Raw genomic sequence first — 56,358 nt, 5'->3', positions numbered from 1 at the left:
ATTGATCCTGGCTTTCGGCGGGCGCCTGGGGCCGTGGGGTGTCTGGCAGGCCTGGACGCGTCCTCAATGGTTGATTGGCATTGGCCTGCTTCCTGTGTTGTTGGTGCTCGGGTTGCCCATCAGCGTCAGTGCGCCGCTGGCCAATCTGGTGGCCGTGCCTTGGATCAGTCTTGTGGTGTTGCCGCTGGCGTTGCTGGGGACCGCCATGCTGCCGCTGCCATATTTGGGGGAGGGCTTGCTGTGGCTGGCGGGTGGGGCGCTGGATGCGTTGTTCCTGGGTCTGGCATGGCTCGCAGGGCAAGTGCCCGCGTGGATACCTGCCGATGTGCCCTTGGGTTACTGGCTGATCAGTCTGATGGGCGCAGTGCTGTTGTTGCTGCCCAAAGGCGTGCCGTTTCGGCTGTTGGGCTGGCCGATGTTGCTGTTGGCAGTCTTTCCACCGCGTGAGCCGGTGCCCCATGGGCGGGTGGAGGTGGTGCAGTTGGATGTGGGGCAGGGGCAGTCGTTGATTCTGCGTACCCGGCATCACACGTTGCTTTACGACGCCGGCCTGCGGTCTGGCACAGTTGATCTGGGGGCTCGTGTGGTATTGCCGTCGCTGAAAAAACTCGGCGTCGAGTCACTGGACATGATTTTGCTCAGTCACGCTGATGCCGATCATGCCGGTGGGGCTGCGGCTGTTGCCCGAGGGGTGCCGATCAAGCGGGTCGTGGGCGGCGAAAACGAAGGGTTGCCAGCGTTTCTCGGAGCCCAGCCATGTATCAGTGGCGAGAAGTGGGAATGGGACGGTGTGTCATTCGAGTTGTGGCAGTGGTCTGAGGCTATTAATGGCAATCCAAAGTCTTGCGTTCTGCAGGTCCAAGCCAATGGTGAACGGCTATTGCTCACCGGGGATATTGATCGCGCCGCCGAACGGGCATTTCTCGACTCACCACTGGCCGTGCGGACCGATTGGCTGCAAGCCCCTCACCATGGCAGCCGGAGTTCGTCATCCTGGCCTTTTCTACGGCGGCTGGCACCCACGTCAGTGCTGATCTCCCGTGGGCGTGGCAACGCGTTCGGCCATCCTCATCCACAGGTGGTTGAGCGCTACCAGACGCTGGGCAGCCAGTTATATGACAGTGCTGAGCATGGAGCGGTGCGCTTGCAATTGGGGGCTTTCCTGCCACCCATTGTTGCGCGTAGTCAACGCCGTTTTTGGCGCGAAGCGTTACCGTAATTCGACGTTACTATAAGGCTGGAGCCTACGACAGGCGAAGCCATGGCTGACGAACCCCGTTGCCGAACCTGTATGGTAAAGTGGCGCACTTTTTCGAGGGGACATTCACTGTGTGGGAATTGGTCAAATCCGGCGGCTGGATGATGTTGCCGATTATCTTGAGCTCCATCGCCGCACTCGGCATCGTTGCCGAACGCTTGTGGACCCTGCGCGCCAGTCGAGTCACGCCCGAGCATCTATTGGGGCAGGTCTGGGGCTGGATCAAGAACAAGCAACTGGACAAGGAAAAACTCAAGGCATTGCGCGCTGATTCGCCTTTGGGCGAAATCCTCGCCGCGGGCTTGGCTAACTCCAAGCATGGCCGCGAGATTATGAAAGAATGCATTGAAGAGGCCGCCGCCCGGGTTATTCATGAACTGGAGCGCTACATTAATGCTCTCGGCACCATCGCTGCCATGGCACCGTTGCTCGGTCTGCTGGGAACGGTATTGGGCATGATCGATATTTTCAGCTCATTCATGGGGTCGGGCATGACCACCAACGCTGCCGTGCTCGCCGGGGGGATTTCCAAGGCCCTGATTACCACGGCAGCAGGCCTGATGGTCGGTATTCCTGCGGTGTTCTTCCATCGTTTTCTGCAGCGGCGCATCGATGAGCTGGTGGTCGGCATGGAGCAGGAGGCCATCAAGTTGGTGGAAGTGGTGCAAGGCGACCGTGATGTGGACCTGGTTGGGGGCAAAGCGTGAAATTTCGCCGCAAGCAACGGGAAAATGTCGATATCAACCTCGCGTCGCTGATCGACGTGGTATTTATCCTGCTGCTGTTTTTTGTCGTCACCACCACCTTCACCCGGCAGACCGAACTGCGTGTCGACTTGCCGGAAGCGGTGAGTGGTTCGCCGGCGGAAGACCAGGAAATCAAGCAACTGGACATCGCCATCAGCGCCGACGGCGCGTTTTCGGTGAATAACCAGCTGCTGGAGAAGAACGATCTCGCCAGCCTAATGGTAGCCCTGGAGAAAGAATCCGGAGGAGACACCAAGATGCCGTTGTCCATCAGTGCCGATGGCAAGACCCAGCACCAGGCCGTTATCACCGCGATGGACGCCGCCGGCAAGCTCGGTTTCAGCCATCTGCGCATGAGCACTGTCGAGGCGGCGAGCCAACCTTGATGTCCATGTCCGATCGTTTGCTCAAGGCCTGGTACGAGGGGCATCCGGCGCTCGCGTTATTGCGGCCGCTGGAGTCTTTGTATCGCCGCGTAGTGCAGCGCAAACGCGCGCGGTTCGTGGCGGGCGAGGGCGACATTTATCAATCGCCCGTGCCAGTGGTGGTGGTCGGTAACATCACCGTAGGCGGCACCGGCAAGACGCCGTTGATCCTGTGGTTGATCGAACACTGTCGGCGCAATGGCTTGCGTGTAGGTGTGGTCAGTCGAGGGTACGGCGCCAAGCCTGCGCAACTGCCATGGCGCGTCGAGGCCAGCCAAAGCGCCGAAGTGGCGGGTGACGAACCTTTGTTGATCGTGCAGCGTTGCGGCGTGCCCATGATGATCGATCCCGATCGCAGCCGTGCGGTCAAGGCACTGTTGGCCTGCGAGCCGCTGGACCTGATTCTTTCCGATGATGGTCTGCAACACTATCGCCTGGCCCGTGACCTGGAACTGGTGTTGATCGACGCCGCCCGTGGCCTTGGTAATCGTCATTGCCTCCCGGCCGGGCCGTTGCGCGAGCCGGTCGAGCGCCTGCAGAGTGTAGATGCGCTGCTCTATAACGGCGCAGTATCAGATCGCGACGATGGCTTTGCCTTCCGCCTGCAGCCTACGGCACTCGTCAATCTGTATACCGGCGAACGCCAGTCGGTGGAGTACTTTCAAGCAGGTCAACGGGTGCACGCGGTCGCCGGTATCGGCAACCCGCAACGTTTCTTCAACACCCTTGAAACGCTACACTGGCAACCGATACCCCATGCGTTTGCCGACCATGCGCCCTACAGCGCCGAAGTCTTGAATTTTACTCCGTCATTGCCGCTGGTAATGACCGAGAAGGACGCGGTGAAGTGCCGCGCCTTTGCCCAGCCCGACTGGTGGTACCTTGCGGTGGATGCGGTGCCGTCACCGGCGTTCGTCGCGTGGTTCGACACGCAGCTGACGCGCTTGTTGCCCGCCCGTCTCTTGCCTTAAAACACTTCTTTCCAGGAAACATTCATGGACACCAAACTGCTCGATATCCTTGCTTGCCCGATCTGCAAAGGCCCGCTCAAGCTAAGCGCCGACAAAACCGAGCTGATCAGTAAAGGCGCGGGCCTGGCATATCCGATCCGTGATGGCATCCCGGTGATGCTGGAAAGCGAAGCCCGCACCCTGACCACCGATGAGCGCCTGGATAAATGACCACCGCCTTTACCGTTGTCATTCCCTCGCGTTACGCATCGACCCGCCTGCCAGGCAAGCCGCTGCAATTGATCGGCAGCAAGCCGATGATCCAGCTGGTGTGGGAACAGGCCTGTAAAAGCAGCGCTGATCGGGTGGTTGTAGCTACTGACGATCCACGCATTATTGACGCGTGCAAAGGCTTCGGCGCCGAAGCGGTATTAACCCGCGAAGACCATAACTCCGGCACCGACCGCCTGGCCGAAGTGGCCACGCAGCTTGGTCTGGCGCCTGACGCCATCGTGGTCAATGTACAAGGCGACGAACCGTTGATTCCGCCGAGCGTGATCGACCAGGTGGCCGCCAACCTGGCTGCCCATGGTGAAGCGCGCATGGCCACCCTTGCCGAGCCGATTCACGACATTGAAACCCTGTTCAACCCGAACGTGGTGAAGGTGGTCAGTGATGTGAATGGCCTGGCGTTGACCTTCAGCCGTTCCACCTTGCCCTGGGCACGTGACGCCTTTGCCAAGAACCGAGACGTGTTGCCGGAGGGCGTACCGTACCGCCGGCATATCGGCATCTATGCCTACCGCGCCGGTTTCCTGCATGACTTCGTCAGTTGGGGACCGTGCTGGTTGGAAAATACCGAATCCCTGGAACAACTGCGGGCCCTGTGGCATGGCGTGCGTATTCACGTAGGCGATGCGTTGGAAGCGCCGCCTGCCGGTGTCGATACCCCGGAAGACCTTGAGCGCGTCCGTCGCCTGCTGGGGGCCTGATGGAGGTTCTGTTTGTCTGCCTGGGCAATATCTGTCGCTCGCCCACCGCTGAAGGCGTCCTGCGCCATAAATTGCGCGAAGCCGGGCTGGCCGGACAGGTCGAGGTAGCTTCTGCTGGCACCGGCGACTGGCATGTCGGTAACCCGCCGGACCAGCGCAGCCAGCGTGCAGCGTTGGTCCGCGGTTACGATTTGTCGGCCCAGCGTGCCCAGCAGGTCTCCCGTGCTGACTTTGCGCGTTACGACCTGATCCTGGCGATGGATAGCAGCAACCTGCGTAACCTCAAGGCGCTACAGTCAGGGCAGGGTAAGGCCGAACTGGATTTGTTTCTGCGCCGCTACCAATCGGAAGTGGACGACGTGCCAGACCCGTATTACGAGGGCGAGCAAGGCTTCGAGCGAGTGCTGGACCTGATCGAGCGGGCCTGTGATTTATTGGTGATCGAATTGAAGGGGCGATTATGACCTTGCAAGTGCATGCGCAGGTTTCGCTCAAGCCATTCAACAGTTTTGGCATCGACGTGCGCGCCCGGCTTTATGCCGAGGCCCGCAGCGACGCCGATGTGCGAGAGGCATTGGCTTACGCTTCGGCACAAGCGTTGCCCTTATTGGTGATTGGCGGTGGCAGCAATCTGCTGCTGACCCAGGACATACCTGCGTTGGTGCTACGTATGGCCACCCAGGGCATTCGCGTGCTGCACGATGACGGCGTGCATGTGGTGGTTGAAGCCGAAGCGGGCGAGGCGTGGCACCCATTTGTACTTTGGACATTGGCGGAGGGCTTTTGCGGTCTGGAGAATCTCAGTCTTATCCCTGGGACCGTTGGGGCTGCCCCCATGCAGAACATTGGCGCCTACGGTGTGGAGATCAAGGATGTATTTGCCGGCCTGACCGCACTGGATCGTCACACCGGTGAGCTACGGGACTTCAGCCTGCAAGAATGCAACTTTGCCTACCGTGACAGCCTGTTCAAGCACGAAACCGGACGCTGGTTGATCCTGCGGGTACGCTTTGCCCTGAGCCGCGTCAGCCACCTCAAACTCGACTATGGTCCGGTACAACAGCGCCTGGCAGGACAGGGCATCACTGACGCGACGCCAAGCGATGTCAGTCGCGCGATTTGCAGCATTCGCAGCGAAAAATTGCCAGATCCGGCAGTACTGGGCAATGCCGGCAGCTTCTTCAAGAATCCGCTGGTGACCAGGGCATTGGCTGAAGAACTTCGAGCGCAGTATCCGGACCTGGTGGCCTACCCCCAGGGGGATAGGCACATGAAGCTTGCCGCCGGTTGGCTGATCGACAAGGCCGGCTGGAAGGGCTTTCGTGAGGGTGACGCGGGCGTGCACAAGCTGCAGGCGCTGGTGCTTGTCAACTATGGCAACGCCACAGGGCATGATATTGCGCACCTGGCCCAGCGTATCCAAAAGGATATCGTTGAGCGTTTCAAGGTCGAACTGGAAATGGAACCCAACCAGTACTGATGCCTTGCTGCTGATAAGTAAAAAATAAAAATGCCCCGTATCTTTCGATACGGGGCATTTTTTATTCGGCTAACAATCAGTCATCGCGGCTCATGATGCCGAAGATCTGCAACAGGCTGATAAACAGGTTGTAGATCGACACATACAGGCTAACAGTGGCCATGATGTAGTTGCGCTCACCGCCGTGGATGATGGCGCTGGTCTGGAACAGGATGCACACCGAGGAGAACAGCACAAACCCCGCGCTGATCGCCAGTTGTAGGCCACTGATCTGGAAGAACATGCCTGCAACCACCGCTGCCAGCAACACGAAGAAGCCTGCGGTGATAAAGCCGCCCAAGAAGCTCATGTCCTTGCGGGTGATCAGCACGTAGGCCGACAGACCGCCAAACACCAGGGCCGTCATGGCAAACGCCGAGCTGACCACTTCCGCTCCGCCAGCCATGCCGAGGTAACGGTTGAGGATAGGGCCGAGGATGAAGCCCATGAAACCGGTCAAGGCAAACGCCGACACCAGGCCCCAGGCCGAGTCACGCAGCTTGTTGGTCAGGAAAAACAGACCATAGAAGCCAATCAGCACGACAAAGATATTCGGATAGCCGACGCGCATCTGCTGCGCTACAAACGCCATCACGCCGCTGAATGCGAGGGTAAGGGCGAGCAGGCCATAGGTGTTGCGCAACACGCGGCTGACTTCAAGCTGCTCAGCCTGCGCGTTACCATTCACTGCGTAATTCTGTTCGCGCATGGCGACACTCCTTCGGTTTTGAAACGTTCAGTCGCAAAGATCATAACAGACGCTCTGTAACAAGCGATGGCGAGAGTTTGACAGTGTGTTTCATTCGGGTATTATGGCGCCCGCTGAGACAGGATGACCTACTATAATCCTGTGACGCACAAGGGAAATTGGCAGAGTGGTTGAATGCACCGGTCTTGAAAACCGGCGAACGTTAATAGCGTTCCCAGGGTTCGAATCCCTGGTTTCCCGCCAAGATTCAAACGAAAGCCCCGCAAATGCGGGGCTTTCGTGTTTCTGGAGTTCTGGCTGCGGGAGACGGTTCGTCATAGGCATGCCTAAATTTGCCTATTCGAAGGATTTGACGGTTGCATATCTCCTTCTGTAACCCGTTTGGTAACCGCCTGCTCACCGTGCACCAGTGGCTGACTCGGGTCGCCAATGTCGATAACTTTCGATGCTGTCTTGGGCCGTCTATCACGAAGTTGAAACCACCACAGTGGCTTAGTAGCCGCGTTGTACCTCCTTTGCCTTCCTGGCGTGTCGGTCCGGATTCTCCCGCTCAGCATCCCCAATCAGGGGGCATGCTTAGTTTGGTCCCATAAATTATCCCAATAATTTTGTGGCTTTTCTGAAGAGCTTTTACTCGTCATCTTTTTGTTTTTTTACTATTATCGCTCATCTGTGCACTCAAGGAAGAGAGGCTGAGCGCCTTGAGTCTGGTAGAAAATTTACACTCGATCACTGAATGAGTTATGACTTTTACCCAGAACCTAACGACTCAGCCAACCGTAATTACTTCTTGGTGAAACCGATGGATAAAATGTGTGGCATCGTTGTAGTGGTAGGACTTGCCCTCTCGGGATGCGCTACGAAAACTCCAGAAAAACCTAACGTGACTCCACCCCCTGCCGTGGTCCATGAAGCACCACCTGAAGTCGCCCATTCGACACCAGAAAATTGGACTGTGCGTTATGAAGCTGCACCTGCTGCGAACGCCAGTGCTGAATCCCCAGTCCATGCCTCTGCTGAAGCCGCTCAGTCAGAATCAGAAACAGACCTAAATCAAAATCGCGCTGAGCAATGCCGTAAAGAGCTGGATGTTTTAAAGGTTTACAACAAAGCGTCTTACGCCAAATATGAAGCTGAATACCAAGCCATTGCTGCCAAAACTGCTAAATACATGGAAATTAAAGACTCGTTAGGTCCCGATTTAAACTACATGGTTATGCCCGCTTATCAATTTCAAATTCGCGAGTTCTGCTTCCGAGTTAAAACTCGTCTGTCGGAGCTTGTGCTTCGCCAAGCCAAATAATGACTCCACGTTAGGGGCGGTCTTTTGCCAGTAGAGGAAGCGCTGAAAAAGACTTCCGTCTCTGGTGAAGTACGTGACTCACGGGACTCGAATGGTTGAGCGCCGATGAAGTATATTTTCTTCGCGGTTGCCGAATGCGCTGGCAAGCATAAGTAGATCCAGCATGGGCACTTCTTGGCCTAGAGAGGCTATGGGCTGTCCAAGAAGCGCTCGAACCCCTGGTTTTCCGCCAAGATTCATACGAAAGCCCCGCAATGCGGGGCTTTTTTGGTTTTGGGATTTTGGAGTCAGGTGGGCAATACCTCTCACTGCCACACCCGCAGCCACTGTTAAAGGCAGTTTCTCATCTCAATCAGCAGAAAAGCTGAGCCACCGAAAGCAGGCAAATCATCTGGGCAAACATCTGTGCTCGAATTGGATGCTTCATCGCCGTCACCTCGTAGGCAGTTGCTGGTGGTAGTGCCGTAGGCAATGTACATATATGCGCCAGAACGCTCGAAAATGGAAATGCAACCCTGGCTCGCCAACAACACATTCAACTGCTTCCAGAAGTATAGACCCTGCGACGAATTCGTCACGAAGCGCTCTGGCACACACTTCGAACACAATCTGCCGATATCGGTCGCACTTTTTTTGATTTCTCGGCTCTATCCTTGTCCCAGCCCCGCCGATTCCCCGCGAGGGCAGTAGAACAAGATCGGGTGCCGATGGATCGTACGTTTCCTCTTTCAATCATTCGTCGCCTACGCCGGCCACTGCTGTTGGTTGCGATGTTTGTACTCGGCGCCACTGGTTGCACCCAGCAACAGGGGCAGGACATTGCCAAGCAGTTCAGCAATGGAAAGCCCGATGAGTTCTTTCAAACCAGTGTCGATCGTATGGCGACCCTGGGCATGCGTGACAACCTGCAAAGTTTGTATTTACTGATGAGCAAGCTCTATCTGCGCAATCCCAGCCAGTGGCGACAGTCGGGTTACCCGGATGCGGTGAGTGCCGAGCGAGAGATTCGCCAGGCGATTGAGCAGCGACGACCGCTGCCCGCCCTGGGCGAGCGTCGCGATCTGGTCGCCTTGAGCTACTCCTTGAGCCCAGAGTTTCAGGGCGATCGAGTCGGTGCGTTTATCTATGCGATCGGCAGCATGCTGGTGACAGCCCATGGTGGGCGCACCGAGTTCTACATAACCGACTCGATCAATCCACAGTTTGTCAGCAATGCCGCGCGCAATATCGAGAAGGCCACATGGCTGCTCAGCAAGCGCCAGGATGCGAATGGCGTGTTGCTGTTGTTTTCCAATGAGATATCGGAGGAGGGCAGCAACCTTAGTTTTGCGGTGGAGTTTGGCAAGATCGTGGCGCGCCTCGATCTGCTGACACAGATGCTTGATGAACGATACCGGCGTATAGGTCTCAACTATGCGCAAAGCTTATTGCTGATGAATTTCCTGCCAGTACAGTGAGCTGCCGGCAGGCAACGCGGTAGCGTCAGCCCGATATGCACTACCCTAATCCTCGTGCAGGTAAGGTCTTTCTCTTTTGGCTGTAGGAAACAGCCTATCTTGCACCCCCGTGCTTGAAACACCCCGACGTCGGCAATAGCCTCGGACTTTTCCGAAAAAGTGAGGCCCTACCTTGGGGAAGCGAAAAACGGTGTGGCCGACGGACCGCGAGATACGCCTGCGCTTTATCCTCTTTGCGGTGATCAACGCCGCGAGTATCGAGGGAGTTTCCGCCGAGTTGTTATTGCCTGCGCACAAACTGCTGCGTGACTCACCCACCGAAGCGCAGTTGATCGAGGCCCTTCGGGAAATACTGGCGGCTGATGAGATGTACGGGTTCAGGTTTGCGGTGGGATCCGAGGCAGACGATCTGATGCAGGCACTGGATAAGCCCGGCGATTAATCCATCTTCGTTGAGCGGAACAACTGAGGGGCAAGTGACTATTCGTCGGCCTATGCTTAAGCCGTAGGCCGCATGGCCGATGCAGTGATGACTACCCCAGGGACGCCGCCATGTTTAATCGCCGTTTGAAGAAGGATCTGCAGGACCGGGACGACGAGCTTTTCCAGTTACGACAGCTTGTTGCGCAGTATGACCGTGGCATGCTCTCCATATGCCTGGATGCTGACTTGCGGCTTACGGCCGTCAACGAGGATTTTGCCCGGGCTTTGGGCTACTCCCGCGAACAGTTGCAGGGTCGACTCCTGAGTGAAATTGTTCCGCCTTACGTCATGGATTTACCCTGTTTTCGTGACTTCAACGCAGCAATCGCCCGTTCAGAGCCGGTGAGTGACGATTACCGCTTCCTGCGCAGTGACGCCAGCCTGGCGTGGATCAACCTGACATGGTGCCCGATCAGAGGGCGTGACGGCCGGCTGTCGCAGATCCAGGGCTACGGCACCGAAGTCAGTCGCGCCATTGAGCAAGCCAAAGAAAACGAAGCGTTTATCAACGCGTTGATACGTTCGACGGCCGTCATCCAGTTCCGACTGGACGGAACGGTGGTCACCGCCAATACCCAGTTCCTCGACGCCATGGGCTACACGCTCGATCAGATCGTCGGCAAAAAACACAGTATGTTCTGCACCACGCAGGAGGCCGCTTCGAGCGGTTACGCCGCGTTCTGGCAAACCCTCAATCGCGGCGAATTTGTCGCCAGCCGCTTCAAACGCGTGGACAGCCGTGGCAACGAGGTGTGGCTCGAAGCTACCTACAACCCGGTGCACGATGCGGAAGGCAAGCTGTGCAAAGTGGTCAAGTTTGCCAGCGTGGTCACCGACCAGGTCTTGCGCGAGTCCGAGGTCAAGGCCGCCGCCGGCGTGGCCTACGAGGTGTCGCTGCAAACCGATGTCACGGCCGAACGTGGCGCCGCGGTGGTGCAGAACACTGTACAGACCATGCAAAACATTGCTCTGCAAATGCAATCCGCCACCGGGAGCATTGAGGCGTTGGGCAAACAATCGTTGCTGATCAGCGCGATTGTGCAGACCATCGGGGGCATCGCCGCGCAAACCAATCTGCTCGCGCTCAATGCCGCAATTGAGGCCGCCCGAGCGGGTGAACAGGGCCGTGGATTTGCGGTCGTAGCTGATGAGGTAAGGCAATTGGCCAGCCGTACCAGCACTGCAACCGAAGAGATCGTCAGCGTGGTCCAGCAGAACCAGCGCCTCGCCGACGAAGCCATCACAGAAATGTTCAGCAGTCGCGAGCAAGCTGAGCAAGGCCTGACACTGGCCAACCAGGCTGGCGCCGTCATCACCGAGATCCAGGGTGGCGCCAAGCAGGTGGTGAACGCGGTGGGGCGTTTTGCGAATGAGCTGCAATAGCCCAGGTATAGGGCTGCTTGGTTTTATTTGAGAATCAGGAGAGCGCTATCAAACCTTTAACCTCTGAAGAACTGGCGGTCATCGCCGAGATAGAAACGGCGTCCAATATTCTGCGGCTGACTACACGCCTGACGGATATGCGCTTCTCGGCGATCTCGAAAATGACCGATACCCATTGGGTGGCATGTGCGGTGTACGACGAGCTGCATTTCGGCGTGGAGGTCGGCTATGAATTGCAGCTTGAAGCCACGCTGTGCAACGGTCTGCGTGCTAATCCCACCCCCATCATCATCGAACACGCCAGCAAGGATCCGGTTTTCTGGCAAAACCCATTGCCCAGGGAGCATGGCTTCGAAAGCTATATCTCACTGCCGATTGTCTTCTCCGATGGCAGCGTCTTCGGCACCCTATGCGCTTTGGACGTACTCCCCAAAAAACTGGAAAACCCGCAAATGATCGAGATACTCACCATCTTCACTCGCCTGATCAGCACCACGCTGGAATTGCAGTACAGCCGGACCTGATGCTGATGTTTCTGAGCCAGCGTTAGATCGTTTATTTCCTTAAGGTTGGTGGGTATTCCTGGTTCGAATATCCATCACATCGATTACGCTGTTTTGATTTACAAAACCGTTGTTATCACAGCGCAATCCCGGTCATCACATTACGTTTCGCTGTTGCGGTTGACTAAGCGGGCTGCGCAACACCCATTCCCGCTGCTCTGCCGTCGTCTTGTGCAGCGCTCCGGCATCACTAGAATCGGCGCCAGAACTTAGCCATTTCCTGTCGATTACGGAGTTTCGAACATGATGAACGCAATGCAGATGCCGATGAACACCGCCATGCCAATGATGCCGATGATGGGCATGCCGATGATGATGGCCACCATGAAGTGCGAAATGGCCGGTGACGCGATGATGTGCACCATGAAGCCTGCCGCCGGCATGGACATGGCTCAGTTCAAGACCAACGCCGAGATGATGGCGATGATGATGAACTGTGGCATGCCGATGATGATGCAGTGCGCCAATATGTCGATGATGTGCCTGTCGGCCGACGCCATGGCCATGATGGCGAGCATGAATATGCCGATGATGATGCCGATGGGCATGTCGATGCCGATGATGAAGTGCGTGATGGAATGCACGATGCAGGCCGATGGCATGCTGTGCAAAATGATGCCGATGCCGGGCATGAGCATGGCCATGATGGACAACTGCTGCATGCTCATGAACAAGTTGATGAGCGATTGCGCCATGCCGATGATGATGAGCTGCAACGGCATGCCAATGATGTGCTGCACCTGCTGACAGGTCCCGCGCAACCAAAAACGCCCCGAATAGTCGGGGCGTTTTGCATTCAGTCCAACCGTTCTGGGTAGGTGATCACCAGGAACGCCACCGCCTCGCTGTCCGCCGGGTTGCGGTAGCGGTGGGGCTGGTCGGCGTAGAACAGGATCGAATCGCCGGTAGACAGCAAGTAGCGCTCTTCATTGACGCTGACTTCCAATACGCCCTGGGCGACCACCAGGTTTTCCTGGATGCCTGGGCCATGGCCTGCGGACACTTCCTCACCCAGAGCGCGCAGGCGGATCTCGTAGAACTCCGACTGGCGCGCCGTATCGTAGGGGAACAACGCTCGACTGATAAACGCCCCATCGGCACTCACCAGGCGTTTGCTCTGTTGCGCCGGCAACACCTCGACCCCTTCGAATGCGCGGTCTTCCAGGAACGCCGCCACCGACACTTTCAATCCTTTGGCAATCTTGCACAGCACCTTGATCGACGGCACGCTGCGCCCGGATTCGATCTGCGCCAGCATCGCCCGGCTCACGCCACAGGCACGGGCCAGTCCGTCCAGTGACAAGTGGCGCTTGCTGCGCAGGCGTTGCAGGTTATGTGCGACGCACAGGCTGATTACATCGTCGTCCGTAGTCGTTTTGGGTAGTGGGGCGGGAGGTTCGGGAAGCACATGCAGGAAATTCATCGGCCTACGCCCGGCGGGTATCGCTGGGCGTCGCAGCGTGGTTGGTAAACACCGCCAACCCTGCGCGTGCCGCGTACATCGTCCACATCAACTCAGCCGCTGCGCGGGCCTGGCGGCGTTTGCGGTGAAGGGTAAAGTCAATGACGTTCGCGGATGTTGGCATCAAGGTGATCTCGTAGGTGACTCAGTGGCTCCACAATAATGGTTAGTGGTTATTTCTTTAAATACTGAGTTTGCATGTGTTAATTCGTTTTTGGACTTAAAAAGAAAGCGGGTCCGAAGGTGTTGTGGGAAGGGTCTGGTCCATTAAAAAGGCGTGACTTGGTGATCATCGCTGGCTTCCCATCACTGTTCGCGTGACGGCCCAGCCGTCACGCCCCCGCATTTCAAGGACTCACCCATGCTGCTGCGCCAACCTCCATTCCTGTTTGCCGCCCTGACCTTAAGCTCGCTGGTGCATGCCGAAGACTTGCAGCTGGCACCGGTCGAAGTCACCACCGCTGAAGCCACGTCTGGAGAAGTCGCCCAGGCGCAGCTCAAGAGCGTGCCCGGCGCCACCAATTACATCGACATGAGCAGCGTGCAGCAGGGGCGGGTGAGCACCAACGAAGATGTGTTCAAGTACCAGCCGGGGGTGTACGCCAAGGCGGCGAATAACGAAGGGGTGAAACTGTCCATTCGCGGTTCGGGCCTCAACCGTAGCCCTGGCTCCCACGCGTCGGGGCTCTACGAGATGTTCGATGGTCTGCCGCTGACCGGTCCCGGTGGCACACCTTACGAGCTCAAGGATCCGTTATGGCAAAGCCGGGTCGAGGTGTTACGCGGCGCCAACGGTTTTGATCAGGGCGCCCTGGCGCTCGGTGGCGCGGTCAACTACGTGACCCGAACCGGCTACGACGCACCCAAGCTGCAGGTGCGCTATGAGGCGGGCAGTCGTGGCTACGCCCAGCGCGAGATCAGTTCGGGGCAGGTGCTGGGGGATGCGGACTACTACATCAGCCTGACTGACTCGGAATCCGACGGCTACCAGCGCCAAAGCGCGGCCACGGGCAAGGGCGTGGCTGCCAACTTCGGCTATCGCTTTAACCCGAATCTGGAAACCCGCTTTTATTTCCGTTACCGCGAAACCACCAACGACACACCCGGCAAACTCACCCGCGACCAGATCAGTCACGACCCGCGCGCCGCCAACAGCCTCAACGCCGCTCGCGACTCCAAGCGCCTGCAACCCGGCTCAACCTGGATCGCCAACAAGACCACCCTGCAACTGGACGACAACTCCCGCCTTGAAGTTGGCCTGGCGTATCACGATTACCCGATGGACCTGCGCGAGGGCACTATCCGTCTGAAAGTCGCCTACACCGACGTCAGCAGCACCCTCAACTACATCCGCCAGGACACGGTGTTCGGTCACGACAGCAAAACCACCCTAGGCCTGCGCACCACCCAGGCGATGCCCAATAACGGCGGTGCCGAGTATGTGCGCATTCCCGCTGGCAACACGGCCAGCTACGCCCCCGGCACCAAGACCCGCGACTACAGCTACCTCGGTTCCGACACCGTGTTGCATATCGGCAACGACCTGGAACTGATACCGGACCTGTGGCTGACCACCGGCCTGGCCGCCATCTACACCCGTCGCGAAACCCAGGTCAGCTATCCCGAAGGCCACGCGCCGCTCAGCCAGCACGATTGGGACTACGCGCCTCGCATCGGGCTGCGTTACGACTTCAACCCGCAATTGCAGGTGTACGGCAACCTCAGCCGCTCCGTCGAGCCGCCGCACGCGTGGTCGATGATCTGGGGTTCCAACAAGTACTTCCCGGAGAAGAGCGGACCGGCCACTGGCCTGGCGCGCGAAGGCGTCAGCCTGAAAAACCAGACCGCTACCACCCTGGAAGTCGGCGGTCGCGGTGAAGCGTGGCTCGGCCAGTGGGACCTGGCGCTTTACCGCTCCGAAGTGCGGCACGAACTGCTCGCTGTGGAAACCCAGACTGAAGCATTAACAGTCGTCGTTGAATCCAACGCCAGCCCCACCGTGCATCAAGGTGTGGAACTGGGCCTGCTCAGCCCGCTGTGGGATGGCGGCCGCAGCGGCAAGCTTGACCTGCGCCAGGCCTACACCTTCAGCGACTTCCATTACCGTGACGACGACCGCTTCGGTGGCAACACCTTGCCGGGCATCCCCAAGCACTACTATCAGGCGCAACTGCGCTACAGCCACCCGACCGGTTTCTACACCAGCCTCAACACCGAGCATTCATCAAAGGTGGCGGTGGACTACGCCAACTCCTACTACGCCGCGGCCTATACGATCGTCGGCGCAACGTTCGGCTACGACGCGCCAAAGCAGGATTGGCAAGCTTGGGTTGACCTGCGCAACCTCACTAACCGCCGTTACGCCAACACGGTCACGCCGGGCTATGACGACAAAGGCCTGGATGTTGCTCGGTCTACACCCGCGGATGGTCGTGGCATCTACACCGGCGTGTCGTGGAGCTGGCGCTAAGCGGACACACCTGTGGGAATGGGCTTTCAGAGAATGTGAGCCCGCTTGCCCCAACGCTGTTTTACTGGCATTGTTTGCGCAATTGGTAACACTTCCCATTTGAGAATTTTTTGCGCATGCATGACATTCCGGCCGCGCTGGGCGACTCAGCGCGTCAGCAGGCCCTTACGGCGATGTACCGCGAGCACCATGGTTGGTTGCATGGCTGGCTGCGCAGGAAACTCGGTTGCTCCCAGCACGCTGCCGACTTGGCACACGACGCATTCATCCGTGTCCTGATGCTGGCCGAGCCGCAAGCTATCAAGGAACCCCGGGCCTTCCTGGCCACCACGGCAGGGCGCCTGCTGATCGACGGCGCCCGTCGTCGGCGTATCGAAAAAGCCTATATGGAAGCGCTGGTCATCCAGTGCGAAGACGCCGGCATGCCCGACCCGGCGGCGATCCATGTTGCGCTACAAGCCCTGGAACGCATCGCCGAAATGCTCGCCGGTTTACCGACCAAGGCCCGCGAGGCGTTCCTGTTGAGTCGCCTTGATGGGTTGACCTACAGCGAAATCGCCGCACGCCTGGCGGTGTCCCCCAGCACCGTCAAAAACTACATTTCCAGCGCCCTGGTGCACTGCTATCACAGCCTGCACGCGGCGGATCCACTGACATGAACTCCGAACAGATCATCCAGCAAGCAGCGAATTGGCTGACGCGCCTGCACGATGAGGATGTCACCGACGCTGACCGTCAGGCCTTCACTACCTGGTGCGAGGCCGACCCGCGCCACGCCGTGGCCATCGACCGCATGCGCGCCTTATGGGGCAGCCTCGACAGCGTGCCGGCGCAACCGGCTCGCCTCGCCCTGAACCGCGCATTTGCCCCGCAACGGGCGCGCAGCGCACAGGTGCTGGGGGTGCTCGGCGTCGTGTTCTGCGGTTGGCTGAGCCTGGAGCACCTGCCGGTGTGGATGGCCGACCAGCGCACCGGCGTCGGCGAGCGCCGTCAGATCGCGCTCGAAGACGGCAGCCAGTTGCAGCTCAACAGCAACTCGGCGGTGGACGTGAAGTTCGACGGCCAGCAGCGGGTGATCGAGCTGCTGCAAGGCGAACTCTGGGTAGACGTGGCCAAAGATGCGCAACGGCCGTTCGTGGTACGAACCGACCAAGGCACGGCGACCGCACTGGGTACGCGTTACCTGGTCAAGCGTGCGCCGGACGGCACAACAGTGGTCACTGTGATCGAGTCCACCGTGGCGGTTAAAGGTGAGGTCGAGGAGGGCGTCAAGGTCACCGCCGGCCAGCGCTCCGTTCTCGACCATGGCCGCGCCATGCCTGCGCAGGCGATCGGCAATGCCGACCCGGACGCCTGGACTCGCGGCTTGCTCAAAGTCAACGACCAGCCGCTGAGCGAAGTACTGCAAACCCTGGCCAGCTACCGTCCTGGCATGGTGCGTTTCGACCCACAAGCGCTGCGGGACCTGCGCGTGTCCGGCGTGTTCAAGCTGGACGATACGGCGGCGGCCCTGTCGACCTTGGCGGATAACCTGCCGATCCAGGTGGAGTACTTCACCGACTTGCTGGTGGTGATCAAGCCCCGCTAATGCTGGCGCAGGCGTTTGTACAAGGTATTGCGGCTCACCCCCAGTTCCCGCGCCAAGTGGGAAATATTCCCGCCGGCCGCCTTCAAACGTTGGGTCAGATCAATGCTGTCGTCCAGGTACTCACTGGTCGGCAGCGGCGGCGCCACGTTCAAATCCACAAAAAAATCATCCGGCAGATGCTCCGCCCGTATCGGTTGCTCCTCGGCCATCGCCAGCGCCACCTGCAAAACGCTGCTGACCTGGCGCAAATTCCCCGGCCATGGGTGCTGCTCGAATAACGCCAACACCTCAGCGCTCAAACCGGCCCATTGAGTGGGCTCGCGGTGTTGTTGCCACAGTTGCTGGAACAGCGCCTGCTTGTCGGTACGCTCGCGCAAGGGTGGCAACTCCAGGGTCAGGCCGCCGATGCGGTAGTACAAATCCTCGCGAAAGCGCCCGGCTTGCACCAGCTCGCGCAGTGCGCGGTTGGTCGCCGAAATGATGCGCAAATCCACCGGGAACAACTCGCTGCTGCCCACCGGTTGCACGCAACGCTCCTGCAACACGCGCAGCAGCCGCGCCTGGGTCGGCAGCGGCATATCACCGATCTCATCAAGAAACAGCGTGCCCTTGTCGGCCTTGCGGATCAGGCCAATGCTGCCTTTTTGATTGGCGCCGGTGAACGCGCCTTTTTCGTAGCCGAACAATTCCGATTCCACCAGCTCAGCGGGAATCGCCGCACAGTTCACCGCGATAAACGCCTTCTGGCTGCGGGAGCTGGCCTGGTGCAGGGCTTTGACGAACACTTCTTTGCCCACGCCAGTTTCGCCGTGGATCAGCAGCGGGATATCTTTTTCCAGCAAACGCTCGGCCTGGCGCACGGCTTTTTCTACGCGAGCATCACCAAAATGCAGGGTGTTGAGACCAATCGTCGCCTGTTTCGAAACCACAGGCTCACTGAAGACGCGCGCCTGCACTGGCATCTGCTTGGGGCGTTTCAATAAGCACTGAAACCGATTGCGTCCCGCCGCTTGCAACGAAAACGGCAAGCCCTCCGGTTGGTTGAGCAACTCCAGCAGCGACACTTTGAACAAGCTGTCGATCATCACTCGCGACAGGCTGATGCCCAGCAGGTTATCGGCGCGGCGGTTGGCCGACAGCACCTGGCCACTTTCATCAAAGATCAGCAGGCCCGCCCATTGGCTGTCCAGGTTGCTCAGGCCGGTGTTGAAGGTCAGTTGGAAATGCTCACCACGAAATAGATTGAGGATCAGCCGGTTCTCAACGGTCTGGCTCATCATCTTGACCATGCCCAGAGTGTGGGAGGGCGGCAGATAACTGTCGCTGGACACATCCAACACCGCGATGATCTCGCGCTGAGCATCGAAGATCGGCGCCGCCGAGCCGGTCATGAAACGGTTAGCCTTGAGGAAATGTTCGTCGTGTTCGATATGCACCGCCTGGGCACAGGCCAGCGCGGTGCCGATGGCATTCGTACCGCTGGAGCGCTCCTGCCAACTGGCACCGGCGCTGAATCCACGGGCCAGCTTGGGCTCGATAAAGCGTTGGGTGCCCCACGAGGTCAACACCTGGCCCTGGTTGTCCGCCAGCATGATCAGGCAGTTGGAATTGCTCAGGATGTTTTCGTAATAGGGCAGGACTTCCTGGTGCGTGGTCTGCACCAGGGAATGCTGGCTTTCCAGCAGTTGGCTGATGCCGTCGGCCGGCAATTGATCGAAGCTGGGCGTGCTTTGGTGGTCCAGGCCGAAGGCGCGGCAACGGCGCCAGGAGTCTTGGATGATGGTGTCGTGCGCCAAGGGTTCGGCCATCGGGCGACCTTCTGTTTTTATTGTTTTTATGGGGCCCCGCAGGCGCGGGGGCCCCATTAGTGTTGTTCAGAACTGTTCATTGTCAACCCCCCGAGTGTTCAGTTGTTCAGCCCGATTGTTCACTCCCGAACATCCCATTCACTCCATTTCCTTGTGGATCAAGCACCTGCCGTTTTTGGCACGAAACTCGCTCTGACGACTGGCCAGATTCATTCCAATAATAAAAAGGTCGTGTCATGTCATTGACCCTGGAACATGTCTCCCGCGTCGTCGAAGGCCAAACCTGGATCGACGATGCCACCCTGCGTTTCGAACCCGGTTCCTTTAACGTGCTGCTCGGTCGCACCCTGTCCGGCAAGACCAGCCTTATGCGCTTGATGGCCGGCCTGGACAAACCCGACAGCGGTCGCATCCTGATGAACGGCGTCGACGTCACCCACAAGCCGGTGCGCCTGCGCAACGTGTCGATGGTGTATCAGCAGTTCATCAACTACCCGACCATGACGGTGTTCGAAAATATCGCCTCGCCGTTGCGCCAGGCCGGTGTGTCCAACGAGGTGATCCAGAGCAAGGTGCTGGAAACCGCCAGGATGCTGCGCATCGAGAAGTTCCTCCAGCGCCACCCGCTGGAGCTGTCCGGTGGCCAGCAGCAACGCACGGCCATGGCCCGCGCGTTGGTCAAGGATGCCGAACTGATCCTGTTCGACGAGCCGCTGGTGAACCTGGACTACAAACTACGCGAAGAGCTGCGCCAGGAAATGCGCGAGCTGTTCCAGGCCCGCCACACCATAGCGATTTACGCCACCACCGAACCCAACGAAGCCCTGGCCCTGGGTGGCACCACCACCATCCTGCACGAAGGCCGGGTGATCCAGAGCGGCAAGGCCGCGGAGGTCTACCACCAGCCACAGACGGTGCTCGCCGCCGAGCTGTTTTCCGAGCCACCGATCAACCTGATGCCTGGGCGTATTGCTGGCAACGAGGTGAGCTTCGCCAATTTTGTGCACTTCCCGCTGAACGTCGACCTGCGCCCCATCGGCGAGGGCGAATTCCGCTTTGGCGTGCGCCCCAGCCATATCAGCCTGGTGCCGAGCAACGACGACGATCTGGAGCTGGCGGTAACCGTAGAAGTCGCCGAGATCAGCGGCTCGGAAACCTTCCTGCATGTGCGCAGCGAACACTTCCTGTTGGTGCTGCACCTGCCGGGGGTACATGAGTACGACGTCGACGCGCCGATCCGCGTGTATATCCCCACCCATAAACTGTTTGTGTTCGATGGCCAGGGCCGTTTGGTCCAGGCCCCCGGGCGCCGTGTCGCGAGGATTGCCTGATGGCCGAGATCCATTTGCAGAACCTGGCGCACAGCTATAACCCCGCGCCGACCGGGCCCGAAGACTACGCGATTCGGGAAATGAACCACGTCTGGGAACAGGGCGGCGCCTACGCCTTGCTCGGCCCGTCGGGCTGCGGCAAGTCGACCCTGCTCAATATCATTTCCGGCCTGCTCAGCCCGTCCGAAGGCCAAGTGTTGTTTGACACGAAAGTGGTCAACGACCTCACGCCCGAGAAGCGCAATATCGCCCAGGTGTTCCAGTTTCCCGTGGTGTACGACACCATGACCGTGTTCGATAACCTGGCATTCCCGCTACGAAACCAGGGCATGGCTGAGGCGAAAATTCACAGCAAGGTGCAGGAAATCGCCGAAGTCCTTGACCTGCAAAACCTGCTGAGCAAGAAAGCGCGCAACCTCACCGCTGACGAAAAACAGAAAGTCTCCATGGGCCGTGGCCTGGTGCGTGACGACGTGTCGGCCATCCTGTTCGATGAGCCGCTGACAGTGATCGACCCGCACCTCAAATGGAAACTGCGGCGCAAGCTCAAGCAGATCCATGAGCAGTTCAACATCACCATGGTCTATGTCACCCATGACCAGTTGGAGGCTTCCACCTTTGCCGACAAGATCGCGGTGATGTATGGCGGGCAGATCGTGCAATTCGGCACGCCACGGCAATTGTTCGAGCGGCCTAGCCACACGTTTGTCGGCTATTTCATCGGCAGCCCTGGGATGAATCTGATCGAAGTGCAGGCCGAGGCGGGCGGGGTGCGGTTTGCCGGCACCCACTTGCCATTGCCCGAGGCGTTGCAACAACGCATCGCCAGCACGGACTACAAGAAACTGCAGGTGGGTATCCGCCCGGAATTTATCCACGTGTGGGACGAGTACAACCCCGACGCCATGCAGGCCGATGTCACACATTTGGAAGACCTCGGCACCTACAAGATCATGACGCTCAAGCTTGATGGCGCCACCTTGAAAGTGCGTTTGGCCGAAGACAAACCGGTGCCCGAAGGCACGGCCTCCATCAGCTTTCCCGCGCAATGGCTGATGCTCTACGCCGATGATTACCTGCTGGAGGTGCTGCCATGAACAAGGTGCAGAACAACAAGGCCTGGTGGTTGGTGCTGCCGGTTTTCCTGCTGGTGGCGTTCAGCGCGGTGATCCCGATGATGACCGTGGTCAACTATTCGGTGCAGGACATTTTCGACCAATCCAGCCGCTATTTCGTCGGTGCCGATTGGTACAAGCAGGTATTGCTCGACCCGCGTCTGCACGACTCCCTGCTGCGCCAGTTCATCTATTCGGCCTGCGTGCTGTTGATCGAAATACCCCTGGGCATCGCCATCGCCCTGACCATGCCGACCAAGGGCCGTTGGTCGTCCCTGGTACTGATCGTGTTGGCGATTCCACTGCTGATCCCGTGGAACGTGGTGGGCACCATCTGGCAGATCTTCGGCCGTGCTGACATTGGCCTGCTGGGTTACAGCCTCAACGCCATGGGCATCAGCTACAACTACGCGGCCAATACGGCGGATGCCTGGGTGACCGTGCTGGTGATGGACGTATGGCACTGGACCTCATTGGTGGCGCTGCTGTGCTATTCGGGGTTGCGGGCGATTCCGGACGTGTACTACCAGGCCGCGCGGATTGATCGTGCATCGGCCTGGGCAGTCTTCCGACATATCCAACTGCCCAAGATGAAAAGCGTGCTGCTGATCGCGGTAATGCTGCGGTTTATGGACAGCTTCATGATCTACACCGAGCCCTTCGTCCTGACCGGCGGTGGACCGGGTAACGCCACCACTTTCCTGAGTCAGACGTTGACCCAGATGGCTGTAGGTCAATTCGACCTAGGCCCGGCGGCGGCGTTTTCCCTGGTGTATTTCCTGATCATCTTGTTGGTGTCCTGGCTGTTCTACACCGCCATGACCCACTCTGACGCCAACCGCTGAGGCCGCTGACATGAGCAAACGCAAGCTTATTCCGCTGCTGATCTACATCCTGTTCCTGCTGGTGCCGATCTACTGGCTGTTGAACATGTCCTTCAAGAGCAACACCGAAATCCTCGGCGGGCTCACGTTGTTTCCCCAGGATTTCACCCTGGCGAACTACAAGGTGATCTTCACCGACCCCAGTTGGTACACCGGCTACCTCAACTCGCTGTACTACGTAAGCCTGAACACGGTGATTTCCCTGAGTGTGGCGCTGCCGGCGGCGTATGCGTTCTCGCGCTATCGTTTCCTGGGGGATAAGCACCTGTTCTTCTGGCTGCTGACCAACCGCATGGCGCCGCCGGCGGTGTTCTTGCTGCCGTTCTTCCAGCTGTATTCATCCATCGGTTTGTTCGACACGCACATCGCTGTAGCCCTGGCTCACTGCCTGTTTAACGTGCCGTTGGCGGTGTGGATCCTCGAAGGCTTCATGTCCGGCGTGCCCAAGGAAATCGATGAAACCGCCTACATCGACGGCTACTCGTTTCCGAAGTTCTTCGTGAAGATTTTTATCCCGTTGATCGGCTCCGGCATCGGTGTGACCGCGTTTTTCTGCTTCATGTTTTCCTGGGTCGAGCTGCTCCTGGCGCGCACCCTGACGTCGGTCAACGCCAAGCCCATCGCAGCGGTGATGACGCGCACGGTGTCGGCCTCGGGTATCGATTGGGGCGTGCTGGCAGCGGCGGGGGTGTTGACCATCCTGCCGGGCATGCTGGTGATCTGGTTTGTTCGCAACCACGTGGCCAAGGGCTTTGCCCTGGGCCGGGTCTGAGGAGTCGATGATGGAATGGATGGCCTGGACCACCCCCACTGCACTGTTCTTTGGCGGCATCGCCTTGATTCTGGCGGGCATGACCACTTGGGAACTGCGTTCGCCGAGCATCCCCCGGCGCGGTTTGTTACCGATCAGCACCACCCGTGGTGATCGCTTGTTTATCGGTCTTCTCGGCAGCGCCTACCTGCATTTGCTGGTTATCGGCGTTACCGACTGGAGCATCTGGGTGGCGTCCGCGCTCTCCCTGGTATGGCTGTTGAGTGTGATGCGTTGGGGTTGATGCCCTTATAAATAAACAACCTGGAGGTCTCTATGTTGAATAAGAACAATAAGCTGCGACATAGCATTTCATTGGCTGCCGTACTGGCCCTCAGCGGTTTGAGCGCCACGGCTTGGGCCGATGCGTACGAAGATGCCGCGAAAAAATGGATCGGCAGCGAGTTTAAACCGTCCACGCTCACGGCTGAGCAGCAGCTTGAGGAGCTCAAGTGGTTTATCAAGGCCTCGGAACCGTTCCGTGGGATGAAGATCAACGTGGTGTCGGAAACCCTCACCACCCACGAGTATGAATCCAAGGTGCTGGCCAAGGCCTTCAGTGAAATCACCGGGATCAAGCTGACCCACGACCTGCTTCAGGAAGGCGACGTGGTCGAGAAGCTGCAAACCCAGATGCAGTCGGACAAGAACATCTATGACGGCTGGGTCAACGATTCCGACTTGATCGGTACGCACTTTCGCTATGGCAAGACCGAATCCATCACCGACCTGATGGCCAACGAAGGCAAGGACTTCACCTCGCCGACCCTCGACCTCAAAGACTTTATCGGCCTGTCCTTCACCACCGCGCCGGACGGCAAGATCTACCAGCTGCCCGACCAGCAATTCGCCAACCTTTATTGGTTCCGCGCCGACTGGTTCGAGCGCCCGGAGCTCAAAGCCAAGTTCAAGGAGAAATACGGTTATGACCTCGGCGTGCCGGTGAACTGGTCGGCCTATGAAGACATCGCCAAATTCTTCAGCGAAGACGTCAAGGAAATCGACGGCAAGCGCATCTACGGGCACATGGACTACGGCAAGAAAGACCCGTCCCTGGGCTGGCGCTTCACCGATGCCTGGTTCTCCATGGCCGGCGGCGGCGACAAAGGCCTGCCCAACGGCTTGCCGGTGGACGAGTGGGGCATTCGCGTGGAGGACTGCCATCCGGTGGGCTCCAGCGTGACCCGCGGCGGCGACACCAACGGCCCGGCCGCTGTGTTTGCCACGCAGAAATATGTGGACTGGATGAAAGCCTATGCGCCACCGGAAGCGGCGGGCATGACCTTCTCCGAGTCGGGGCCGGTGCCGTCCCAAGGCAACATCGCCCAGCAGATCTTCTGGTACACCGCGTTCACCGCCGACATGGTCAAACCGGGCTTGCCGGTGGTGAATGCCGACGGCACGCCGAAATGGCGCATGGCGCCGTCGCCTGTGGGACCTTACTGGGAAAAGGGCATGAAGAAGGGCTATCAGGACGTAGGCTCCTGGACCTTCCTCAAATCCACGCCTGAGAAGCAAAAACTCGCGGCCTGGCTCTACGCGCAGTTCGTGACCTCCAAAACCGTCTCGCTGAAAAAAACCATCGTGGGTTTGACGCCGATTCGTGAGTCCGACATCAACTCCCAGGCCATGACCGACATGGCCCCCAAACTCGGCGGTCTGGTGGAGTTCTACCGCAGCCCGGCGCGCACCGAGTGGTCACCGACCGGCACCAACGTGCCGGACTACCCACGTCTGGCGCAACTGTGGTGGAGCAACATCGCCTCGGCCGCCAGCGGCGAGAAAACCCCGCAACAGGCGCTGGACAACCTGGCCAAGGAGCAGGACGCGATCATGACGCGCCTGGAACGCTCCAAAGTGCAACCGGTGTGCGGCCCGAAAATGAACCCCGAACGTGACGCGCAATACTGGTTCGACCAACCGGGCGCACCGAAACCGAAACTGGCGAACGAGAAGCCAAAAGGCGAGACCGTGAGCTACGGCGACCTGCTCAAGTCGTGGGAGGCGGCGCGTAAATAACAGGTCTGCTGGATTTCTGTGACGAGGGAGCTTGCTCCCGTTGGACTGCGCAGTCGTCTCATTTTTGGGGGCGCTTCGCGGCCCAACGGGGGCGGCTCCCTCGCCACATCTATCAGTGCCTCTCGGCGCCATTCGAACCGAACTCCATGGCGGTCAGAACAACTGACCATCGCCGCTGATCCGTACCTTGCCAACCCCGATTGAATTTTCCGCATACCCGCAGGTTCTGCATTTTAGAAGCGTGTGGTTTTCAGCGCTCTTGCGGGGCCTCCTTGTCGGGAGGCCTGGTTGTATCGGACTTTGCGGAAACTGCCATCATGACGCTACTTACAGCGCTGTCGGGCCAACCGGCCTCTATCACCCACCCGGTTCACGGTCAGTATCGCGGGGTTTACCAGCAGCTCTATCGCGAAGCTCCGGGCGCTGAAGAGGCTGCGCGGGCGTTTCTGCAAGGGCAATTGAGCCAGGTGCGCGAGGCGTCGTCCGAGCTGCCGCCATTGCCTGAAGAATTGTCGGCCTGGATCGAGCAGCGGTGTGCCGATGTCGCCCAGGCCTACGCCGGGTACTTGGAACAACGCCAGCAAGGCCATCCAAGGCGCTACTTCCAGAACAAAGCTCAGGCGTTGTATTTCCTGCAACGCGTGGCGCCGACCAAACAGGTCGACGGCGCCTGGCTCAACGGTTTGCTGCGCTATTGGCAGGACCCGCGGTTCGACGGCCTGCTCACTACCTACCTGGAAGAATTGGGCGACGGCGAAGCGGCGCAGAACCATGTGCTGATCTACCGCAAATTGCTCAGCGACCACGACGCCGACAGCGACGCCGGCCTCGACGACGCCCACTACCAGCAGGGTGCTCTGCAGCTGGCGCTGGGACTGTGTGCCGAAGCGTTTTTGCCGGAAATCATCGGCTACAACCTCGGCTATGAGCAGCTACCGCTGCACCTGCTGATCACCGCCTACGAATTGAGCGAGCTGGGGATTGACCCGTATTACTTCACCCTCCACGTCACCATCGACAACGCCAGCAGTGGCCACGCGTGCAAGGCGGCGCAGTCGGTGCTCAGCCTGCTGCCGCTGGGGGAGGGCCGTGCGGAGTTCTACCGGCGCGTTGCCGAGGGTTATCGCCTCAACGATCTTGGCCCTGGCACGCTGGCGGTGATCGACGCGTTTGATCTGCACGACGAGGTGGTCGCCATGCTCGAACGCAAGCGCACCTTCGGCCAGCACATGCATTCGGACTACTGCCGCTTCGAGGGCAAGACTGTCAACCAGTGGCTGGCCCAGCCGGGTCAGGCCGGCGCGTTTCTCAAGGCGATGGAAGACAAGGGCTGGATCAAGCGCCACCAGGACCCGGCCGACAGCCGCTTCTGGCAATTGATCGAGGGCGCTGGCGCTGCGATGTTCGGTGTGTTCAGCGGCTATGAGAAACAGGTGCTGCATGACTGGATCGCCGGCGACTGGATCAGCGGCGAGCGCATCGCGCCCGTACGGCCGGGGCGCGGCAGCCGGACTTCCCGCGAGCACCATCGCCCGGCCGACCCGGATATTCAGGCCCTGGTGGATTCGTTGTGGAATTTGCCCGATGAGCAGCAGCTCACCGCACTGTTGCCCTGGCTCTCGGCACGCCGCCACTGCACGCCTGCCGGGTTGTATGCGACTCGCCGATTTATCCAACTGCGCGCACGTCTGCGCTAAGGAATTCACCCATGTCTGCGCAACAACTCGCTGATCGCGCCCTGCTGAACCTGGGCGGGGGCTTGAAGGAAAACGGCTACCGTTTCATCACGCCGACGCCGTTGACCCATGAACGGTTTTACCAGCGTCTGGGGACGCCGCTGGCGGTGGACCTGCGTGACGTGTTCGGCTGGTCCATGCCGTTTGATCACGGGCTGTTACCTGATGCCTTTCGCGAAGAATTGCAGCAAGCCGATGTAGTCGTGCAGCACGATTCGCTGTGGCGCAGCACGGTGCGGTGGTCGAGCCTGAGTGATCTGTTGTTCGCCCATTCGGCGTATCCCACCACACAGGCGGATGCGGTGTTTTTCGGGCCGGACAGTTACCGTTTCGCGCAACTGATCGAGGCCCATCTGCAGCAGCGTTTCGAGCCGATTAAGCGCGCGGTGGATATCGGCTGCGGCGCAGGTGTGGGCGCGCTGATGATCGCCCGCGCGCGGCCTGACGCTGAAGTGATGGCGGTGGATATCAACCCGCGCGCCTTGCGCCTCACGGCGGTGAATGCCGAGTTGGCGGGGCTGGTCAACGTCAGCGCTTACCATAGTGATGTGCTGGGCAGCGTCCAAGGCGAGTTCGATTTGATCGTCGCCAACCCACCCTATATGAACGACGACCGCGAACGCGCCTATCGGCATGGCGGCGGGGCGCTGGGTGAGGAACTGTCGGTGCGTATTGTCGGCGAGTCCCTCCCACGCCTGGCCTTGGGCGGCAGTCTGGTGCTGTACACCGGGGTGGCGATCGTCGCCGGGGAAGACCCTTTCCTGAAGGCGGTCATGCCTTTATTGGGCAGCGATGCAGTGGGCTGGACCTATCGCGAACTTGACCCGGATGTGTTCGGCGAAGAACTCGACAAACCGGGGTATGAGCGCGTGGAGCGTATCGCCGTGGTCGCGCTCACCGTTACGCGCTTGTTCTGACGCCGCCCAAGCTAGGGGTGCCGACACGCAAGCCTGCCTGCGGCAGGTGGTGGACCGTCTTCTGGCCCAGCGTCGGGGTGACTGCTGATCAGCTGCCGCCCCGAGCTGAAAGGTCAGGCGGCCGCTTGCGGTTGCAGATGGAGCTCGCCGTCGACTTCCTTGACCAAGCCGCTGGCAAGGAACAACGGTGCCAAGCGCTTGTGCAGCTGTGGCTCGACAAATTCCTTGACCGTATCCAGTGCCAACACGCCACTGAGCGGCAACTCGGCCTTGGAGTACGACAACCATGCCTTCTTCAGCGCCATCAGCACATCACTGCCCGCTGTGGAGGCAAAGCGGCGTTGCGTCGGTTTACTGTCGAAGTTGAAAGTGTGCTGGAACTCATAGCCGCTTTCATCGCCACCGCTGGCACTGCAGCGGATGCAGGTGCACGGGCCATCACCGAAGGCGCTGCGCAGGTAGGCGTTGAAGTCCACCACGGGCTTGAGTGACAGACGCTTATCCACCTCGAACAGGTCCCCAGTCATTTTTTCGTCAGTGTTCAACGTGCATTTCCTCGCGGGTCGGTGGCCGTTTTTCAAAGCGCGGCACAATAGCAGCCGTGCGAAGTGTGGAACAGCATTTCCACGCAGAGCGGGCTGGTGCCAGGCATGCTACGTGGGTTGATCACTGAAACTTGCGGGGAGGGGGGACCCGATGAGTATGGGGCTCTACACAACTCCCAGAGGCTGACACAACTCCCTGAGCCTCACACAACTCCCAGAGGCTGACACAACTCCCTGAGCCTCACACAACTCCCAGAGGCTGACACAACTCCCTGAGCCTCACACAACTCCCAGAGGCTGACACAACTCCCTGAGCCTCACATAACTCCTAGAGGCTGACACATGACCCTGTGGTGAGCGGGCTTGCCCCGCGTTGGGCTGCGCAGCAGCCCCAAAAACAGACGCTGGGTTCTAACAGAAAAATCCCCACTTTTGCTGGCTGAGTACATATCCGTTGCTGCGGTAACGGCCGCCTAGGGTTCTGCTCTTACAGCAGTTCACTTTTGTAAAGGCCGGAATGCCAGCCCAGCCAAAAGTAACCAAAAGGCCTTCGCCCCACCACTCGGCACCTCGCCTAGGCTCGGTGTGCCCGTAATCCGACATTGATTTGGGGGGCCGCCGCCACGCGCCATCCATGGCGCAGGGCGGCTAAACCGGCATCCCTGCCGGTTTACCCCCCAAATCAATGTCGAATTCCGGCCATCGTGGTTGACGGGGCGATTTCAGATCAAAAGCAAGGCCGCGGCGGCCTTAGAGCCGACCGGGTTCTCAGCTCCAACTCCGTCCAAATGTGGGAGGGGGCTTGCTCCCGATGAGGGTGTATCAGTTGATGCAGCTGTGACTGACCCACTGCTATCGGGAGCAAGCCCCCTCCCACAGTTTGATCTCCATAGATCAGACAGATAGGTCCTAGCCTGCTGTCCTGCTTTTGCTCTGCTTTTGCTCTGCTTTTGCTCTGCTTTTGCTCTGCTTTTGCTCTGCTTTTGCTCTGCTTTTGCTCTGCTTTTGATCTGGCTTTTACATCCTTTTCACTGACGAAGTCAGCGGTCTGTTGATCTGCGCTTTTGATTGTGTGAATCGCCCCCGCCCACATTCGATCTTCAGTGCCTGAGGCCTCACCGAAAGAACTCCCCCGGCGTCGCATCAAACTGCTGGCGAAACGCATTGATAAACGCCGACGTCGACTCATACCCACACCCCAGCGCCACATCCGTCACGCGCTCGCCTTGCTCCAGGGCGGGCAGGGCGCTCAGCAGGCGTAAGCGTTGGCGCCAGGCGCGGAAGGTCAGGCCGGTATCCCTCAAAAACAAGCGGCTGAGCGTCTTTTCGCTAAGCCCCAGTTTTTCGCTCCATTGCCCCAGCGTGGTCTGTTGCTCCGGGCGCAGGTTCAAGCTGCGGTAGATCTGTCGTAAACGTGGGTCGAGGGGCAGTGGCAGCATCAAGTCCACCTGGGGCGCGGCGGCGAGTTGGTCGAGTACCACTTGGGCCAGGCGCCCCTCGGGACCGTCCTCGGTATATTCCACCGGCAGCTCGCTGAAGCTGCGGATCAATTCGCGCAACAGGCTGCTCACCTCCAGCACGTGGCAACACTCCGAGGCCCAGGCGGTCACGCTGCAATCGAGGTATAGGCTGCGCATTTCGGTGTGGGGCGAGCTGAACACGCGGTGCGGCATGCCCGCCGGGATCCAAACCGCCCGCTGCGGCGGCGCGACAAAGCGGCCGGCGCTGGTCTGGATCTCCAGCACGCCTGAAATCGCGTAAGACAATTGCACCCACGGGTGGCTGTGGCGCCGGGTCAACGCGCGATTGGGCAAGGATTCGGTGCGCCCGTACACCGGCCGCGGCAGGCTGGACAGCCCGGGGATGCTGCGGCGCACCGTTTTGTCATGTCCTTTAGGCGGCATTTACTGGCTCATTGGCGTTAGTCGGTAACAAGCCGTTACGTTAGAGTCGCGGTGACGCTCTTGGCAACCCCTGGAAGATCCGCTTATGACACGCCCTCGTTTTCTGCCCGACAACTTCACCCTGACCTTGATCGCCACGGTGATCCTCGCTTCCTTGCTGCCCGCCAGCGGCCAGACCGCCGTAGCCTTCGGTTGGGTCACCAACCTGGCCATCGCGCTGCTGTTCTTCCTGCATGGCGCCAAGCTGTCGCGCCAGGCCATCGTTGCCGGGGCCGGCCACTGGCGCCTGCACTTGCTGGTGTTCAGCCTGACCTTCGTGCTGTTCCCCTTGTTGGGCCTGGCGCTCAAGCCGGTGCTGTCGCCGCTGATCGGCAAAGACCTGTACATGGGCATGCTTTACCTCTGCGCCTTGCCGGCCACCGTGCAATCGGCGATTGCCTTCACTTCGCTGGCGCGGGGCAATATACCGGCGGCGATTTGCAGCGCGGCGGCGTCGAGCCTGTTCGGTATCTTCCTTACTCCGCTGCTGGTGACGTTATTGCTCAACGTGCACGGCGAAGGCAGCTCCACGGTCGATGCCATCCTGAAAATCAGCGTGCAACTGCTGCTGCCTTTTATCGCCGGGCAAATCGCGCGGCGGTGGATCGGCGAGTGGGTGGGCCGCAATAAGGCCTGGCTCAAATTCGTCGACCAAGGCTCGATCCTGCTGGTGGTCTACGGCGCATTCAGCGAAGCGGTCAACGAAGGCATCTGGCATCAGATCCCACTGTGGGAGCTGGGCGGTCTGGTGGTGGCCTGCTGCGTGTTGCTGGCCTTGGTGCTGGTGGCGTCGAGCGTGCTGGGCAAGGCGTTTGGCTTCAATCAGGAAGACCGGATCACCATTTTGTTCTGCGGTTCGAAGAAGAGCCTGGCCACCGGCGTACCCATGGCACAAGTGCTGTTTGCCGGGGCGAGCATGGGGGTGTTGATTTTGCCGTTGATGCTGTTTCACCAGATCCAGTTGATGGTCTGCGCGGCGTTAGCGCAGCGGTATGCCAAGCGTCCTGAAAGCGTTCCGGAGTTGATGGCGCAGGTAGATCCTTGATTCAAACCGACGAATAACCTCAAGTTACTGCTCAGCCCGGCGACTTACTGCTTACTGGCCCAAGAAGGAGTGTCGGCATGAGCAGTAAAGGTATTTCGGTAATCGCAGGCCTCCTCGGCCTATGGGCAAGTACATGCGGCGCGGCGCAGTCCGTGGGGCAGGGCACCATCGCGTTCAGTGGCAGCATCGTCGAGCCAGGGTGTGCGACAAATGCGCGCAGTGGGCTGGTGACGGAAGGCAAGGGCTGTGTCGCTTCCGGTCGTGCCAATCGCTTCGACGTGCGCAGTTTGATGCCGGTGGCGGGTGTCGCCGTTCCCCGGCTATCGCCTGTTGCAGACAGCGGCCTTGGGCGTGATCACGATCAGCGGTATGTGCTGGTAGACAGCGCCGGCCAGCCGATTGTGTCGGGCAAGTACGTCGTCACTGTGACCACACCGTGACAAAACTGAGGGTGTCTTGAGGGGTATCGGCGTCAACAGCCAGCCGAGAAACCTATAGAATGCCAAGCGGCGGCGCTTGTCCTGGGTGGCCGTTTGATCATCGCCAGAGTACCTCGCCTTTCAATGAGCATTTCAGCCGCAACCCCCCAAGCCAACTGGCAACCGGTCATCGCCCTTGCGCTGGCCGCGTTTGTGTTCAATACCACCGAATTCGTACCGGTCGGCCTGCTGAGCGCCATTGGTGCCAGCTTCGACATGCCCGTGTCCAGCGTCGGCCTGATGCTCACCATCTACGCCTGGATCGTGTCCCTGACCTCACTGCCGGTGATGCTGCTGACCCGTAACGTCGAGCGGCGCAAATTGCTGATCGTGCTGTTCGGCATGTTTATCCTCAGCCATATCCTTTCCAGCGTGGCCAACAGTTTTGGCTTGTTGATGGTCAGCCGGATCGGCATTGCCTTGTCCCATGCGTTGTTCTGGTCGATCACCGCGTCCCTCGCGGTGCGCCTGGCGCCGGAGGGCAAACAGGTGCAAGCCCTCGGGTTGCTGGCCACCGGTACGTCATTGGCGATGGTGTTGGGGATTCCTCTGGGGCGTCTGCTCGGCGAGGCCATGGGCTGGCGCACTACCTTCCTGGTGATCGGCGCTTTCGCCGCCGCTCTCGTGTTCTGGCTGGCACGCACGTTGCCGCCGTTGCCGAGCCAGAACTCCGGTTCCCTGCGCAGCCTGCCGCTGCTGTTCAAGCGCCCGGCGCTGGTGGCGCTTTACGTGCTCACCGCGCTCACGGTGACCGCGCAGTTCACCGCCTACAGCTACATCGAACCCTTCGTCGAAGGCGTGGCCGGGATGGATGGCAGCGCCGTGACCCTGATCCTGCTGGTCTTCGGCGGCGCGGGCATCATCGGCTCGTTGCTGTTCAGCCTGGTGCACCGCTTCAACCCGCACCTGTTTGTGGTCGGCGCGGTGTTTATCCTGGCCGGGTGCCTCACGCTGATGCTGCCCTTGAGCGGCGCCGAGTCGTACCTGGTGATCCTGAGCATTTTCTGGGGCATGGCGATCATGGGCTTCGGCCTGGCCATGCAATCCAAAGTGCTGGTACTGGCGCCGGACGCCACTGACGTAGCCATGGCGATGTTCTCCGGCATCTACAACATCGGCATTGGCGGCGGCGCCCTGATGGGCAGTTGGGTCGGCAGTCACTTCGGTTTCGCCTGGATTGGCGTGGCAGGGGGGATGCTGGCGGCGGTGGCGTTGATCGGGTATTGCCTGGCGATTCGCAGGTTCGGCACGGGTGTGGCACAAAGCTGATGCAGGAGCGAGCCAGCTCGCTCCTGCAGGTTGACGGCGTTACAGCCCAGCCAACAGCGCCTCCAACTTCTCCTGATCCCGCGCAAACTGGCGAATGCCTTCGGCCAGTTTTTCGGTGGCCATTGCATCTTCATTCGACGCCCAGCGGAACTGCGCTTCGGTCAACGGTTGGCGCGCTTCACCGGCCGCCCCAGGTTGCAGCTTGCGTTCCAGCGGCCCGTTGTCTTCAGCCAGTTTTTGCAGCAAGTCCGGGCTGATGGTCAGACGATCACAGCCGGCCAGTTGTTCGATCTGGCTGAGGGTACGGAAGCTGGCGCCCATCACCACGGTCGGGATGGCGTTGGCTTTGTAGTAGTTGTAGATGCGCGTCACCGACTGCACGCCTGGGTCTTCAGCCCCGGTGTAGTCCAGGCCTGTGCTCTTGCGGTACCAGTCGTAGATGCGGCCCACGAACGGCGAGATCAGGAACACGCCAGCGTCGGCGCAGGCCTGAGCCTGGGCGAAGGAGAACAGCAGGGTGAGGTTGGTCTGGATGCCGGATTTTTCCAGGCGTTCGGCGGTGCGGATGCCTTCCCAGGTGGAGGCCAGTTTAATCAGCACGCGGTCGCGGCCGACGCCGGCCTGGTCGTACAGTGCGATCAATTGGTTGGCCTTGGCCCACAGCGCGTCTTCATCGAAGGACAGACGCGCGTCGACTTCAGTGGAGATGCGCCCCGGAATCACCTTGAGAATGCCGCAGCCCACTGACACCGCGAAGCGGTCACACGCCAGGCCTACATCGCCTTTGGATGACGACACCGCATTGCGCAGCAATTCGGCGTATTCCGGGATCGCAGCGGCTTTGAGCAGCAGTGACGGGTTAGTGGTGGCGTCGACAGGGCGCAGGCGGCTGATGGCTTCCAGGTCGCCGGTGTCGCAGACCACGGTGGTGAATTGCTTGAGTTGTTCGAGCTTGGACGTCATGAGCGGCTGTCTCCAAAAAATAGGTTATTGGTTGAGGGCCTGTGCGGTATCCAGGTCGGTGATCAGGATGTCCAGGTAGCCGCCCTCGAGCGCGCCGCGTATTGCCTGGACCTTGTTCAGCCCGCCGGCCAGGCCGAGCACGCGGTGGATTGAGCGCAGCTTGGGCAGTGCCACCGACACCACGAATTCTTCATCTTCTTCCAATACCGGCTTGCCCTGGGCATCGAAGTAGCGCAGGCAGATATCGCCCACCGCACCGCGCTCGGCCAGCAGGCGCAGCATGTCTTCGGTGTAGTAGTTGCCGCTGTTGCGCAGCAATTGCGAGGGCTCCAGGTCGCCGATGCCGACGATCGCCAGGGTGATGCTGTCAAAGCGTTGCAGCACTTCCTTGACCTCTTCCATCTGCACGATGCGCTGCTTGCTCTGCACCGATTGCTCGATGCTTTGGGACGGCAGCAAATACGCCGGGCAGTTGAGCAGGGTGGCCAGGCGTTGGGTCAGCAAGGTGGCTTCGAACGCGCCTTTGTTGCCGACGCCACCGAGCAGTTGCACCACTTCCTCGGCGCCTTGCTTGCCCGACTGCGCATGCAGGTGGCCGACCATGGCGCGAATGGTGCTGCTCCACGATGAAATGCCGATATGGTCCTGGGGCGACAGGCTGGTTTCCAGGTAGTGCGCAGCGGCCGAGCCGATGGCTTGCTTGATGCTTTCGTCATTGCCGGGCTCGGTGGCTTCCACCACGATCACCCGGCGCACGCCGTAGCGACGTTGCAATTGGGTTTCCAGTTCCAGGTGCAGGCCTTGCAGGCGCATCACGCTGATCTTCACTACGCCTTCCTGCAGCGCCCGGCGCAGGGCGCGGCTGATAAAGGACTGGGACAGGTCCAGCTGCGTGGAGATTTCGGACTGCTTGAGCCCTTCTTCGTAATAGAGGCTCGCGATCTTGGTGATCAGGCGCTGTTCTTCGATCTGGCTCATGAAAGCCTCAGTTATTGACACAATGGCCGTGAGGATACCAAACCCTCACGACATGATCAGGCCGCCGTCGATATTGATCGCCTGGCCGGTCAGGTACGCCGCGTCGTCGGAGGCCAGGAAGGCTACCAGACCCGCCACATCCGAGGGTTTGCCGGCACGGCGCAGGGGGATGTTTTTGACCCATTCGGCCATCAATTCACCCTTGCCGTAGCGTTTTTCGTCGGTGCTGAGGATCTCGCCCCACACGCGGTCGTTGTAGTCCCACATCTCGCTTTCGATGATGCCGGGGCAGAATGCGTTGACGGTGATGTTATGCGGCGCCAGCTCCAGGGACAGGCTTTGGGTGATGCCGATCACGCCCATTTTGCTGGCTGCGTAGTGCGGTGTGTAGATAAAGCCCTGGCGACCTTGCCCGGACGAGGTGTTGATCAACCGCCCGCTGCCTTGCTTGACCATGTACTTGGCCGCTTCCCTGCACCCCAGCCACACGCCGGTGGTGTTGACCTGAAGCACCTTATCGAAATCAGCGCGGGGCATTTTGTCGTAGTGGTCGATGGTGATGATGCCGGCGTTCTGCACCGACACGTCGATGCTGCCGAAGCGGGCGTGGCCTTCGCGGTAGAGCTTCTCGATATCGCTTTCGTTGGTGACGTCGATGCCGAGGGCGAGGGCGCTCACGCCGTATTCCTGGGCCAGTTGGTCGGCGGTGAAGGTCACGCGCTCCAGGTCGTTGGAGGCCAGCACCAGGTTGGCGCCTTCCTGAGCGAAGCGCTCGGCTATGCCGGCACCAATGCCACGGCAGGCGCCGGTGATCACGATGGTTTTACCGCTGAAACGTTGCGACATCACAAGACTCCTTACCAGCACACAAAGCCGCCATCGACCAACAGGTCGACACCGGTGCAGAAAGATGACGCCTGGCTGACCAGGAAAATTGCCGGGCCGACCATTTCTTCCACGCTGGCCATACGGCCCATGGGCGTGGTCTGTTCAAAGATCTTCACCTGGTCGGCGACTTCCGGGCGCGAGTTCATCGGCGTGGCGGTGTAGCCGGGGCTGATGCAGTTGACGCGCAGGCCCTTGTCGGCCCATTCCATCGCCAGGCTTTTGCTCAGGTGGATCACCCCAGCCTTGGAGGTGTTGTAGTGCGCCTGCAACAGGCCACGGTTGACGATGCTGCCGGACATGGAGGCGATGTTGACGATGGCACCTTTGCCACGCGGCAACATCACGGCGGCCTGGGCCTGGCAGCTGAGGAAGATGCCGGTGAGGTTGATGTCCAGTGTGGTTTGCCAGCGTTGCAGTTCGAGGTCTTCGGCGGCCTGGGCGTTGGCGATGCCGGCGCAGTTGACCGCCACGCTGAGTGGGCCGAGTTCTTGTTCGGTTTGCGCGACGGCTGCATCCAGGGCGGCGCGCTCGGTGACGGTGCCGCTGAGGGCCAGGGCACGCCGGCCCAGAGCCTGGATGCGCTCGACCGTGCTGGCAATGCCGGGGCTGCCCGGAAGATCAAAGCAAGCAACATCTGCGCCGGCTTCGGCCAGCCCGACAGCGATGGCTTGGCCGATGCCGCTGCCGGCGCCGGTGACAAAGGCCACTTGGCCCTGAAGACTGAAAAGCTGCATGGATAACTCCGTTATTTGAAATCACAGTGGACCCGTGTGGGAGGGGGCTTGCTCCCGATAGCAGTGGTTCAGTGACAGATGCTTCTACTGACACTCCCTCATCGGGGGCAAGCCCCCTCCCACATTTGATCGCCATTGTTTGTGAGGACCGGGTTCCTAGGCGGTGGCCATTTCCATCACCGACACCGGTGTGGCCTCGCCACGCTCCAGAATCCCCATCTGCCGTCCTCGGCTCATCACCATCACCCGATGGGACAACCCCAGCACTTCATCCAGGTCGGAACTGACCACAATCACCGCCATGCCCTTGGCCGCCAAATCCGCGATCACTTCATAGATCGCCGCCCGTGCACCCACGTCGATGCCGCGTGTCGGCTCATCGAGGATGAACACCTTGGGGTTGCGTGCCAGCCACTTGGCGATGATCACTTTCTGCTGGTTGCCGCCGGACAAACTGGAAATCCGCGACTGCGGCGAACCTTTCACGCCGAGCCGCGCCACCGCCGTTCGGGCGAATTCACGCAGCGGGGCAGGGAGCACCCAACCGCGTTTGTCCAGCAGGTCGGTGTTGCCGTAGACCAGGTTGTCTTCGATGCGATGTTCCACGACTACGCCTTGCTGTTTGCGGTCTTCAGGTACCAGCACTACACCGGCCTGAATCGCTTCAAACGGGCTGCGCAGCTGGCGCACTTCACCGTCCAGCACCATCTGGCCCTTGATGTCCTGGGCCGCACCGGCAATGGTGCGCACCAGCTCCGTACGCCCGGCGCCTACCACGCCGGCAATGCCGAACACTTCGCCGGCGCGCACGCTGAAGTCGATGCCATGCAAGGCGAATTCGCGGCAGGTCAAATCCTTGACCTGCAACATCACCTGCTCCTGCGGCGCCTGCAGCGCGGGGAAAATCCGCTCCAGGCTGCGCCCGACCATCTGCTCCACCAGTTCGCGCACCGGCACTTGCGCGGTGGCATGCAGGGCGATCTGACGACCGTCGCGCAGCACCAGCACGCGGTCGGCGATGCGCGCGATTTCTTCCAGGCGATGGCTGATGTAGATAAACGACACGCCTTCTGCTTTCAGCCGTTCCACCTGCTTGAACAGCAACTCGGTTTCTTCAGCGCCCAGCGCAGCGGTGGGTTCATCGAGAATCAGCAAGCTGGCCTTCAAGGTCAGCGCCTTGGCGATTTCCACCAATTGCTGGGCCGCCACACTCAGGCCTTCGACCTTGCGCGACGCCGGCACGTTGAGCCCCAGGCGTTCCAGTTGGATCTGCGCCTGGGCCTCGATGTAGTCGCGATCGACCCGCCCGTAACGCATGGGCAGGCGACCGACGAAGATGTTCTCGGCGATCGACAGTTGCGGCAGCAGACGGATTTCCTGGTGGATCAGGCCGATACCTGCGCCCAGTGCCGCACCCGGCGAGGCGGGTGCATACGGCGCGCCGAGCCAGGTCATGCTGCCGCCAGCTTCGGGTTGCACCAGGCCTGCGATGATCGACGACAAGGTCGACTTACCGGCACCGTTTTCACCGAGCAGGGCCAGCACTTCACCGCGGCGAATATCCACATTGACCTGGGACAACACCTGCACCGGGCCGTAGGCCTTGCTGATATTGCGCAGGCACAGCACCGCATCGGCGCTGCTATCCAGAGCTGCTGCTTGCATGACGACCTCCAAGGCTTACGGGTGCTGTTGCAGGAACGGCGCGACGTTTTCTTTGGTGGTCAGCACGGTGGGCAGCAGTTGCTCCTTGGGCACGGCCTTGCCGGCTTTGAGATCAATCGCCGAGGCCACGGCCAGGCGCCCCATTTTCTGGGTCTGCTGAGTCATGGTGGCGTTGAGCACGCCGCTTTCGACGGCCTTGAGCCCGGCGACGTCGCCGTCAAAACCGACGACCACGACCTTGTGATCCAGGTTGCCGACCTTCACCGCTTGGGCAGCGCCCAGGGCCATCGCATCGGCGCGGCCAAAGAATACGGTGATATTCGGATCACGCTGGAGCAGGTCCTGGGCCACGGCGAAGCCTTTGTCCTGAGCCCATTCGGCGGGTTGCTGGGCCACGACCTTGAGGTCCGGGAAGGCTTTCAGGCCCTCCTCGAAACCCTTGGCGCGATCATTCTCCGGCGTGGTGCCGAGTTGGCCTTGCAGGATCGCAATGCGGCCTTTCCCGTCGGTGATCTTGCCCACGTACTCGGCCAGGGTCTTGGCGCCGGCCACGCTGTCGCTGGCGATAAAGGTGTCGCCTGGTGCGTCGGGGGCGTTGCGGTCCACGGCGATCACCGGGATACCGGCGGCCTTGGCGGCTTTGACGGGCACACCGGCGGCGGTAGCACCGGCGGGGATGTAGATCAGCACGTCGATCTGGCGGGTGATCAGGTCTTCAATCTGGCTGACCTGGGTCGAGGAGTTGCCTTGGGCGTCCACGGTGATCACCTTGATCCCCTTGGCCTTGCCCTCGGCTTCCACCGATTGCTTGATCTGGTTGAAGAAGTCGGCCTGCAGGTTGGCCACGGCCAGGCCGATGGTCAGGTCCTTGGCCCAGGTGGTGCCGGCAGCGGTAAGGGTCGCGGCCGCCAGAGCAGTGGCGATAAGCAGTTTCTTGGGGCTGAACATGTCGGTGACTCCTGGTTTTATTGTTGGAGGGTGTCAACTGTCGAACAGGTTTAACGGGCAGTACTGGAACGGCGTCGCAGGGTGTCGATGGTTACGGCGAGGGCGATGACCACGCCGATCACCACTTGTTGAATAAACGGGGAAACGCCCAGCAGGTTGAGGCCATTGCGCAACACGCCAATGATCAGCACACCCACCAGGGTGCCGCCGATGCTGCCGACGCCGCCGCTGAGGCTGGCGCCGCCAATCACCACGGCGGCAATAGCGTCCAGTTCCAGGCTGAGGCCGGCACTGGGTTGGGAAGAGTCGAGGCGCGCCGCCAGGGTCACGGCGGCGATGCCGGCCAGCGCGCCGCTGATGGCGTACACCCACAAGGTAATCGCACGCACCTTGATGCCGGACAGGCGCGCCACTTCAGGGCTGCCGCCCATGGCGTAGAGGTTGCGGCCGCCGGCACGAAAGCGCAGGAACACCCACGCCACCAGCAGCATCACCAGAAACAGCCCGACGGTTGCCGAGAGAAAGCCGAAGTGCCGCACCGTGGCCAGGCTGGTGAACCACTCCGGGTAGCCGACGATCTGCCGGCCTTCGGTGAGGATATTCGCCAGGCCACGGGCCACCGACATCATGGTCAGTGTGGCAATAAAGGGCGGCAGCTTGGCGTAGGTGATCAACGCGCCGGACACCAGCCCGGCGAGCATCCCGGTGGCAATCGAGATCGGAATCGCGAAGCCCAGCGGCACTGCCTGATCCTGGTAGAGCCAGCCGAGCATCATCATCGAGAAGGCCAGCACCGAGCCTACCGACAGGTCGATGCCGCCGATGACGATCACCGCTGTCATGCCGATCGCCAGGATGCCCAGCACCGTGACCTGATCGAGGATGTTCAGGCCATTACGCAAGGAGAAGAAGAATTCGGAACTGAAGGAGAAGACCAGCACCAGCAACACCAGCCCGATCAACGGGCCGCCGATGTTGCTGGGCAGCAGTTTCACAATACGTGGGCGGGGTGGCGGCTTGAGTTCGGCCGGGTGCTGGACAATAGCTTTGGCGTCCACAGTGTTCTCCTGATTTATTTTTTTTGGAGTGCTTTCAGGCCGTTTGAATATTTATGCGTGCCTGACTGTTAATTCAGATTCCAGTGACACCGTGGCAAAGTCAAGCGCTTAATTTTTCAGGTATGCCTCTAAACCGGCGCTTTCACCACGGGCAAAGCCACGGGATAGACCAGCCCGTGTGGGATTTTGCCCGTTTGTCCGAGGGATGTTTCTTCTATTTATTTCGTTTTTCCGTGGATCGCTCACTTGACCGCGCGGACGATCAGCGTCTAAATAGAAATATATTGTCACTGCTGAATAAATATTCAAACACAGCTTTGGACACTTTCACCTCACGTGGTCAGCCCCACAGGAGCCGCTGCATGAATGCCTTCCAGTACGACGCCCACCAGATCAAGGAACAGGCCCGCCTGATCCGCCGCCATGTGATCCACCTCAACGCCGATTCACCGGCGGGCGGTCACACCGGAGCGGACCTGTCGGAAACCGACATCCTCGCCACTCTGTACTTCCGCATCCTCAATACCGGCCCGGAACGCACTGAAGACCCTGATCGCGATATCTATATCCAGAGCAAGGGCCATGGCGTGGGGGGGTTGTATTGCTGCCTGGCACAGGCGGGCTATATCCCCACTGAATGGTTGCCCACTTACCAGCACTTCAATTCCCATTTGCCCGGCCATCCGGTACGCCAGAAAACCCCCGGCATCGAACTCAACACCGGCGCCCTTGGCCACGGCTTGCCAGTGGCAGTGGGGCTGGCATTGGCGGCAAAGATGTCCGGCAGCAAAAAACGCATCTATGTGCTGACCGGCGACGGCGAACTGGCCGAAGGCTCCAACTGGGAAGCCGCCATGGCGGCAGCCAAGTACGGGTTGGATAACCTGTTTGTGATCGTCGACAAAAACAAACTGCAACTGGCCGGCCTGACCGCCGAGATCATGCCGCTCGACCCACTGGACGTGAAATGGGCTGCCTTCGGCTTCACCGTCAGCGAATGCGATGGCAACGACGTGGGCCAGTTGATCGAAACCCTGGAAACCATGCAGACCCAAACCGGCGCGCCCCAGGTGCTGATCGCCCACACCATCAAAGGCAAGGGCGTGTCGTTTATCGAAGCCCGCCCTGAATGGCACCACCGTGTGCCCAAGGGCGATGAAATCAATGCAGCACTGGAGGAGTTGAACCATGGCGAGTGAACATTTGGCGAGTGTCATGGTGCAGGCCTTTATTGATGCAGTCGACGCCGGGTTGGACGTCGTGCCGGTGGTCAGCGATTCCACGTCGACGGCCAAGATCGGTCCGTTCATGCAGCGCTTTCCAGAGCGGTTGATTAATGTCGGGATTGCCGAGCAGTCCTTGGTCAGCGTCGCGGCGGGGCTGGCGCTGGGCGGCAAGATTGCAGCTACCTGCAATGCGGCGCCGTTTCTAATCTCTCGCGCCAATGAGCAGATCAAGGTGGACGTCTGCTACAACCAGGCCAATGTGAAAATGTTCGGCCTGAACGCCGGTACCAGCTATGGCCCGTTGGCCAGCACCCACCACAGCCTTGACGATATTTCTGTGATGCGCGGCTTCGGCAATGTGCAGATTTTTGCCCCGGCGGATGCCGTCGAGTGCCGGCAGATCGTCGATTACGCGCTGCGTTACCACGGCCCGGTGTATATCCGTCTCGATGGTAAAGCCTTGCCGGACGTCCACGGCGCCGACTATCAGTTTGTGCCCGGTCAGGTAGACATCCTGCGCCAGGGCGCCGATGTGAGCATCGTGGCCCTGGGCTCGGTGGTGCATGAAGCGGTGGATGCGGCGGCCTTGCTGGCGGAGCAGGGCATCCAGGCGCAGGTGATCAACCTGTCGTCGATCCGGCCCTTGCAGCGTGATGTATTGCTCAGCGCCTTGAGCGGCACCCGCGCCGTCATCAGCGTGGAAGAACACAACGTTAATGGCGGCGTCGGCAGCCTGGTCGCTGAAGTGCTGGCCGAAGCTGGGTTGGGCATTGCCCTGATCCGCCTGGGTATCGGCGATGGCGAATACGCCGCCGCCGGCGCCCGCGAACCGACCCGCGCCTTGCATAACATCGACGCGGCTGGGATCGTGGCGGCTGCCACTCGGTTGCGGTGAAATCAATGAATAACAACACCCCGCTGATCCTTGCGATAGATGAAGGCACCAGCAACGCCAAGGCGGTGCTGGTCAACGAACTGGGCCAGGTGATCGCGCGCGGTTCGCGGCCCTTGAGCATCAGTCATCCCCAGGCCGGGTTTTCCGAGCAGGACCCGCTGCTGATCTGGCAAAACACGTTGGCTGCGATTGAAGAGTGCCTGGCCCAGGTAGATCGGCCGATCACTGCGCTCGCGATCAGCAACCAGCGTGAATCGGTGGTGGCTTGGGATAGGCATACCGGTGAGCCATTGTCGCCGTGCATCAGTTGGCAGTGCCGACGCTCTACGGCGTTATGCACGCAACTGCATGCGCAGGGTCATGAAGCGCTGATCCTGGAAAAGACCGGGCTGGCGTTGGACCCGATGTTCTCGGCGGGCAAATTTCGCTGGATTCTCGACAACCTGGACAATGGTCACGCCCGCGCTGCTGCGGGTGATATTTGCCTGGGCACGGTCGACAGCTGGCTGTTGTGGCAACTCAGCGGCGGCCAGGTGTTCGCCACTGACTATTCCAACGCCGCACGCACTCAGTTGTTCAACCTGCACTCCTGCGCCTGGGATCCTGAGCTTTTGGCACTGTTCGGCATTCCTGCTGCGGCCTTGGCGCCGATCCAGCCGAGCGCCGGGTTCTTCGCCGAAACCGTCGCCGTGGGCGGCTTGCCCGCCGGTATCCCGGTGATGTCGATGATTGGCGACTCCCATGCCGCGCTGTACGGGCAGGGCGGTTTTGCGCCGGGTCTGGTCAAGGCCACCCTCGGCACCGGTTCGTCCTTGATGACGCCCATGAGCGGCCCGATTGCGTCCACCCATGGCTTGTCCACCACATTGGCCTGGCATGACGGCAGCCAACCCACCTTCGGCATGGAGGGCAATATCGTCCATACCGGCGCTGCCGTGCAGTGGGCGTCGCGCTTGGTGGCTGGCGAATCCCTGGATGCCTTGACCGAACAGGCTGCGCAACTGCCGGATAACGGCGGCGTATATTTTGTCCCGGCGCTGTCGGGCCTCGGCGCACCGCACTGGAAGGCCGACGCCCGTGGGCTGATCTGCGGGTTGACCGAAGCCACGTCCGGCGCGCACATCCTGCGCGCCTCGCTGGAATCCATCGGCTATCAGATTCGCGATGTGTTTGAGGCGATGCAACAAGACATCGGCAGTCCTTTGAAGGAACTGTGGGTGGACGGCGGTGCCACGCGCAATCGCTGGCTGATGCAGTTCCTTGCCAACCTGCTGCAACGCCCGGTGGTGCGCAGCCTGTCGCCGGAGGTGTCGGCGCTGGGCGCAGCGCACCTGGCGGGACGGGCGTTGGGCGTGTGGGCGAGTGATACGGCGCTGGGGCAGTTGGAGCGCCAGCGCGAGCGGTTTGAGCCGCAGGATGACCCCGCAATGGCAGGGCGTTATGCAGAGTGGAAAAAGGCTTTAGCCCGAACACTCCTCTAACGGCATATGCAAACCCACTGTGGGAGGGGCGGTGCGACGATTCGACTTGCCGCCGATGAGCATAGGGATCTACATAACGTTGACTCAACACTGAACGTCCGGCAGATAGGGCTGTTGTGGCGAGCGGGCTTGTCCCGCGTTGGGCTGCGTAGCAGCCCCAAAACCAGCCTCAACAGAGTGTCTGATACACCGCATTCTTCTTGACTGGGGCTGCTTTGCAGCCCAACGCGGGACAAGCCCGCTCGCCACAGGGATATTTGTCAGCGTCTGAAAAGTTGTTTAGATACCCATGGTCATCGGGCGCAAGTCGAATCGTCGCACCGCCCCTCCCACATTTAGATCACACCAGCCTTCAAGGCCGCCAGGTCTGCACATCCTTGGCATCCACCGCCTTCGGCAACAACCCCGCCTTGAAGAACGCATCGGCGATCTTCTGCTGCTCACCCAACTGATCCACCGTCACTGGCTGCACCTGATAACTGCGGTGCGCGTTCGCCGCTTCCACCGTGGCCACGTCCAGGTTGCCCCACAGCGGGCCGAGCACTTTCGCCGCTTCTTGCGGATGGGCTTTCACCCACTTGCCGGTCCTTTCCAATTCCCCATACACCACCTTCAACACTTCTGGGTGCGCCTTGGCGTAGGGCGTGCCGGTCAGGTAATAGCGCTTGTAACTGGCGAGGCCTGCGCCATCGGCCAGGGTGCGGGTCGGCAGTTGGCGCTGCACGCTGGTGAGGAAGGGTTCCCAGGTGACCCAGGCGTCGACTTTGTTGTTTTCGAACGCCGCGCGGCCATCGGCTGGCGACAGGTAAGCCGGTTCGATATCCGAGAACGCCAGGCCAGCTTTATTCAGGGCGGCGATCAACAAATAGTGAGTGCCGGCAGCCTTGGTCACCGCGATTTTCTTACCCTTCAAGTCCGCCAACTGTTGGATCGGCGAGTCCTTGCGCACCACGATGGCCTGGGCCGAAGGCGAGGGCGCTTCCTGGGCGAAGTAGGTGAGTTTGGCCTGGGCCGCCTGGGCGAAGATCGGCACGGTGTCGGCCACGTCGGCGCTGATGTCGACGTTGCCGACATTCAGCGCCTCCAGCAGCGGCAGGCCGCTGGGGAATTCGTGCCAGCTCACGGCGATGTTGTCAGCCTTGAGGGCTTTCTCCAGGGTACCTTGGGTCTTCAGCAGGGTGATCAGCGTGGAGGATTTCTGGTAGCCGATGCGCACGGTTTCCTGGGCTTGCGCACTAAAGGCAACGGAAAAGGCCAGCAATCCTAATACAGCGGCGAGTGGACGACGAAGGGACATGGTGGGCTCGATCTTCAACGAAATAGCCCTGAGCTTAATGATCTAAAAACCATTCGATAAATACTCTTTCGATCTGAGCTTAGGATGCTTTCAGCCGCTTCCTGCCCGCTGGAACAACTGGGCCATGGGCGGGTGCGCGGCTTCGATCATCAAGCAATACACGTCCGTTTCGCTGCCCCCGCGCGCCGAATGGGGTCGGTGGTGTGGCTCAGTCCACGCAGATCGCCCGGCCCAGCTTGCCTTTCTCTACCGTCGCCGAGCAGCCGAAGTGGCCGTTATCTACCTGGCACGCGCCGGTCACCGGGCCGTTGCCGGACTGGGTGGTGACACTGGTCTGGCACTCGCCTTCACACTGACTGGAGTCGGTGCACGCCTTGCCTGCGTCCTTATATGGCGTGATGCACTTCCAGCTTTGCAGCTTGCCGACTTGCTTCATGGTGCCGCCGCCCGCCAGGCAGGTGGACGCTGCAGCGTCCTGAGCGGGCGGGGTCGTGGTGCATGCCGATACCAGCAGTAAAGCGGCCAGGCCAATCATTAATTTCATGCAAAGTCCTCGTGGAGTGAGCGCAGCGGTGCAGTGTACGGGCATATGGACTACTTTGATTGACGAGCGATCCCCACCCGGTAATGACTCATGCACACGTTATGGAAGCGGTATGTGGCCCTGCTGGAAAATGACCTGAGCACTCAGATCTTCGACAATGTTAAAAACCTGCTGGTGTGCGCGCTGCTGTTCGCGGCGGGCACCAATACGCTGCTCGGGCAACGTGAACTCTTTATCGGCATGTTCGCGTCAAACGTGGCGGGCTGGGGGCTGATCATCCTGTCCACGGTGTTGATGCTGTTGAACGTCAGCGACGGCATTCGCCGGCTGGCCAAGCTGCGTTATCACTTGGCATTGCAGCTGTTGTTGATCTTGGTTTATCTGGTGGTGGCCGAGCGGGTTGTGGAGATTGTGTGGGGCTTCCGCGCCCATTGAAGTATCCTCCGCACCCCGCTTTCCACTGATTCAAAGACAGATGACAGGACAAGACATGCAGGCGCTGCTGGAGTCGATCCTCGACGAAGTGCGCCCACTGATCGGCCTCGGCAAAGTCGCCGACTACATTCCCGCGCTGGCCGATGTACCGGCCAACCAACTGGGCATCGCCGTGTATGGCAACGACGGTTCGGCCTACCGCGCCGGAGATGCCGATACGCTGTTCTCGGTGCAGAGCATTTCCAAGGTGTTCAGCCTGGTGCAGGCCATCGACCATGGCGGCGAATCCATCTGGGAACGCTTGGGCCACGAGCCGTCGGGGCAACCGTTCAACTCGTTGGTGCAATTGGAATTCGAACGCGGTCGCCCGCGTAACCCCTTCATCAATGCCGGTGCGCTGGTGATCTGCGACATCAACCAATCACGCTTTGCGGTGCCGATTCTGTCGATGCGCGACTTCGTTCGGCGCCTGTCGGGCAACCCGCAGATCCTGGTCAACAGCGTCGTCGCCGACTCCGAAGCCCAGCACGGCGCGCGCAATGCGGCCATGGCCTACCTGATGAAATCCTTCGGCAACTTCCACAACGACGTGGATGCGGTGCTGCATAGCTACTTCAACTACTGCGCCTTGCAGATGAGCTGCCTGGACTTGGCCAAGGCGTTCAGTTTCCTCGCCAACGAGGGCACGAGTGCCCACAGCGGCGAACAGATCCTCACCGCGCGCCAGACCAAGCAAGTCAACTCGATCATGGCCACCAGCGGGCTGTATGACGAGGCGGGGAATTTTGCTTATCGCGTGGGCTTGCCGGGCAAGAGCGGGGTCGGCGGCGGCATTGTCGCGGTGGTGCCGGGGCAATTTACCGTGTGCGTGTGGTCGCCGGAGTTGAACGCGGCGGGGAACTCACTGGCGGGGATCAAGGCGTTGGAGTTGTTGAGTGAGCGGATTGGGTGGTCGGTGTTTTGAGAGCGTTCCCACGCGCGTGGGAACGCTGATCTGGTTGTCATGCCGCTGGAGGGGCGTCATCCAATGCTACGCTGCCGCCGCAGCCCAGGAATTTTCCCTTTTCTCAGATGGATGTCTGTATGGCCTATGAACTCCATATCGCCCGTGTCGAAAGCAATGCAATAACGCCTGAAGAATGGCGTGACGTGTGTGCCGGTGACCCGTCCCTCCTGTTGCAGGACGAAGTGACTGCCGTTAATCCCACGACAGGAGCGACGATTTCCATCAGCGGTAACCAAACGGCGTACTGGACCTCTCCCACCACGCAGCAGGATTACTATTTCGATTATCGCCGTGGCCAAATTTCGTTTGTATACAGCGATGAGAGCATCGTGAAAGCCAAGGCGATCGCCCTGGCCCTCGCCGCTGAAATTCGAGGCGATGAGGGGGAGAAATACTGATACGCCTAGGCTTTACGCGGCTTCACGAACAGGTCGATCAGCAGGTACAGCGCGCCGACAGTAATTGCGATATCCGCAATATTGAACACCCCGGTATGCGCTGGCCCGACGTTCAGGACCATGTAGTCAACCACATGGCCGTCGCGAAACACCCGGTCGATCAGGTTGGCGATGCCACCCAAGGCGATGGCGTACAGCGGCAAGACTTTACGCAGCGGCTGGTTCCAGTTGGAGAGGGACCACCCCATCGCCCAGGCCACCACAACGGCCACGCCGACGATAAAGATCAGTTGTTTGACCTGTGGTGGCAAAGCGGCGCCCAGGCTCAGGAATGCGCCAGGGTTGAGGCTTAGCTCCAACGCAAAGTTGATCGGGTTTGAGCCGATTTTGAAGCTGTTGGCCTGCAGTGAAACCAGGGCCCAGAGTTTCACAAGCTGGTCCATAGCAATGAAGGTGATGCCGGCGAGGAGGGCGAAGCTGCGGCCTCGCAATAGGGGCGACGTGCTCAATCGGTAACTTCCTGTTTCGGGGCGGTCGATAAGGCGGCTGAAGATAGCTCAGGCGCTCTATCCCGTCCATCTTCACGCCGCCGGGCAGGCTGTGTTCAACGCTTTAGGTTCAGGACTCAGTACCTTTGTGCAAATTGCCGACAATTGCAGTGCACGCGGTCATCTGTGAATTCCAATGTGGGAGGGGGCTTGCCCCCGATTACGGTGTGTCAGTCACTGCTGCTGTGACTGATGTACTGCAATCGGGGGCAAGCCCCCTCCCACATTGGATGTTCAGTGTCTTGGAAATAGGCATCCGCCCAAACAAAAAATGCGCCCCTGAGGGCGCATTTTTTTGTTCGGTCAGCTATCGCCTATCAGGCAATCGCATCCCAGGCTCGATCACCGTGCTCGTCCTTGATCCGAGTCGGCAAGCCCATCACGTCCAGCGCCTTGAGGAACGGCTCAGCCGGCAGTTCCTCGACGTTGGCCATGTGTTTCACATCCCACTCGCCACGGGCTACCAGCAGCGCTGCGGCTACCGGTGGAACGCCTGCGGTGTAGGAGATGCCCTGGCTGTCGGTTTCAACGTAGGCTTCTTCGTGATCCGCTACGTTGTAGATGAACATCTCGCGCGGCTGGCCGTCCTTGGTGCCTTTGACCAGGTCGCCGATGCAGGTCTTGCCGGTGTAGCCCGGAGCCAGCGAAGACGGGTCGGGCAGCACGGCCTTGACCACTTTCAACGGCACCACTTCCAGGCCTTCGGCGGTGGTGACCGGCTTCTCGGAGAGCAGGCCGAGGTTTTTCAGCACGGTGAACACGTTGATGTAGTGTTCGCCGAAGCTCATCCAGAAACGCACGTTGGGCACGTCGAGGTTTTTCGACAGCGAGTGCACTTCATCGTGGCCGGTGAGGTAGAGGTTCTGCGAACCCACGACCGGGAGGTCGTCGGTACGTTTGACTTCGAACATGGTGTTGCTGGTCCACTGGCTGTTCTGCCAGCTCCACACCTGCCCGGTGAATTCGCGGAAGTTGATTTCCGGATCGAAATTGGTGGCGAAGTATTTGCCATGGGAGCCGGCATTGACGTCGAGGATGTCGATCGAATCAATGCGGTCGAAATGCTGTTGCTGCGCCAGCGCGGCATACGCGTTGACGACACCCGGGTCGAAGCCCACGCCAAGGATGGCGGTGATGTTCTTCTGTTTGCACTCTTCCAGGTGGTTCCATTCGTAGTTGCCGTACCACGGTGGGGTCTCGCAGACCTTGCCCGGCTCTTCGTGGATGGCGGTGTCGAGGTACGCAACGCCCGTGTCGATGCAGGCACGCAGTACCGACATGTTGAGGAACGCGGAACCCACGTTGATGACGATCTGCGATTCAGTCTCGCGGATCAGGGCCTTGGTCGCTTCCACGTCCAGGGCGTTCAGCGCGAAGGCCTGGATGTCGGCGGGAACCTTGAGGCTACCCTTGGCCTTGACGCTGTCGATGATGGCCTGGCATTTGGAGATGTTGCGCGACGCGATAGCAATACGACCGAGTTCGTCGTTGTGCTGCGCGCACTTGTGGGCCACCACCTTGGCGACACCTCCTGCACCAATGATAAGAACGTTCTTTTTCAATTGCTTTATTTCTCCTATATCCGCCAGCTTACGAAAGGCTGGACAGGTAGTCGTCGTAACCAAATTCACGAACCACTTCGACTGTACCGTCGAGTTGTTTCACTACGATGGACGGCATTTTCAGGCCGTTGAACCAATTTTTCTTGACCATGGTGTAGCCCGCGGTGTCGATGAACGACAGCCGATCGCCGATGGCCAGCGGACGATCAAATTGATACTCGCCGAAGATGTCCCCGGCCAGGCAGGATTTGCCGCACACCATGTAGGTGTGTTCGCCCTCGCTCGGCGCCAGTTTGGCGTTGAGGCGGTAGATCAGCAGGTCCAGCAGGTGGGCTTCGATGGAGCTGTCCACGACGGCGAGGTTTTTGCCGTTGTAGAGGGTGTCGAGCACGGTGACTTCCAGGGAGGCACTGTTGGTGATCGCCGCTTCGCCGGGTTCCAGGTAGACCTGCACGTCGTACTTCTGCGAGAACGCCTTGAGACGCTGGCAGAAGGCGTCAATGGCATAGCCTTCACCGGTGAAGTGGATGCCGCCGCCGAGGCTGACCCAGTTGACCTTGTGCAGCAGCGCGCCGAAGCGTTCTTCGATGGTGTTCAGCATCTGGTCGAACAGGTTGAAATCGCCGTTCTCGCAGTTGTTGTGAAACATGAAACCGGAGATCTGCTCGATCACGCCTTCGATCTTCACCGGGTCCCATTCGCCCAGGCGGCTGAATGGACGCGCCGGGTCAGCCAGCAGGTAGTCGGAGCTGCTCACTTGCGGGTTGACGCGCAGGCCGCGGGTCTTGCCTTCACTGCGTTCGGCAAAACGCTGCAGTTGGCTGATGGAGTTGAAGATGATCTTGTCGCAGTTATCGAGCATCTCTTCGATTTCATCGTCGGCCCAGGCCACGCTGTAGGCGTGCGCCTCACCTTCGAACTTCTGGCGACCGAGCTTCAACTCATACAGCGACGACGAGGTGGTGCCGTCCATGTATTCCTGCATCAGGTCGAACACCGACCACGTGGCAAAGCACTTGAGCGCCAGCAGGGCCTTGGCGCCGGACTGCTCGCGCACGTAAGCAATCTTCTGCATGTTGACCAGAAGCTTCTGTTTATCGATGAGGTAGTACGGCGTTTTGATCATTTTTGAGAGCCTGCGGCGGTGCCTGCCAAAAAAGGACACGCATTGTGCCCGCACTTGGATCGAATCGAAAGGTTAGCCGGCGGATTTTGCTGCGCCGCTTTTAATCTGACCTGCCAATGTGACAGCTCGTGGGTATGATCAGCCACTCGGGTGACGACACAACGTTGGGATGACGAGAGGTGAGAATGGACGCATGGACACTGCACTGGCTGGAAGCTTCGGGCTCCCTGGCCACGCATCGCAAGGCATTGATGCAAGCGTTCGATGTCGCCTACCGGGGGATTTCCCAAGTGATGCCACCACCACGCTTGGATGTACTGATTCAACGGCTGCCCGGCGAAACCATTCCGGAGTTGGGCCTGGTTGGTCGCGCTTATCGCAGCACGATGTTCTCCCTGACCCTGGACCCCGATAACCCAAATTTCGCCACGAGCCTCGAAGGCGGCGCAATGAGTCGACATGTGGTGCATGAGGTGCATCATTGCCTGCGCATGGCTGGGCCGGGGTATGGCTGGACGCTGGGGGAGGCGCTGGTCAGCGAAGGCCTGGCAGGCATGTTTGTACAGCATGTGCTGGGCAGCGAAGCCGAGGCGTGGGAGAGGGCGTTCAGCCTTGAAGCGCTCAGGCGTTTTCCTGCACACCTTAGCGAGCTTGAGGCGACGTACTACGATCACAGCGCCTGGTTTTTTGGCACCGGCGACAAGCCTCGATGGCTGGGGTATGCCTTGGGTTATCAGATTGTCGGATTATGGTTGGCGTCGGTAGGAGCGCCTGATGCAGATACGTGGCTCAACGTTTCAGCCAAAGACATCCTGGCGATCGCGGCTGAGGAGGGCCTGGTGATTCGTGCCTGACGAGGACCGACGGACAAAGTCAGCAGGTTTGCCTGCTTTCAGCGCGGTCGCACGTAGACACCGTCCTATCCAACACCGCGCAAATTTGTAGCAGCTGTCGAGCCCCGGTGAGGCAGCGTCCGCCGCGACTCGAGTCTGAATCGGCAGCGCGCCTGACGCAGCCTCGCTTGCAGCTCGGCAACTGCTACATGCGATCACCTGACATTAAAGCGTGTCGGGGCTTGGCTGACATCAAACCGTCATCTCCCCACCACCTTCCTGCCACATTCCCCCGTTACTGTCCTCGCCAATGAGATCGATCTCAAGCGAGTAAACATGACTGACCTGAAAGACGTTGCGCGGCTGGCTGGCGTATCCCGCGCCACCGCCGCCCGTACCTTTGCCTCTCCCGAGCAGGTGCGCCCGGCGACCCGTGAGCAGGTGTTCGCCGCCGCCCGTGAGTTGGGGTTTCGGCCCAACCTGCTCGGCCGCCAACTGCGCCTGCAAACCACCCAATTGATTGGCGTGGTAGTGCCCAACCTGCTCAACCCGGTGTTCGCCGAGCAGTTCCAGGCCATGGAGCGTGCCGCGCGGTTGCGTGGCTACAGCCTGGTGCTGGCGACCACCGACTACAGCAGCGAGCGCGAGTGCATCGTAGTGGAAGAACTGCTGCGCCAGCGCGTCGATGGCCTGGTGCTGACGGTCACCGATGCCGAAAGCAACAGCGTGCTCAGCAGCCTGAATACCGAACAAACCCCGTTCGTGCTGGCCTATCACCAACCGAGCAACCCCAACTACAGCGCCGTGTCGGTGGACAACCGCGCGGGCATGGCCTTGGCCACGCGCTACTTGCTGGAGGCCGGTCATCGACGCATCAGCATGGTCGCCGGCCCCGCCTTGCAGTCCGACCGCGCACGCCTGCGCTATGCCGGTTACTGCGACGCGATGAAGGAATACGGCCTCAAAAGCCGCGCGGTGATCGAAATGCCCGCGCATACCCAGGCCGAATTCGCTGCCATCCAGCCGTACCTCAACGGCCCCGACGCCCCCAGCGCGCTGGTGTGCTCCAACGATTTCCTGGCTATCAGCCTGATCGCAGAGCTGCGCCGCAATGCCTGGAATGTACCCGGGCAGTTGTCGGTGATGGGCTTTGACGGCATCGCCCTCGGCACCCAGATGCACCCGACCCTGTGCAGCGTGGTGCAGCCCATCGCGCTGCTGGCCAGCACGGTGATTGACCAACTGCTGGCGCAGATCGCCGGGAATGCCCCGGTTTCCCATTGCCTGCCTTGCCATATCCGGCCGGGCGAAAGTACCCAACCCTTTGAGGAGTTCCTTGATGCGCGCATTCAGTAAAACCCTGGCAGCCGTGCTGCTGTGCGGTGTGGCCAGCCTGGCCCAGGCCGCCGAAACGGCTATTTGCTACAACTGCCCGCCGGACTGGGCTGACTGGGGCACCCAGCTCAAGGCCATCGCCGCCGACACGGGTGTGCAGGTGCCGCTGGATAACAAGAACTCCGGCCAGTCCTTGGCGCAACTGGTGGCCGAAAAGGCCGCGCCGGTCGCGGACGTGGTGTATTACGGCGTGACCTTCGGCTTGCAGGCGCAAAAGGCCGGTGTGGTCGATGGCTACAAACCTAAGGGCTGGGAGCAGATCCCCGCCGGGTTGAAAGACCCCGCCGGCCAGTGGTTTGCGATCCACTCCGGCACCTTGGGCATTATGGTCAACGTCGATGCATTGGGTGGCTTGCCGGTGCCGCAAAGCTGGGCCGACCTGCTCAAGCCTGAATACAAAGGCATGGTCGGCTACCTGGACCCGTCCAGCGCCTTCGTCGGTTACGTCTCTGCCGTGGCGATCAACCGCGCAATGGGCGGCGACCTGGACAACTTCGCCCCGGCCATCGACTACTTCCAGAAGCTGGCGAAAAACGCCCCTATCGTGCCCAAGCAGACCGCCTATGCGCGGGTGCTGTCCGGCGAGTTGCCGATCCTGGTGGACTACGACTTCAACGCCTACCGCGCCCGCTACAAAGACAGCGCCAACGTCGCCTTCGTGATCCCCAAGGAAGGCAGCATCAGCGTGCCCTATGTGATGAGCCTGGTGGCCAACGCGCCGCACCGCGCCAATGGCGAGAAGGTGCTGGACTTCGTGCTGTCGGACCAAGGCCAGGCACTCTGGGCCAAGGCTTACTTGCGCCCGGTACGCCCGGTGAACATGCCGGCCGACGTCGCCGCGCAGTTCCTGCCCGACAGCGATTACGCCCGCGCCGGCGTGGTGGACTATCAGAAAATGGCCGCTGTGCAGGAAGCCTTCGCCGCCCGTTACCTGAACGAGGTCAAGTAAGTGGCTGCATCGGCAAAACAGGCGGCCTGGGCGCTGGCCCCGGCCTTTGCGGTGCTGTTCGCATTCTGGCTGTTGCCGCTGGCGCACTTGATGGTGCTCGGCGCCGAAAGCCGCGACAGCCTCGGCAGCGGCTATTGGCAGGTGCTCAGTAGCGCGCAGTACCTGGGCAGCCTGGCGCAGACTTGCGTGCTGGCGATCGTGGTGACGTTCACCGCGTTGTTGATCGGTGGCATCAGCGGCGTATTCCTTGCGCGCCAGCAGTTTTTCGGGCGCTCGGCGTTGGTGGCCTTGCTCACGTTTCCTCTGGCGTTTCCCGGGGTGGTGGTGGGCTTTCTGGTGATCCTGTTGGCCGGGCGCCAGGGGTTGCTGGCGTCCCTGGGCCTGCAAGTGGCCGGTGAGCGCTGGATCTTTGCCTACTCGCTGGCCGGGCTGTTTGTCGGCTACCTGTACTTCTCGATTCCCCGGGTGATCCTCACGGTGATGGCCGCGTGCGAAAGCCTCGACCGCAGCCTGGAAGAAGCGGCGCATTCGCTGGGGGCAGGGCACTGGCGGGTGGTGTGCGACGTGATCGTGCCGGGCCTGGCGCCGGCGTTGGCGTCCTGCGGCGCGATTTGCTTCGCCACGTCCATGGGCGCCTTCGGTACCGCGTTCACCTTGGGCACGCGCCTGAATGTAACGCCGGTGGCGATCTACAACGTGTTCACCAACTACGCCAACTTTGCCGTCGCCGCCGCGTTGTCGGTGGTGCTCGGCGCGGTGACCTGGGCGGTGTTATTGCTCACGCGGCGTCTGGTGAAAAATGCGGGGACTGTCTTGTGAAGCGCTCATCGCTGTTTGTGATTCAACTGCTGTTCACCTTGCTGGTGTGCGCGTTCATGTTGGTGCCGGTGCTGATGTCGTTGCTGGCCGGGTTGACGCGCAATTTCTTCGTCGGCCTGTCCAGCGGCCTGACCTTCGACTGGCTGATCCAGGTCTGGCAGGCCTATTCGCCCACCGTATGGCTGTCGTTGCAATTGGCGCTGGCGTGCGCGGTGTGTGTCTGCGTGATCGGCGTACCGGCGGCCTATGCGCTGGTGTGCATGAACAACCGCTTCAGCCGTGCCTTCGAAGAACTGATGGTGTTGCCGGTGGCGATGCCGGGGCTGGCCAGTGCGCTGGCGTTGCTGCTCACCTACGGCCAGTTCGGCACGTTTCGCAGCAGTTGGCTGTTCATCCTGGTGGGCCATGTGTTGTTCACCTTGCCGTTCCTGGTACGTCCGGTGATGGCGGTGATGCAACGCCAGCAACTGCCGGTGCTGGAAGAGGCTGCGGCCAGTCTGGGCGCCGGGCCGATCAAGCGCTTTTTCAGCGTGGTGGTGCCCAACTGCCGGGCGGGGATTCTCGCTGGCGTGCTGATGGTGGTGACCTTGTCGTTGGGCGAATTCAACCTGACCTGGATGCTCCACACACCCATGACCAAGACATTGCCCGTGGGCCTGGCCGACAGCTACGCCTCGGCGCGCCTGGAAATCGCTAGCGCCTACACCCTTATCTTTTTGCTGATGATCGTGCCGCTGCTGATTGCGTTGCAGGCCATCAGCGCTCGTTTGTCCCGTGGAGAGCGTCGATGACCGCTATCACTATTCGCCTGCAAGGCTGTCGCAAGGCGTTCGCCGACGGCACCGTGGCTGTGCATGATCTGAACCTGACCGTTGAAGGCGGTGAAACCCTGGCGATCCTCGGCCCGTCCGGCTGCGGCAAGACCACCACCTTGCGCCTGATTGCCGGCCTGGAACGCCCGGATGTGGGGCAGGTTTTTTTCGGCACCGACGACGTCACTCGCCTGCCCATCGAGCGCCGCGATGTGGGCATGGTGTTCCAGAACTACGCGCTGTTTCCCAACCTCGATGTGGCCGGCAATATCGTCTACGGCTTGAAGATTCGCGGCATGGCGCCGCTTGCGCGGAACAAGCGCTGCGAGGAATTACTGGAGCTGGTGGGCCTGCAACAGCATGGCAAGCGCAGCATCCACGAACTGTCCGGTGGCCAGCGTCAACGCGTGGCCTTGGCCCGTGCCTTGGCGCCGCGCCCTAAAGTGCTGTTGCTGGACGAACCGCTGGCCGCCCTGGATGCGCAATTGCGCGAGCGCTTGCGCAGCGAGCTGAATGAACTGCTGCGCGGCCTCGGTATCACCTCGGTATTTGTTACCCACGATCAGGGCGAAGCCATGGCCCTGGGCG

The 56,358-nt window shown here is 60.3% G+C and carries 58 protein-coding genes and 1 tRNA gene (2 of these 59 only partly in view); 41 read left to right on the top strand and 18 right to left on the bottom strand.

The features are described 5' to 3' along the window. The 8 genes from LRO94_RS17080 to murB all read left to right on the top strand — a co-directional run. A protein-coding gene (locus tag LRO94_RS17080; RefSeq protein WP_233896839.1) for a DNA internalization-related competence protein ComEC/Rec2 crosses the window boundary here: on the top strand, window positions 1-1,219 show its 3' portion. The gene continues 1,007 nt to the left of window position 1, outside the view; the window shows 1,219 of its 2,226 coding nt (coding positions 1,008-2,226); its start codon lies beyond the left edge, outside the window; the stop codon is at window positions 1,217-1,219. 110 nt (window positions 1,220-1,329) lie between these two features. Next, a complete protein-coding gene (locus tag LRO94_RS17075; protein WP_032890033.1) occupies window positions 1,330-1,965 on the top strand; it encodes a MotA/TolQ/ExbB proton channel family protein in 636 nt (211 codons plus the stop codon). Beyond that, window positions 1,962-2,390 (top strand): ExbD/TolR family protein, encoded by a 429-nt coding sequence (locus LRO94_RS17070; protein WP_095184456.1) that lies wholly within the window; start codon window positions 1,962-1,964, stop codon window positions 2,388-2,390. Before LRO94_RS17075 ends, LRO94_RS17070 begins: the two co-directional genes overlap by 4 nt. Beyond that, window positions 2,390-3,400 carry a tetraacyldisaccharide 4'-kinase gene (gene lpxK / locus LRO94_RS17065; RefSeq protein WP_095184457.1) on the top strand — a complete coding sequence of 337 codons (1,011 nt, stop codon included), beginning with the start codon at window positions 2,390-2,392 and terminating at the stop codon, window positions 3,398-3,400. The genes LRO94_RS17070 and lpxK overlap by 1 nt, the downstream gene beginning before the upstream one ends. A 24-nt stretch (window positions 3,401-3,424) precedes the next feature. Next, the gene (locus tag LRO94_RS17060) at window positions 3,425-3,610 is read left to right on the top strand and encodes a Trm112 family protein (RefSeq protein WP_003174668.1); all 186 of its coding nucleotides are present in this window, start codon (window positions 3,425-3,427) and stop codon (window positions 3,608-3,610) included. After that, window positions 3,607-4,371, top strand: coding sequence for a 3-deoxy-manno-octulosonate cytidylyltransferase (gene kdsB, locus LRO94_RS17055; RefSeq protein ID WP_032889641.1), 765 nt, complete (start codon window positions 3,607-3,609; stop codon window positions 4,369-4,371). Before LRO94_RS17060 ends, kdsB begins: the two co-directional genes overlap by 4 nt. Further along, window positions 4,371-4,835 carry a low molecular weight protein-tyrosine-phosphatase gene (locus LRO94_RS17050; RefSeq protein ID WP_179178806.1) on the top strand — a complete coding sequence of 155 codons (465 nt, stop codon included), beginning with the start codon at window positions 4,371-4,373 and terminating at the stop codon, window positions 4,833-4,835. Before kdsB ends, LRO94_RS17050 begins: the two co-directional genes overlap by 1 nt. After that, window positions 4,832-5,851 (top strand): UDP-N-acetylmuramate dehydrogenase, encoded by a 1,020-nt coding sequence (gene murB / locus LRO94_RS17045; protein ID WP_122680659.1) that lies wholly within the window; start codon window positions 4,832-4,834, stop codon window positions 5,849-5,851. Before LRO94_RS17050 ends, murB begins: the two co-directional genes overlap by 4 nt. Before the next feature lie 76 nt (window positions 5,852-5,927). On the opposite strand, the gene LRO94_RS17040 is transcribed toward murB, so the two are convergent. Beyond that, entirely contained in the window at window positions 5,928-6,599 is a 672-nt protein-coding gene (locus LRO94_RS17040) for a Bax inhibitor-1/YccA family protein (RefSeq protein ID WP_003174664.1), read from the bottom strand. 152 nt (window positions 6,600-6,751) lie between these two features. On the opposite strand from LRO94_RS17040, the gene LRO94_RS17035 reads away from it, so the two are divergent. From LRO94_RS17035 to LRO94_RS17005, 7 genes are all read left to right on the top strand, one after another. After that, window positions 6,752-6,842: transfer RNA gene (locus LRO94_RS17035), tRNA-Ser, on the top strand. 493 nt (window positions 6,843-7,335) lie between these two features. After that, entirely contained in the window at window positions 7,336-7,902 is a 567-nt protein-coding gene (locus tag LRO94_RS17030; RefSeq protein WP_233896834.1) for a hypothetical protein, read from the top strand. Window positions 7,903-8,609: 707 nt separating this feature from the next. Then, window positions 8,610-9,359 carry a hypothetical protein gene (locus LRO94_RS17025; RefSeq protein WP_032889588.1) on the top strand — a complete coding sequence of 250 codons (750 nt, stop codon included), beginning with the start codon at window positions 8,610-8,612 and terminating at the stop codon, window positions 9,357-9,359. A 172-nt stretch (window positions 9,360-9,531) separates the two neighbouring features. Beyond that, window positions 9,532-9,801: a hypothetical protein gene (locus tag LRO94_RS17020; RefSeq protein WP_032889587.1), complete on the top strand. Its 270-nt coding sequence runs from the start codon at window positions 9,532-9,534 to the stop codon at window positions 9,799-9,801. Window positions 9,802-9,911: 110 nt separating this feature from the next. Further along, complete coding sequence (locus tag LRO94_RS17015) at window positions 9,912-11,225, top strand: methyl-accepting chemotaxis protein (protein ID WP_032889586.1); 1,314 nt, start codon at window positions 9,912-9,914, stop codon at window positions 11,223-11,225. A 17-nt stretch (window positions 11,226-11,242) separates the two neighbouring features. Continuing rightward, complete coding sequence (locus LRO94_RS17010; RefSeq protein WP_233896832.1) at window positions 11,243-11,749, top strand: GAF domain-containing protein; 507 nt, start codon at window positions 11,243-11,245, stop codon at window positions 11,747-11,749. Window positions 11,750-12,031: 282 nt separating this feature from the next. Next, window positions 12,032-12,535, top strand: a complete 504-nt coding sequence (locus LRO94_RS17005) for a hypothetical protein (protein WP_164440486.1) — start codon at window positions 12,032-12,034, stop codon at window positions 12,533-12,535. Window positions 12,536-12,584: 49 nt separating this feature from the next. Here the strand turns inward: LRO94_RS17005 and LRO94_RS17000 are convergent, their stop codons facing one another. Both LRO94_RS17000 and LRO94_RS16995 read right to left on the bottom strand, forming a co-directional pair. Further along, complete coding sequence (locus LRO94_RS17000; RefSeq protein WP_032889585.1) at window positions 12,585-13,211, bottom strand: helix-turn-helix domain-containing protein; 627 nt, start codon at window positions 13,209-13,211, stop codon at window positions 12,585-12,587. A 4-nt stretch (window positions 13,212-13,215) separates the two neighbouring features. Then, window positions 13,216-13,374, bottom strand: coding sequence for a hypothetical protein (locus tag LRO94_RS16995; RefSeq protein WP_163033225.1), 159 nt, complete (start codon window positions 13,372-13,374; stop codon window positions 13,216-13,218). A gap of 237 nt (window positions 13,375-13,611) precedes the next feature. Here LRO94_RS16995 and LRO94_RS16990 point away from each other — a divergent pair, with 237 nt between their 5' ends. From LRO94_RS16990 to LRO94_RS16980, 3 genes are all read left to right on the top strand, one after another. Further along, entirely contained in the window at window positions 13,612-15,720 is a 2,109-nt protein-coding gene (locus LRO94_RS16990) for a TonB-dependent receptor family protein (protein ID WP_179178807.1), read from the top strand. A gap of 116 nt (window positions 15,721-15,836) precedes the next feature. Continuing rightward, the gene (locus tag LRO94_RS16985) at window positions 15,837-16,379 is read left to right on the top strand and encodes a sigma-70 family RNA polymerase sigma factor (protein WP_032889583.1); all 543 of its coding nucleotides are present in this window, start codon (window positions 15,837-15,839) and stop codon (window positions 16,377-16,379) included. Then, entirely contained in the window at window positions 16,376-17,308 is a 933-nt protein-coding gene (locus LRO94_RS16980) for a FecR family protein (protein ID WP_032889582.1), read from the top strand. Before LRO94_RS16985 ends, LRO94_RS16980 begins: the two co-directional genes overlap by 4 nt. On the opposite strand, the gene LRO94_RS16975 is transcribed toward LRO94_RS16980, so the two are convergent. Next, the gene (locus LRO94_RS16975; protein WP_179178808.1) at window positions 17,305-19,116 is read right to left on the bottom strand and encodes a sigma-54-dependent Fis family transcriptional regulator; all 1,812 of its coding nucleotides are present in this window, start codon (window positions 19,114-19,116) and stop codon (window positions 17,305-17,307) included. The genes LRO94_RS16980 and LRO94_RS16975 overlap by 4 nt on opposite strands. Before the next feature lie 236 nt (window positions 19,117-19,352). Here LRO94_RS16975 and LRO94_RS16970 point away from each other — a divergent pair, with 236 nt between their 5' ends. From LRO94_RS16970 to LRO94_RS16935, 8 genes are all read left to right on the top strand, one after another. Beyond that, window positions 19,353-20,447, top strand: a complete 1,095-nt coding sequence (locus LRO94_RS16970; RefSeq protein WP_179178809.1) for an ABC transporter ATP-binding protein — start codon at window positions 19,353-19,355, stop codon at window positions 20,445-20,447. After that, window positions 20,447-21,544, top strand: a complete 1,098-nt coding sequence (locus LRO94_RS16965; protein ID WP_122822437.1) for an ABC transporter ATP-binding protein — start codon at window positions 20,447-20,449, stop codon at window positions 21,542-21,544. The genes LRO94_RS16970 and LRO94_RS16965 overlap by 1 nt, the downstream gene beginning before the upstream one ends. Continuing rightward, window positions 21,541-22,407: a carbohydrate ABC transporter permease gene (locus LRO94_RS16960; protein WP_032889576.1), complete on the top strand. Its 867-nt coding sequence runs from the start codon at window positions 21,541-21,543 to the stop codon at window positions 22,405-22,407. Before LRO94_RS16965 ends, LRO94_RS16960 begins: the two co-directional genes overlap by 4 nt. 10 nt (window positions 22,408-22,417) lie before the next feature. Continuing rightward, window positions 22,418-23,218: a carbohydrate ABC transporter permease gene (locus tag LRO94_RS16955; RefSeq protein WP_003232361.1), complete on the top strand. Its 801-nt coding sequence runs from the start codon at window positions 22,418-22,420 to the stop codon at window positions 23,216-23,218. 10 nt (window positions 23,219-23,228) lie between these two features. Beyond that, a complete protein-coding gene (locus LRO94_RS16950; protein ID WP_014718862.1) occupies window positions 23,229-23,501 on the top strand; it encodes a DUF2160 domain-containing protein in 273 nt (90 codons plus the stop codon). Window positions 23,502-23,533: 32 nt separating this feature from the next. Then, on the top strand, window positions 23,534-25,276 hold the full coding sequence (locus LRO94_RS16945) for an ABC transporter substrate-binding protein (RefSeq protein WP_032889572.1): 1,743 nt from the start codon (window positions 23,534-23,536) through the stop codon (window positions 25,274-25,276). Window positions 25,277-25,593: 317 nt separating this feature from the next. After that, window positions 25,594-26,973 (top strand): iron-containing redox enzyme family protein, encoded by a 1,380-nt coding sequence (locus tag LRO94_RS16940; protein WP_032889570.1) that lies wholly within the window; start codon window positions 25,594-25,596, stop codon window positions 26,971-26,973. Between the two features lie 11 nt (window positions 26,974-26,984). Further along, window positions 26,985-27,929 (top strand): methyltransferase, encoded by a 945-nt coding sequence (locus LRO94_RS16935; protein WP_179178810.1) that lies wholly within the window; start codon window positions 26,985-26,987, stop codon window positions 27,927-27,929. Between the two features lie 113 nt (window positions 27,930-28,042). Here LRO94_RS16935 and LRO94_RS16930 read toward each other — a convergent pair whose 3' ends face one another. Then, entirely contained in the window at window positions 28,043-28,474 is a 432-nt protein-coding gene (locus tag LRO94_RS16930; protein WP_032889566.1) for a hypothetical protein, read from the bottom strand. A 1,115-nt stretch (window positions 28,475-29,589) separates the two neighbouring features. Further along, window positions 29,590-30,378 carry an AraC family transcriptional regulator gene (locus tag LRO94_RS16925; protein WP_179178811.1) on the bottom strand — a complete coding sequence of 263 codons (789 nt, stop codon included), beginning with the start codon at window positions 30,376-30,378 and terminating at the stop codon, window positions 29,590-29,592. An 85-nt stretch (window positions 30,379-30,463) separates the two neighbouring features. Here LRO94_RS16925 and LRO94_RS16920 point away from each other — a divergent pair, with 85 nt between their 5' ends. The 3 genes from LRO94_RS16920 to LRO94_RS16910 all read left to right on the top strand — a co-directional run bounded on the left by LRO94_RS16920 (window position 30,464) and on the right by LRO94_RS16910 (window position 33,210). Further along, complete coding sequence (locus LRO94_RS16920; protein WP_099602696.1) at window positions 30,464-31,462, top strand: bile acid:sodium symporter family protein; 999 nt, start codon at window positions 30,464-30,466, stop codon at window positions 31,460-31,462. Between the two features lie 77 nt (window positions 31,463-31,539). Then, window positions 31,540-31,902, top strand: a complete 363-nt coding sequence (locus LRO94_RS16915; protein ID WP_095184471.1) for a type 1 fimbrial protein — start codon at window positions 31,540-31,542, stop codon at window positions 31,900-31,902. A 123-nt stretch (window positions 31,903-32,025) separates the two neighbouring features. Continuing rightward, the gene (locus LRO94_RS16910) at window positions 32,026-33,210 is read left to right on the top strand and encodes a sugar transporter (RefSeq protein WP_179178812.1); all 1,185 of its coding nucleotides are present in this window, start codon (window positions 32,026-32,028) and stop codon (window positions 33,208-33,210) included. A 39-nt stretch (window positions 33,211-33,249) separates the two neighbouring features. On the opposite strand, the gene tal is transcribed toward LRO94_RS16910, so the two are convergent. The 7 genes from tal to LRO94_RS16875 form a co-directional block, all read right to left on the bottom strand. Beyond that, the gene (gene tal / locus LRO94_RS16905) at window positions 33,250-34,173 is read right to left on the bottom strand and encodes a transaldolase (RefSeq protein WP_032889556.1); all 924 of its coding nucleotides are present in this window, start codon (window positions 34,171-34,173) and stop codon (window positions 33,250-33,252) included. A 24-nt stretch (window positions 34,174-34,197) separates the two neighbouring features. Further along, window positions 34,198-35,151 carry a sugar-binding transcriptional regulator gene (locus LRO94_RS16900; RefSeq protein WP_179178813.1) on the bottom strand — a complete coding sequence of 318 codons (954 nt, stop codon included), beginning with the start codon at window positions 35,149-35,151 and terminating at the stop codon, window positions 34,198-34,200. Between the two features lie 45 nt (window positions 35,152-35,196). Beyond that, on the bottom strand, window positions 35,197-35,997 hold the full coding sequence (locus LRO94_RS16895) for an SDR family oxidoreductase (protein WP_122681258.1): 801 nt from the start codon (window positions 35,995-35,997) through the stop codon (window positions 35,197-35,199). An 11-nt stretch (window positions 35,998-36,008) separates the two neighbouring features. Then, window positions 36,009-36,788, bottom strand: coding sequence for an SDR family oxidoreductase (locus LRO94_RS16890; RefSeq protein WP_256226794.1), 780 nt, complete (start codon window positions 36,786-36,788; stop codon window positions 36,009-36,011). 141 nt (window positions 36,789-36,929) lie between these two features. Next, on the bottom strand, window positions 36,930-38,438 hold the full coding sequence (locus tag LRO94_RS16885) for a sugar ABC transporter ATP-binding protein (RefSeq protein ID WP_032889548.1): 1,509 nt from the start codon (window positions 38,436-38,438) through the stop codon (window positions 36,930-36,932). A gap of 15 nt (window positions 38,439-38,453) precedes the next feature. Further along, complete coding sequence (locus LRO94_RS16880; protein ID WP_032889545.1) at window positions 38,454-39,386, bottom strand: sugar ABC transporter substrate-binding protein; 933 nt, start codon at window positions 39,384-39,386, stop codon at window positions 38,454-38,456. Window positions 39,387-39,436: 50 nt separating this feature from the next. After that, on the bottom strand, window positions 39,437-40,444 hold the full coding sequence (locus LRO94_RS16875; protein ID WP_050442857.1) for an ABC transporter permease: 1,008 nt from the start codon (window positions 40,442-40,444) through the stop codon (window positions 39,437-39,439). Between the two features lie 362 nt (window positions 40,445-40,806). Here LRO94_RS16875 and LRO94_RS16870 point away from each other — a divergent pair, with 362 nt between their 5' ends. Genes LRO94_RS16870 through LRO94_RS16860 form a run of 3 tightly spaced genes read left to right on the top strand, consistent with a single transcriptional unit; the run spans window position 40,807 to window position 44,046 of the window. After that, window positions 40,807-41,643 (top strand): transketolase, encoded by an 837-nt coding sequence (locus tag LRO94_RS16870; protein ID WP_032889543.1) that lies wholly within the window; start codon window positions 40,807-40,809, stop codon window positions 41,641-41,643. Beyond that, window positions 41,633-42,565, top strand: a complete 933-nt coding sequence (locus LRO94_RS16865) for a transketolase family protein (protein ID WP_179178814.1) — start codon at window positions 41,633-41,635, stop codon at window positions 42,563-42,565. The genes LRO94_RS16870 and LRO94_RS16865 overlap by 11 nt, the downstream gene beginning before the upstream one ends. Before the next feature lie 5 nt (window positions 42,566-42,570). After that, on the top strand, window positions 42,571-44,046 hold the full coding sequence (locus LRO94_RS16860) for an FGGY family carbohydrate kinase (protein ID WP_032889537.1): 1,476 nt from the start codon (window positions 42,571-42,573) through the stop codon (window positions 44,044-44,046). A gap of 352 nt (window positions 44,047-44,398) precedes the next feature. Here LRO94_RS16860 and LRO94_RS16855 read toward each other — a convergent pair whose 3' ends face one another. Continuing rightward, a complete protein-coding gene (locus tag LRO94_RS16855) occupies window positions 44,399-45,343 on the bottom strand; it encodes an aliphatic sulfonate ABC transporter substrate-binding protein (RefSeq protein WP_032889534.1) in 945 nt (314 codons plus the stop codon). A gap of 208 nt (window positions 45,344-45,551) precedes the next feature. Continuing rightward, entirely contained in the window at window positions 45,552-45,887 is a 336-nt protein-coding gene (locus LRO94_RS16850) for a hypothetical protein (protein WP_032889532.1), read from the bottom strand. A 90-nt stretch (window positions 45,888-45,977) separates the two neighbouring features. Between LRO94_RS16850 and LRO94_RS16845 the strand changes: the two genes are divergently transcribed. From LRO94_RS16845 to LRO94_RS16835, 3 genes are all read left to right on the top strand, one after another. Further along, on the top strand, window positions 45,978-46,322 hold the full coding sequence (locus tag LRO94_RS16845) for a hypothetical protein (RefSeq protein ID WP_032889529.1): 345 nt from the start codon (window positions 45,978-45,980) through the stop codon (window positions 46,320-46,322). Between the two features lie 55 nt (window positions 46,323-46,377). Beyond that, window positions 46,378-47,286: a glutaminase B gene (gene glsB, locus LRO94_RS16840; protein ID WP_032889526.1), complete on the top strand. Its 909-nt coding sequence runs from the start codon at window positions 46,378-46,380 to the stop codon at window positions 47,284-47,286. A gap of 119 nt (window positions 47,287-47,405) precedes the next feature. Further along, entirely contained in the window at window positions 47,406-47,726 is a 321-nt protein-coding gene (locus LRO94_RS16835) for a hypothetical protein (protein ID WP_233896829.1), read from the top strand. Between the two features lie 5 nt (window positions 47,727-47,731). Here the strand turns inward: LRO94_RS16835 and lspA are convergent, their stop codons facing one another. From lspA to LRO94_RS16820, 3 genes are all read right to left on the bottom strand, one after another. Beyond that, a complete protein-coding gene (gene lspA, locus LRO94_RS16830; RefSeq protein WP_032889521.1) occupies window positions 47,732-48,235 on the bottom strand; it encodes a signal peptidase II in 504 nt (167 codons plus the stop codon). 356 nt (window positions 48,236-48,591) lie between these two features. Further along, window positions 48,592-49,836: a saccharopine dehydrogenase family protein gene (locus tag LRO94_RS16825; protein ID WP_032889518.1), complete on the bottom strand. Its 1,245-nt coding sequence runs from the start codon at window positions 49,834-49,836 to the stop codon at window positions 48,592-48,594. Between the two features lie 28 nt (window positions 49,837-49,864). Continuing rightward, window positions 49,865-50,962 carry a carboxynorspermidine decarboxylase gene (locus LRO94_RS16820; protein WP_027607243.1) on the bottom strand — a complete coding sequence of 366 codons (1,098 nt, stop codon included), beginning with the start codon at window positions 50,960-50,962 and terminating at the stop codon, window positions 49,865-49,867. A gap of 185 nt (window positions 50,963-51,147) precedes the next feature. Between LRO94_RS16820 and LRO94_RS16815 the strand changes: the two genes are divergently transcribed. The 6 genes from LRO94_RS16815 to LRO94_RS16790 form a co-directional block, all read left to right on the top strand. Continuing rightward, entirely contained in the window at window positions 51,148-51,816 is a 669-nt protein-coding gene (locus LRO94_RS16815; RefSeq protein WP_032889513.1) for a DUF2268 domain-containing putative Zn-dependent protease, read from the top strand. A gap of 315 nt (window positions 51,817-52,131) precedes the next feature. Then, window positions 52,132-53,151 (top strand): LacI family DNA-binding transcriptional regulator, encoded by a 1,020-nt coding sequence (locus LRO94_RS16810; RefSeq protein ID WP_179178815.1) that lies wholly within the window; start codon window positions 52,132-52,134, stop codon window positions 53,149-53,151. Then, a complete protein-coding gene (locus LRO94_RS16805; protein ID WP_179178816.1) occupies window positions 53,135-54,139 on the top strand; it encodes an ABC transporter substrate-binding protein in 1,005 nt (334 codons plus the stop codon). The genes LRO94_RS16810 and LRO94_RS16805 overlap by 17 nt, the downstream gene beginning before the upstream one ends. Then, window positions 54,140-54,958, top strand: a complete 819-nt coding sequence (locus LRO94_RS16800; RefSeq protein WP_122753951.1) for an ABC transporter permease — start codon at window positions 54,140-54,142, stop codon at window positions 54,956-54,958. Next, complete coding sequence (locus LRO94_RS16795) at window positions 54,955-55,749, top strand: ABC transporter permease (RefSeq protein WP_032889505.1); 795 nt, start codon at window positions 54,955-54,957, stop codon at window positions 55,747-55,749. The genes LRO94_RS16800 and LRO94_RS16795 overlap by 4 nt, the downstream gene beginning before the upstream one ends. Then, window positions 55,746-56,358: the 5' portion of an ABC transporter ATP-binding protein gene (locus tag LRO94_RS16790; protein WP_095184482.1), read on the top strand. The gene runs 419 nt beyond the window's last position; the window shows 613 of its 1,032 coding nt (coding positions 1-613); it begins with the start codon at window positions 55,746-55,748; its stop codon lies beyond the right edge, outside the window. Before LRO94_RS16795 ends, LRO94_RS16790 begins: the two co-directional genes overlap by 4 nt.

This window comes from Pseudomonas sivasensis, assembly GCF_021391435.1.
In the GTDB taxonomy this organism is placed as follows: Bacteria; Pseudomonadota; Gammaproteobacteria; order Pseudomonadales; family Pseudomonadaceae; genus Aquipseudomonas; species Aquipseudomonas sivasensis.
This window is presented reverse-complemented; position numbering and strand designations above follow the sequence as displayed.

Bases quoted from the DNA above. Each gene is read 5' to 3' on its own strand.
- lpxK (WP_095184457.1), top strand. From the start codon at position 2,390: ATGTCCATGTCCGATCGTTTGCTCAAGGCCTGGTACGAGGGGCATCCG.
- LRO94_RS17060 (WP_003174668.1), top strand. From the start codon at position 3,425: ATGGACACCAAACTGCTCGATATCCTTGCTTGCCCGATCTGCAAAGGC.
- kdsB (WP_032889641.1), top strand. From the start codon at position 3,607: ATGACCACCGCCTTTACCGTTGTCATTCCCTCGCGTTACGCATCGACC.
- LRO94_RS17050 (WP_179178806.1), top strand. From the start codon at position 4,371: ATGGAGGTTCTGTTTGTCTGCCTGGGCAATATCTGTCGCTCGCCCACC.
- murB (WP_122680659.1), top strand. From the start codon at position 4,832: ATGACCTTGCAAGTGCATGCGCAGGTTTCGCTCAAGCCATTCAACAGT.
- LRO94_RS17040 (WP_003174664.1), bottom strand. From the start codon at position 6,599: ATGCGCGAACAGAATTACGCAGTGAATGGTAACGCGCAGGCTGAGCAG.
- LRO94_RS17030 (WP_233896834.1), top strand. From the start codon at position 7,336: ATGAGTTATGACTTTTACCCAGAACCTAACGACTCAGCCAACCGTAAT.
- LRO94_RS17025 (WP_032889588.1), top strand. From the start codon at position 8,610: ATGGATCGTACGTTTCCTCTTTCAATCATTCGTCGCCTACGCCGGCCA.
- LRO94_RS17015 (WP_032889586.1), top strand. From the start codon at position 9,912: ATGTTTAATCGCCGTTTGAAGAAGGATCTGCAGGACCGGGACGACGAG.
- LRO94_RS17005 (WP_164440486.1), top strand. From the start codon at position 12,032: ATGATGAACGCAATGCAGATGCCGATGAACACCGCCATGCCAATGATG.
- LRO94_RS17000 (WP_032889585.1), bottom strand. From the start codon at position 13,211: ATGAATTTCCTGCATGTGCTTCCCGAACCTCCCGCCCCACTACCCAAA.
- LRO94_RS16995 (WP_163033225.1), bottom strand. From the start codon at position 13,374: ATGCCAACATCCGCGAACGTCATTGACTTTACCCTTCACCGCAAACGC.
- LRO94_RS16990 (WP_179178807.1), top strand. From the start codon at position 13,612: ATGCTGCTGCGCCAACCTCCATTCCTGTTTGCCGCCCTGACCTTAAGC.
- LRO94_RS16985 (WP_032889583.1), top strand. From the start codon at position 15,837: ATGCATGACATTCCGGCCGCGCTGGGCGACTCAGCGCGTCAGCAGGCC.
- LRO94_RS16980 (WP_032889582.1), top strand. From the start codon at position 16,376: ATGAACTCCGAACAGATCATCCAGCAAGCAGCGAATTGGCTGACGCGC.
- LRO94_RS16975 (WP_179178808.1), bottom strand. From the start codon at position 19,116: ATGGCCGAACCCTTGGCGCACGACACCATCATCCAAGACTCCTGGCGC.
- LRO94_RS16970 (WP_179178809.1), top strand. From the start codon at position 19,353: ATGTCATTGACCCTGGAACATGTCTCCCGCGTCGTCGAAGGCCAAACC.
- LRO94_RS16965 (WP_122822437.1), top strand. From the start codon at position 20,447: ATGGCCGAGATCCATTTGCAGAACCTGGCGCACAGCTATAACCCCGCG.
- LRO94_RS16960 (WP_032889576.1), top strand. From the start codon at position 21,541: ATGAACAAGGTGCAGAACAACAAGGCCTGGTGGTTGGTGCTGCCGGTT.
- LRO94_RS16955 (WP_003232361.1), top strand. From the start codon at position 22,418: ATGAGCAAACGCAAGCTTATTCCGCTGCTGATCTACATCCTGTTCCTG.
- LRO94_RS16950 (WP_014718862.1), top strand. From the start codon at position 23,229: ATGGAATGGATGGCCTGGACCACCCCCACTGCACTGTTCTTTGGCGGC.
- LRO94_RS16945 (WP_032889572.1), top strand. From the start codon at position 23,534: ATGTTGAATAAGAACAATAAGCTGCGACATAGCATTTCATTGGCTGCC.
- LRO94_RS16940 (WP_032889570.1), top strand. From the start codon at position 25,594: ATGACGCTACTTACAGCGCTGTCGGGCCAACCGGCCTCTATCACCCAC.
- LRO94_RS16935 (WP_179178810.1), top strand. From the start codon at position 26,985: ATGTCTGCGCAACAACTCGCTGATCGCGCCCTGCTGAACCTGGGCGGG.
- LRO94_RS16925 (WP_179178811.1), bottom strand. From the start codon at position 30,378: ATGCCGCCTAAAGGACATGACAAAACGGTGCGCCGCAGCATCCCCGGG.
- LRO94_RS16920 (WP_099602696.1), top strand. From the start codon at position 30,464: ATGACACGCCCTCGTTTTCTGCCCGACAACTTCACCCTGACCTTGATC.
- LRO94_RS16915 (WP_095184471.1), top strand. From the start codon at position 31,540: ATGAGCAGTAAAGGTATTTCGGTAATCGCAGGCCTCCTCGGCCTATGG.
- LRO94_RS16910 (WP_179178812.1), top strand. From the start codon at position 32,026: ATGAGCATTTCAGCCGCAACCCCCCAAGCCAACTGGCAACCGGTCATC.
- tal (WP_032889556.1), bottom strand. From the start codon at position 34,173: ATGACGTCCAAGCTCGAACAACTCAAGCAATTCACCACCGTGGTCTGC.
- LRO94_RS16900 (WP_179178813.1), bottom strand. From the start codon at position 35,151: ATGAGCCAGATCGAAGAACAGCGCCTGATCACCAAGATCGCGAGCCTC.
- LRO94_RS16895 (WP_122681258.1), bottom strand. From the start codon at position 35,997: ATGTCGCAACGTTTCAGCGGTAAAACCATCGTGATCACCGGCGCCTGC.
- LRO94_RS16885 (WP_032889548.1), bottom strand. From the start codon at position 38,438: ATGCAAGCAGCAGCTCTGGATAGCAGCGCCGATGCGGTGCTGTGCCTG.
- LRO94_RS16880 (WP_032889545.1), bottom strand. From the start codon at position 39,386: ATGTTCAGCCCCAAGAAACTGCTTATCGCCACTGCTCTGGCGGCCGCG.
- LRO94_RS16870 (WP_032889543.1), top strand. From the start codon at position 40,807: ATGAATGCCTTCCAGTACGACGCCCACCAGATCAAGGAACAGGCCCGC.
- LRO94_RS16865 (WP_179178814.1), top strand. From the start codon at position 41,633: ATGGCGAGTGAACATTTGGCGAGTGTCATGGTGCAGGCCTTTATTGAT.
- LRO94_RS16860 (WP_032889537.1), top strand. From the start codon at position 42,571: ATGAATAACAACACCCCGCTGATCCTTGCGATAGATGAAGGCACCAGC.
- LRO94_RS16855 (WP_032889534.1), bottom strand. From the start codon at position 45,343: ATGTCCCTTCGTCGTCCACTCGCCGCTGTATTAGGATTGCTGGCCTTT.
- LRO94_RS16850 (WP_032889532.1), bottom strand. From the start codon at position 45,887: ATGAAATTAATGATTGGCCTGGCCGCTTTACTGCTGGTATCGGCATGC.
- LRO94_RS16845 (WP_032889529.1), top strand. From the start codon at position 45,978: ATGCACACGTTATGGAAGCGGTATGTGGCCCTGCTGGAAAATGACCTG.
- glsB (WP_032889526.1), top strand. From the start codon at position 46,378: ATGCAGGCGCTGCTGGAGTCGATCCTCGACGAAGTGCGCCCACTGATC.
- LRO94_RS16835 (WP_233896829.1), top strand. From the start codon at position 47,406: ATGGCCTATGAACTCCATATCGCCCGTGTCGAAAGCAATGCAATAACG.
- LRO94_RS16820 (WP_027607243.1), bottom strand. From the start codon at position 50,962: ATGATCAAAACGCCGTACTACCTCATCGATAAACAGAAGCTTCTGGTC.
- LRO94_RS16815 (WP_032889513.1), top strand. From the start codon at position 51,148: ATGGACGCATGGACACTGCACTGGCTGGAAGCTTCGGGCTCCCTGGCC.
- LRO94_RS16810 (WP_179178815.1), top strand. From the start codon at position 52,132: ATGACTGACCTGAAAGACGTTGCGCGGCTGGCTGGCGTATCCCGCGCC.
- LRO94_RS16805 (WP_179178816.1), top strand. From the start codon at position 53,135: ATGCGCGCATTCAGTAAAACCCTGGCAGCCGTGCTGCTGTGCGGTGTG.